General features: G+C 32.4%; 55 protein-coding genes (2 of these 55 cut by a window edge). 36 read left to right on the forward strand and 19 right to left on the reverse strand.

Going from position 1 to position 57,671, the window contains the following annotated elements:
• Positions 1–210 carry the 5' portion of a cation-transporting P-type ATPase gene (locus BC748_RS14370; protein WP_342772721.1) on the reverse strand. The gene continues 174 nt to the left of window position 1, outside the view, so the window shows 210 of its 384 coding nt (coding positions 1–210); it begins with the start codon at positions 208–210; its stop codon lies beyond the left edge, outside the window.
• Positions 211–322: 112 nt separating this feature from the next.
• Between BC748_RS14370 and guaB the strand changes: the two genes are divergently transcribed.
• Positions 323–1,795, forward strand: a complete 1,473-nt coding sequence (guaB, locus tag BC748_RS13190) for an IMP dehydrogenase (RefSeq protein ID WP_133533964.1) — start codon at positions 323–325, stop codon at positions 1,793–1,795.
• Positions 1,796–1,916: 121 nt separating this feature from the next.
• Here guaB and BC748_RS13195 read toward each other — a convergent pair whose 3' ends face one another.
• The 5 genes from BC748_RS13195 to BC748_RS13215 form a co-directional block, all read right to left on the reverse strand.
• Entirely contained in the window at positions 1,917–4,151 is a 2,235-nt protein-coding gene (locus tag BC748_RS13195) for a cation:proton antiporter domain-containing protein (RefSeq protein ID WP_133533965.1), read from the reverse strand.
• A 132-nt stretch (positions 4,152–4,283) separates the two neighbouring features.
• Complete coding sequence (locus BC748_RS13200; protein ID WP_133533966.1) at positions 4,284–5,027, reverse strand: hypothetical protein; 744 nt, start codon at positions 5,025–5,027, stop codon at positions 4,284–4,286.
• A gap of 17 nt (positions 5,028–5,044) precedes the next feature.
• Complete coding sequence (locus BC748_RS13205; protein ID WP_133533967.1) at positions 5,045–5,719, reverse strand: hypothetical protein; 675 nt, start codon at positions 5,717–5,719, stop codon at positions 5,045–5,047.
• Entirely contained in the window at positions 5,719–7,062 is a 1,344-nt protein-coding gene (gene purB, locus BC748_RS13210; protein WP_133533968.1) for an adenylosuccinate lyase, read from the reverse strand. The genes BC748_RS13205 and purB overlap by 1 nt, the downstream gene beginning before the upstream one ends.
• Before the next feature lie 76 nt (positions 7,063–7,138).
• A complete protein-coding gene (locus BC748_RS13215) occupies positions 7,139–7,828 on the reverse strand; it encodes an SIR2 family NAD-dependent protein deacylase (RefSeq protein ID WP_133533969.1) in 690 nt (229 codons plus the stop codon).
• A gap of 86 nt (positions 7,829–7,914) precedes the next feature.
• On the opposite strand from BC748_RS13215, the gene BC748_RS13220 reads away from it, so the two are divergent.
• Positions 7,915–8,580, forward strand: a complete 666-nt coding sequence (locus tag BC748_RS13220; RefSeq protein WP_133533970.1) for a TrmH family RNA methyltransferase — start codon at positions 7,915–7,917, stop codon at positions 8,578–8,580.
• Here BC748_RS13220 and BC748_RS13225 read toward each other — a convergent pair whose 3' ends face one another.
• The 3 genes from BC748_RS13225 to BC748_RS13235 form a co-directional block, all read right to left on the reverse strand.
• Entirely contained in the window at positions 8,581–9,348 is a 768-nt protein-coding gene (locus BC748_RS13225; RefSeq protein ID WP_133533971.1) for a carboxypeptidase-like regulatory domain-containing protein, read from the reverse strand.
• 157 nt (positions 9,349–9,505) lie between these two features.
• Positions 9,506–11,446: a DEAD/DEAH box helicase gene (locus BC748_RS13230; protein WP_133533972.1), complete on the reverse strand. Its 1,941-nt coding sequence runs from the start codon at positions 11,444–11,446 to the stop codon at positions 9,506–9,508.
• A gap of 130 nt (positions 11,447–11,576) precedes the next feature.
• The gene (locus BC748_RS13235; protein ID WP_133533973.1) at positions 11,577–12,158 is read right to left on the reverse strand and encodes a non-canonical purine NTP diphosphatase; all 582 of its coding nucleotides are present in this window, start codon (positions 12,156–12,158) and stop codon (positions 11,577–11,579) included.
• Between the two features lie 125 nt (positions 12,159–12,283).
• On the opposite strand from BC748_RS13235, the gene BC748_RS13240 reads away from it, so the two are divergent.
• Both BC748_RS13240 and capB read left to right on the forward strand, forming a co-directional pair.
• Positions 12,284–14,665 carry a hybrid sensor histidine kinase/response regulator gene (locus tag BC748_RS13240; protein WP_133533974.1) on the forward strand — a complete coding sequence of 794 codons (2,382 nt, stop codon included), beginning with the start codon at positions 12,284–12,286 and terminating at the stop codon, positions 14,663–14,665.
• A gap of 128 nt (positions 14,666–14,793) precedes the next feature.
• A complete protein-coding gene (gene capB, locus BC748_RS13245; RefSeq protein WP_133533975.1) occupies positions 14,794–16,056 on the forward strand; it encodes a cysteate-C-fatty acyltransferase in 1,263 nt (420 codons plus the stop codon).
• 48 nt (positions 16,057–16,104) lie between these two features.
• Here capB and BC748_RS13250 read toward each other — a convergent pair whose 3' ends face one another.
• Positions 16,105–17,226, reverse strand: a complete 1,122-nt coding sequence (locus BC748_RS13250) for a cysteine desulfurase family protein (RefSeq protein ID WP_133533976.1) — start codon at positions 17,224–17,226, stop codon at positions 16,105–16,107.
• A gap of 93 nt (positions 17,227–17,319) precedes the next feature.
• Here BC748_RS13250 and BC748_RS13255 point away from each other — a divergent pair, with 93 nt between their 5' ends.
• From BC748_RS13255 to BC748_RS13270, 4 genes are all read left to right on the forward strand, one after another.
• On the forward strand, positions 17,320–18,270 hold the full coding sequence (locus BC748_RS13255; protein WP_133533977.1) for a hypothetical protein: 951 nt from the start codon (positions 17,320–17,322) through the stop codon (positions 18,268–18,270).
• Between the two features lie 6 nt (positions 18,271–18,276).
• Entirely contained in the window at positions 18,277–19,869 is a 1,593-nt protein-coding gene (gene bshC, locus BC748_RS13260; protein ID WP_133533978.1) for a bacillithiol biosynthesis cysteine-adding enzyme BshC, read from the forward strand.
• 96 nt (positions 19,870–19,965) lie between these two features.
• On the forward strand, positions 19,966–21,138 hold the full coding sequence (locus BC748_RS13265) for a T9SS type A sorting domain-containing protein (RefSeq protein WP_133533979.1): 1,173 nt from the start codon (positions 19,966–19,968) through the stop codon (positions 21,136–21,138).
• Between the two features lie 72 nt (positions 21,139–21,210).
• Positions 21,211–21,630, forward strand: a complete 420-nt coding sequence (locus BC748_RS13270; RefSeq protein WP_133533980.1) for a nucleoside-diphosphate kinase — start codon at positions 21,211–21,213, stop codon at positions 21,628–21,630.
• 71 nt (positions 21,631–21,701) lie between these two features.
• Here BC748_RS13270 and BC748_RS13275 read toward each other — a convergent pair whose 3' ends face one another.
• Positions 21,702–22,301 (reverse strand): glutathione peroxidase, encoded by a 600-nt coding sequence (locus BC748_RS13275; RefSeq protein WP_133533981.1) that lies wholly within the window; start codon positions 22,299–22,301, stop codon positions 21,702–21,704.
• Between the two features lie 306 nt (positions 22,302–22,607).
• Here BC748_RS13275 and BC748_RS13280 point away from each other — a divergent pair, with 306 nt between their 5' ends.
• Together BC748_RS13280 and BC748_RS13285 are read left to right on the forward strand one after the other, a co-directional pair.
• On the forward strand, positions 22,608–23,138 hold the full coding sequence (locus tag BC748_RS13280) for an RNA polymerase sigma factor (protein ID WP_133533982.1): 531 nt from the start codon (positions 22,608–22,610) through the stop codon (positions 23,136–23,138).
• Entirely contained in the window at positions 23,138–23,920 is a 783-nt protein-coding gene (locus tag BC748_RS13285; protein ID WP_133533983.1) for an anti-sigma factor, read from the forward strand. Before BC748_RS13280 ends, BC748_RS13285 begins: the two co-directional genes overlap by 1 nt.
• Before the next feature lie 55 nt (positions 23,921–23,975).
• Here the strand turns inward: BC748_RS13285 and ccsB are convergent, their stop codons facing one another.
• Complete coding sequence (ccsB, locus tag BC748_RS13290; protein ID WP_133533984.1) at positions 23,976–27,101, reverse strand: c-type cytochrome biogenesis protein CcsB; 3,126 nt, start codon at positions 27,099–27,101, stop codon at positions 23,976–23,978.
• 208 nt (positions 27,102–27,309) lie between these two features.
• Here ccsB and BC748_RS13295 point away from each other — a divergent pair, with 208 nt between their 5' ends.
• The 7 genes from BC748_RS13295 to BC748_RS13325 all read left to right on the forward strand — a co-directional run bounded on the left by BC748_RS13295 (position 27,310) and on the right by BC748_RS13325 (position 32,587).
• A complete protein-coding gene (locus tag BC748_RS13295; RefSeq protein ID WP_133533985.1) occupies positions 27,310–27,672 on the forward strand; it encodes a tyrosine-type recombinase/integrase in 363 nt (120 codons plus the stop codon).
• Between the two features lie 139 nt (positions 27,673–27,811).
• On the forward strand, positions 27,812–29,209 hold the full coding sequence (locus BC748_RS13300) for a serine hydrolase domain-containing protein (protein WP_133533986.1): 1,398 nt from the start codon (positions 27,812–27,814) through the stop codon (positions 29,207–29,209).
• A gap of 223 nt (positions 29,210–29,432) precedes the next feature.
• Positions 29,433–30,128: a CPBP family intramembrane glutamic endopeptidase gene (locus BC748_RS13305; RefSeq protein ID WP_162846477.1), complete on the forward strand. Its 696-nt coding sequence runs from the start codon at positions 29,433–29,435 to the stop codon at positions 30,126–30,128.
• 162 nt (positions 30,129–30,290) lie between these two features.
• A complete protein-coding gene (locus BC748_RS13310; protein WP_133533988.1) occupies positions 30,291–30,650 on the forward strand; it encodes a hypothetical protein in 360 nt (119 codons plus the stop codon).
• Positions 30,651–30,854: 204 nt separating this feature from the next.
• The gene (locus BC748_RS13315; RefSeq protein ID WP_133533989.1) at positions 30,855–31,514 is read left to right on the forward strand and encodes a hypothetical protein; all 660 of its coding nucleotides are present in this window, start codon (positions 30,855–30,857) and stop codon (positions 31,512–31,514) included.
• Between the two features lie 317 nt (positions 31,515–31,831).
• Positions 31,832–32,368, forward strand: a complete 537-nt coding sequence (locus BC748_RS13320; RefSeq protein WP_133533990.1) for a DUF2975 domain-containing protein — start codon at positions 31,832–31,834, stop codon at positions 32,366–32,368.
• A 3-nt stretch (positions 32,369–32,371) separates the two neighbouring features.
• Positions 32,372–32,587 (forward strand): helix-turn-helix domain-containing protein, encoded by a 216-nt coding sequence (locus BC748_RS13325; RefSeq protein ID WP_133533991.1) that lies wholly within the window; start codon positions 32,372–32,374, stop codon positions 32,585–32,587.
• A 53-nt stretch (positions 32,588–32,640) separates the two neighbouring features.
• On the opposite strand, the gene BC748_RS13330 is transcribed toward BC748_RS13325, so the two are convergent.
• The gene (locus BC748_RS13330; RefSeq protein WP_133533992.1) at positions 32,641–33,804 is read right to left on the reverse strand and encodes a PAS domain-containing sensor histidine kinase; all 1,164 of its coding nucleotides are present in this window, start codon (positions 33,802–33,804) and stop codon (positions 32,641–32,643) included.
• Positions 33,805–34,092: 288 nt separating this feature from the next.
• Between BC748_RS13330 and BC748_RS13335 the strand changes: the two genes are divergently transcribed.
• The 10 genes from BC748_RS13335 (at position 34,093) to BC748_RS13380 (ending at position 45,328) form a co-directional block, all read left to right on the forward strand.
• Positions 34,093–36,165, forward strand: a complete 2,073-nt coding sequence (locus BC748_RS13335; protein WP_133533993.1) for a prolyl oligopeptidase family serine peptidase — start codon at positions 34,093–34,095, stop codon at positions 36,163–36,165.
• A 290-nt stretch (positions 36,166–36,455) separates the two neighbouring features.
• Positions 36,456–37,217, forward strand: a complete 762-nt coding sequence (locus BC748_RS13340) for a Rossmann-like and DUF2520 domain-containing protein (protein WP_133533994.1) — start codon at positions 36,456–36,458, stop codon at positions 37,215–37,217.
• Positions 37,201–37,728 carry a KdsC family phosphatase gene (locus BC748_RS13345; protein ID WP_133533995.1) on the forward strand — a complete coding sequence of 176 codons (528 nt, stop codon included), beginning with the start codon at positions 37,201–37,203 and terminating at the stop codon, positions 37,726–37,728. Before BC748_RS13340 ends, BC748_RS13345 begins: the two co-directional genes overlap by 17 nt.
• Positions 37,729–37,788: 60 nt before the next feature.
• A complete protein-coding gene (locus BC748_RS13350) occupies positions 37,789–38,715 on the forward strand; it encodes a geranylgeranylglycerol-phosphate geranylgeranyltransferase (RefSeq protein WP_133533996.1) in 927 nt (308 codons plus the stop codon).
• Positions 38,708–39,301: a Maf-like protein gene (locus tag BC748_RS13355; protein WP_133533997.1), complete on the forward strand. Its 594-nt coding sequence runs from the start codon at positions 38,708–38,710 to the stop codon at positions 39,299–39,301. Before BC748_RS13350 ends, BC748_RS13355 begins: the two co-directional genes overlap by 8 nt.
• Positions 39,298–39,828, forward strand: a complete 531-nt coding sequence (locus BC748_RS13360) for a mechanosensitive ion channel family protein (RefSeq protein WP_133533998.1) — start codon at positions 39,298–39,300, stop codon at positions 39,826–39,828. Before BC748_RS13355 ends, BC748_RS13360 begins: the two co-directional genes overlap by 4 nt.
• A 55-nt stretch (positions 39,829–39,883) precedes the next feature.
• Complete coding sequence (locus BC748_RS13365; RefSeq protein WP_133533999.1) at positions 39,884–40,234, forward strand: hypothetical protein; 351 nt, start codon at positions 39,884–39,886, stop codon at positions 40,232–40,234.
• A gap of 296 nt (positions 40,235–40,530) precedes the next feature.
• A complete protein-coding gene (locus BC748_RS13370) occupies positions 40,531–40,911 on the forward strand; it encodes a hypothetical protein (RefSeq protein ID WP_133534000.1) in 381 nt (126 codons plus the stop codon).
• Between the two features lie 89 nt (positions 40,912–41,000).
• Positions 41,001–43,502, forward strand: a complete 2,502-nt coding sequence (locus tag BC748_RS13375; RefSeq protein ID WP_133534001.1) for a PIG-L family deacetylase — start codon at positions 41,001–41,003, stop codon at positions 43,500–43,502.
• Between the two features lie 110 nt (positions 43,503–43,612).
• Entirely contained in the window at positions 43,613–45,328 is a 1,716-nt protein-coding gene (locus tag BC748_RS13380) for a sodium:solute symporter family protein (protein ID WP_133534002.1), read from the forward strand.
• A 52-nt stretch (positions 45,329–45,380) separates the two neighbouring features.
• Here BC748_RS13380 and BC748_RS13385 read toward each other — a convergent pair whose 3' ends face one another.
• Positions 45,381–46,235: a DUF2911 domain-containing protein gene (locus BC748_RS13385; protein ID WP_133534003.1), complete on the reverse strand. Its 855-nt coding sequence runs from the start codon at positions 46,233–46,235 to the stop codon at positions 45,381–45,383.
• A gap of 136 nt (positions 46,236–46,371) precedes the next feature.
• On the opposite strand from BC748_RS13385, the gene BC748_RS13390 reads away from it, so the two are divergent.
• The 4 genes from BC748_RS13390 (at position 46,372) to BC748_RS13405 (ending at position 49,281) form a co-directional block, all read left to right on the forward strand.
• The gene (locus BC748_RS13390; protein ID WP_133534004.1) at positions 46,372–46,851 is read left to right on the forward strand and encodes an SRPBCC family protein; all 480 of its coding nucleotides are present in this window, start codon (positions 46,372–46,374) and stop codon (positions 46,849–46,851) included.
• Between the two features lie 19 nt (positions 46,852–46,870).
• Positions 46,871–47,569, forward strand: a complete 699-nt coding sequence (locus BC748_RS13395; protein ID WP_133534005.1) for an SDR family NAD(P)-dependent oxidoreductase — start codon at positions 46,871–46,873, stop codon at positions 47,567–47,569.
• Between the two features lie 98 nt (positions 47,570–47,667).
• Positions 47,668–48,954 (forward strand): cryptochrome/photolyase family protein, encoded by a 1,287-nt coding sequence (locus tag BC748_RS13400; protein ID WP_133534006.1) that lies wholly within the window; start codon positions 47,668–47,670, stop codon positions 48,952–48,954.
• A gap of 84 nt (positions 48,955–49,038) precedes the next feature.
• Positions 49,039–49,281 (forward strand): hypothetical protein, encoded by a 243-nt coding sequence (locus BC748_RS13405; protein WP_133534007.1) that lies wholly within the window; start codon positions 49,039–49,041, stop codon positions 49,279–49,281.
• A 76-nt stretch (positions 49,282–49,357) separates the two neighbouring features.
• On the opposite strand, the gene BC748_RS13410 is transcribed toward BC748_RS13405, so the two are convergent.
• From BC748_RS13410 to BC748_RS13420, 3 genes are all read right to left on the reverse strand, one after another.
• Positions 49,358–50,011 (reverse strand): GDSL-type esterase/lipase family protein, encoded by a 654-nt coding sequence (locus tag BC748_RS13410; protein WP_133534008.1) that lies wholly within the window; start codon positions 50,009–50,011, stop codon positions 49,358–49,360.
• A gap of 1 nt (position 50,012) precedes the next feature.
• Positions 50,013–50,669, reverse strand: coding sequence for an HAD family hydrolase (locus BC748_RS13415; protein WP_133534009.1), 657 nt, complete (start codon positions 50,667–50,669; stop codon positions 50,013–50,015).
• A 77-nt stretch (positions 50,670–50,746) separates the two neighbouring features.
• Positions 50,747–51,463: a tRNA threonylcarbamoyladenosine dehydratase gene (locus BC748_RS13420; protein ID WP_133534010.1), complete on the reverse strand. Its 717-nt coding sequence runs from the start codon at positions 51,461–51,463 to the stop codon at positions 50,747–50,749.
• Between the two features lie 176 nt (positions 51,464–51,639).
• Between BC748_RS13420 and BC748_RS13425 the strand changes: the two genes are divergently transcribed.
• Positions 51,640–52,197 (forward strand): DUF4256 domain-containing protein, encoded by a 558-nt coding sequence (locus BC748_RS13425; protein ID WP_133534011.1) that lies wholly within the window; start codon positions 51,640–51,642, stop codon positions 52,195–52,197.
• An 11-nt stretch (positions 52,198–52,208) separates the two neighbouring features.
• Here BC748_RS13425 and BC748_RS13430 read toward each other — a convergent pair whose 3' ends face one another.
• On the reverse strand, positions 52,209–52,853 hold the full coding sequence (locus BC748_RS13430; protein WP_133534012.1) for a TatD family hydrolase: 645 nt from the start codon (positions 52,851–52,853) through the stop codon (positions 52,209–52,211).
• Complete coding sequence (locus BC748_RS13435; RefSeq protein WP_133534013.1) at positions 52,853–53,452, reverse strand: DUF1684 domain-containing protein; 600 nt, start codon at positions 53,450–53,452, stop codon at positions 52,853–52,855. Before BC748_RS13435 ends, BC748_RS13430 begins: the two co-directional genes overlap by 1 nt.
• Positions 53,453–53,549: 97 nt before the next feature.
• Here BC748_RS13435 and BC748_RS13440 point away from each other — a divergent pair, with 97 nt between their 5' ends.
• The 4 genes from BC748_RS13440 to BC748_RS13455 all read left to right on the forward strand — a co-directional run.
• A complete protein-coding gene (locus BC748_RS13440) occupies positions 53,550–54,782 on the forward strand; it encodes an MDR family MFS transporter (protein WP_133534014.1) in 1,233 nt (410 codons plus the stop codon).
• An 86-nt stretch (positions 54,783–54,868) separates the two neighbouring features.
• Positions 54,869–55,234 (forward strand): BlaI/MecI/CopY family transcriptional regulator, encoded by a 366-nt coding sequence (locus tag BC748_RS13445; protein ID WP_133534015.1) that lies wholly within the window; start codon positions 54,869–54,871, stop codon positions 55,232–55,234.
• A gap of 57 nt (positions 55,235–55,291) precedes the next feature.
• Positions 55,292–56,965, forward strand: coding sequence for a M56 family metallopeptidase (locus BC748_RS13450; RefSeq protein WP_133534016.1), 1,674 nt, complete (start codon positions 55,292–55,294; stop codon positions 56,963–56,965).
• A 100-nt stretch (positions 56,966–57,065) separates the two neighbouring features.
• A protein-coding gene (locus BC748_RS13455; RefSeq protein ID WP_133534017.1) for a hypothetical protein crosses the window boundary here: on the forward strand, positions 57,066–57,671 show its 5' portion. The gene runs 225 nt beyond the window's last position; only the first 606 of its 831 coding nucleotides appear in the window; the start codon lies at positions 57,066–57,068; its stop codon lies off the right edge, out of view.

A 57,671-nucleotide genomic window follows, 5' to 3' on the forward strand; every position in this document is an offset into this window, starting at 1 on the left:
TGACATAAAAATTCCATCGCCATAATCGCCTGAAACAAAATAAATACTCGCAGCAGCAACTAAAAGCAAAAACATTGGTTCTTTTAAAATATCAAGTAAAGAATTTAAAAAATTATTTTTCTTTTGATGCTCTAGCGAATTTGTACCGTTTTTATTTTTTGAAGCAATGACTGCATTATCCGAAAGTCCAATTATAGTTTTATGTACCATTTAATGAAATTACATGTTATACTAAGGTAGCGATTTTATATGACATAGAACTCCTTTTTTTGCATTAGATTTATTATATTTGCACGCAATTTAACTACAACTACAAATTGCAATGTACACACACAACTCAAAAATCATTAGTGAAGGATTAACTTATGATGATGTCCTTTTGGTTCCTAATTTTTCAGATGTTTTACCAAGAGAAGTTTCTATCCAATCTAAATTTTCAAGAAATATTACTTTAAACGTCCCAATTGTTTCAGCTGCAATGGATACCGTTACTGAAAGTGCTATGGCAATTGCTATGGCGCAAGAAGGCGGAATTGGTGTTTTACACAAAAACATGACCATCGAACAACAAGCTGCAAAAGTTAGAAAAGTAAAACGTGCCGAAAGCGGAATGATTATCGATCCAGTAACTTTACCCCTAACCGCTTTGGTTTCAGATGCTAAAAATGCTATGAAAGAATTTGGTATCGGTGGAATTCCAATTGTAGATGAAAACAAAACTTTGAAAGGAATTGTTACTAATCGTGATTTACGTTTTGAAAAAAACAATTCAAGACCAATTATCGAAGTAATGACAAGCCAAAATTTGGTTACCGTTGCCGAAGGAACATCTTTAGAACAAGCTGAAGTAGTTTTGCAAGGACATAAAATCGAAAAACTTCCTGTTATTAATTCTGAAAATAAATTGGTAGGCTTAATCACTTTCAGAGACATTACAAAACATACTCAAAAACCAATTGCCAATAAAGATTCATTTGGTCGATTGCGAGTTGCCGCTGCCATTGGTGTTACTGCCGATTCGCTGCAAAGAGTGGAAGCTTTAGTAAATGCAGGTGTTGACGCCATCATTATCGATACTGCTCACGGACATACCAAAGGTGTTGTTTCGGTTTTAAAAGAAGTAAAAAATAAATTTCCTCAAATTGACATTGTAGTTGGAAACATTGCCACACCAGAAGCGGCTTTGTATTTGGTAGAAAATGGTGCCGATGGCGTAAAAGTTGGAATTGGTCCAGGTTCAATTTGTACCACACGAGTTGTTGCTGGCGTTGGATTTCCACAATTTTCAGCAGTTTTAGAAGTTGCTGCAGCATTAAAAGGTACAGGAATTCCAGTAATTGCTGATGGCGGAATTCGTTATACTGGCGATATTCCAAAAGCTGTCGCAGCTGGTGCAAGTTCGGTTATGTTAGGTTCATTATTAGCAGGAACAAAAGAATCTCCTGGAGAAACTATCATTTTTGAGGGAAGAAAATTCAAGTCTTATCGTGGAATGGGTTCAGTTGAAGCAATGCAAGAAGGTTCAAAAGACCGTTATTTTCAAGATGTGGAAGATGATATTAAAAAATTAGTTCCTGAGGGAATTGTTGGTCGTGTTCCATACAAAGGCGAATTAAACGAAAGTATGCAACAATTTATCGGCGGACTTCGTGCTGGAATGGGTTATTGTGGCGCAAAAGATATTCCAACATTGCAAGAAAATGGACGTTTTGTTAGAATTACATCTAGTGGAATTACTGAAAGTCATCCACATAACGTTACAATTACAAAAGAAGCTCCGAATTATTCGAGGTAATTTTTTGAACCACCAAGTTCACTAAGAATGCACAAAGCTCACAAGTTTTTAATCACTTCGTGAGCTTTGTGTTTTTATTTTAGTGTTCTCTGTGGTTAAATTTTTATCTTTTCTTTTTAGTTTATACTTTCAAAAACTCTGCAATTTTTTTCTTTTCTCCTGCAATCCATAGAATATCGCTGTCTTCTAAAACTAAATGCGACTCTGGATTTAAAATTCGTTTTCCATTTCGCTCAATGCCTACAATAATTCCATGGGTTTTCTCTCGAATTTGCGATTCACGTATACTTTTACCAATGCAAACTCTATTTTTAAGTTCTAGTTTTTGTAAAATGATTTCGGTTTGCTCAACTTCTTCTGGAACGTCAATTTCATTTTTATCCAAATAATTTTTAAAATCCTTTACTTGATCATCCGTTCCAATAACACTAATTTCATCGCCGGGAAACAATCTTTCGGTTCTTATTGGAATATTTATCAAAACTTCACCTCTTCTTATTGAGGCAATGTTAATTCCAAATTGTTCGCGTATCGTTAATTCTTCCAATGTTTTTCCTGCCAAATTGGATTCTTTTGCAATCTCAAATTCTGCCATGTGTCCATCCCAAGGTGACAAGGTATTTTGACGCTTATTTTCTTTTCGAATTTCTCTATCATTAAAATTGCTCAAAAAGTGACTTTCGATTTTGTTATAAACGGCGTGAAGTCTTTTTGGAAATAGAATATACGCTCCAATTGCAAGCATAAATGCAATAAAAGCAACTCCAGATGAGAAAAAAGTATTTAAAACAAAACCAACATAAAATAAAGTTAGTACAATTCTAAAAATCACTAGCATAATAATTGGACCTTGATGCTTTCTTTCTTCCATCAAAATCGACACCTCTTTTACGGCAACTCGACGTAATGACAAAGCCCATAAAAATGGTGATAAGATGATTAAAGTGATTAAAGCAGCAGTTGCATTTCCAAATCTTGATCCTTGAACTAATGGCAAAATAAAATTTGAAGAAAGCAAAATTACAGCAACTATAATTATAGAATGAATTACCACTTGTATCAAATAACTTCTTAAAACTATTTGCCAATTGCTAATCGATTTAATTTCTTCGGTATTAGCGCTGTAGAGTTGAATGCGTTTTACCCATTTTCGAGGTAATTTCTTTTCCACATAACCCGAAAATGGTGCTGCAAATTTTACCATAAAAGGTGTTGTAAAAGTGGTAACTGCCGAAACAGCAACCACAATTGGATAAAGAAAATCACTCGTTACTTTTAAGGTTGTTCCCAATGTTGCAATTATAAAAGAGAATTCACCAATTTGCGACAAACTCATTCCGGTTTGAATGGATTGCTTTAAAGGTTGACCTGATAACAATGCGCCAATTGTAGAACTTAACGATTGTCCAAAGATTACTACTAATGTTAAAATAGCAACAGGTAATGCGTATTCAATCAAAGTCTCTGGATTGATTAACATTCCAACTGACACAAAGAAAACCGCTCCAAATAAATCTTTCACAGGTTTTACAAGATGTTCAATATGTTCTGCCTGTGTAGTTTCGGCAATGATTGAACCCATAATAAATGCTCCTAAAGCTGGTGAAAATCCAACTCCTGCCGCAAAAATTACCATCAATAAACAAAGTGCTAAGGAAATAATTAGCAACATTTCGTCGGTTAATAAATGCTTTGCTTTTTTTAGAAGTGTTGGAATAAAAAAGATACCCACAACAAACCAAATCGTTAGAAAAAACAATAGTTTCAGAACTGAAAAAACCAATTCCATTCCAGAAAACTGCTGACTTACCGCAATTGTGGAAAGCAAAACCATCATTAAAATGGCAATAATATCTTGTACAATTAGCGAACCAATAACGTTTCCAGCGAATTTTTGGGATTTTACGCCAAGTTCATCAAAGGTTTTTAAAATAATGGTTGTTGAGGAAATGGATAAAATTACACCTAAAAATATGCTATTCATTTTATTCCAACCCATCAATTGGCCTACAAAAAAACCAATTGTAACCATTGCAATGATTTGAGTAAAAGCAGTTATTGAAGCCGTTCCGCCTACTTTCATCAGTTTTTTAAAACTAAATTCTAATCCCAAACTGAATAATAAAAAGATAACGCCAATTTCTGCCCAAACCTTTACACTATTCACATCTTTTACTGTTGGAAAAAAATCAAATTCTGAACCAGCGAGAAATCCTGCAACCAAATAGCCAAGAACCAAAGGTTGTTTTAACATTCTAAAAAGTAAAACAGCAATTGCAGCAGTGATTAAGATTAAACCTAAATCACTAATCAAATCAGGTAGATGAACAGTTGTTGCAGCTAAAAATTGTGGCATGAAAATGAATTTTTACTAAAATAGCAAAAAATCTGCTTTTTTCAAAATGAAATAAGCAGATTTAAAGAATTTATAACAAAAATTAGGATTAAATTCCCAAATAATTACTTGGTGTGATTTATATCATTTTTTTTAATTTACTAATGATTCAATTTCAGTTTTTGGCTTTGTTATATTAATAACGGTTGATAATGAGTTTAAAGATCCTGAAATTGTTGGGTCAGTAATTTTCTTATTTAAAAGATTAATTTTATTTTTAAGATTTGTAAAGTCAGCTTTCGGATTTTCTTCAATTAGCTTTGTAAATGATGTAACTATTGTTTCAGCTATTAATTTTTTACCATCTTCTGTAAATTGTTTTTCATTAGTAATAACATTTAAATAAATAATAGAATTATCAATTAATGTTTCTACGTTGTCACTTAGAACTTTATTTACACTTTCTGAGCCGTCGGAATTTTCATTTATTTTTTGATTACCTAATTTAAAATATTCTTGTTGTAATTCTAAACCAAACCTCCAAATTTCTAAAGATTCTTTCTCATAAACATACATATCTTTTTTATCCAATAAAGAATAAGTTTCATTCAAACTTCTCCAAACATCAAAAAATTTCTGAGCTGTCTCACTTTTATGAGTTAAACCTAATTCTTTATCGTTCAAAACAACCCTAAAGTTTTCTTCATCAGTTAGTTTTTCAATTACTATTTTTGTTTCTGGATCATTAAATCTTGGAAGAGATTCATCTGGCTTTGTTGCATATCTCAATTCTCTTACAACGTTTTCATAATCATCAACAGTCCAATATCTTTTTTCAATAGGAAATTTTTCTTCTTTATTATTACAACTTATTAATAATATTAGTGTTGAAAACATAATAAAATATTTTTTTCTCATTTTAATTCTGGGTTTTTATATTTATTTAATGTTATAAGTAGACTATCTATTGTTCTCTCAAATTCTTTTTGTTTCGAATAAACATAACTATGGAAGGTTTCAAAGTCATATTTTTTTTGAAAAATATCTTCATCAATTAAATTTTTTATCAAAACACGTTCTTTCTCATCAAAATTAATAATATTTTTTTCAATAATTTCTTTTCTAGTTTTCCTTGCAAAAATTTCTGTTATTTTGAAGTGATATAATTCATGAGTTAGTAAATCACTACTAGATGACTTTTTATTGTAAACAAATGATTTTGAAGGATGAAAATAGGCTACAATAGAATTATTTTCTTTATCTAGCTCAATTGTAGTTACTACATAGGCAAAATATTTACTGCCATTAAACTTTTTCTTAAATAATTCTATACCTCTAAAATTTTTAAAACCTATTCTATTATATTCACTATATGGAATTGGTTTTTCATAATCTAGATAATTTGTATGAGTTAATGTTAGTAATCCTAATAAACCAATTAATATGAGAACTAAATTTATTATTAAAATTTTTTTAAGACTAAACTTTGGTACTTTTATTTTAAACAAAAATAATATAAGTTCAATAATAAAAATTATTAAGTAGAAACTTGAAAAAACTATAATTATTATTTTTTCTCCTTTTATCATTAAATTCCCAAATAATTACTTGGTGAAATTTGTTTAAGTTCCGATTTTATTTCTTCCGAAACCTCTAAAGTTTCGATAAAATCATGAATAGAATTTTTGTTGATCACTGAGTTAGTTCGAGTTAATCCTTTCAACGCTTCATAAGGATTTGGATAACCTTCACGACGAAGAATGGTTTGTATTGCTTCGGCAACAACAGCCCAATTTTTTTCTAAATCTTCGGCGAATTTTGCTTCGTTTAACAATAATTTATTCAACCCTTTTAAGGTTGCTTCAAATCCAATGATGGTATGACCAATTGGAACTCCAATATTTCTTAAAACGGTGCTATCCGTCAAATCACGTTGTAATCTTGAAATGGGCAATTTAGCAGAAAGATGCTCAAAAATAGCATTAGCAATTCCAAGATTTCCTTCGGAGTTTTCAAAATCTATTGGGTTTACTTTATGTGGCATTGCAGATGAGCCAATTTCTCCTGCTTTGATTTTTTGCTTGAAATAATCCATCGAAACATACGTCCAAATATCTCTATCTAAATCGATTATGATAGTATTTATTCTTTTTAATGCATCAAAAAAGGCAGCAAAATGATCGTAATGTTCTATTTGTGTCGTTGGAAATGAATGCTGTAATCCTAAAATTCCTTCGACAAAATCAGTTCCAAATTTTTTCCAATCGACATTTGGATAAGCTACGTGATGAGCGTTAAAATTTCCAGTTGCACCACCAAATTTTGCTGCAAATGGAACATTAAACAACAAACGCATTTGCTCTTCCAAACGTTCTACAAAAACCAAAATCTCTTTACCCAAACGCGTTGGCGAAGCTGGTTGACCGTGTGTTCTGGCAAGCATTGGAATGTCCTTCCATTCCACACTTAGTTCTTTCAATTTAGCAATTACACTAATTAAACTTGGCAAATACACTTTTTCAAATGCATCTTTAGTTGAAAGTGGAATGGCAGTATTGTTAATATCTTGAGACGTTAATCCAAAATGGATAAACTCTTTGAATTGCGAAAGTCCAAGCGTTTCAAATTTTTCTTTGATGAAATATTCAACTGCTTTTACATCGTGATTGGTTGTTTTCTCCGTTTCTTTAATCCAGAGCGCATCTTCGGTTGAGAAATTTTTATAGATATTTCTCAAGGCATCAAAGATTAATGGATTAATATTTTTTAATTGAGGTAAATTATTCTCGCATAGCGATATAAAATACTCAATTTCAACCAATACTCTATATTTAATTAAAGCTTCTTCTGAGAAAAATTCGGCTAAAGGTTTGGTTGCTTTCCTATATCGTCCGTCAATTGGAGAAATGGCATTTAAAGTAGTTAGTGACATTTGTTGTGTTGTTTTTGTTGTGGTGCAAAAGTAAGGAATAGTGTTCAGTGTTCAGTATTTAGTATTCAGTTTTTTATCAAATATTCTTAAGTAATTCCTTCAATAATGGAACACCATCGGTAGCATTCATAGGAATAATTTCTAATGGATTTGACAAATCATAAATAGTTGCTGGTTTTGGATCGATGTAAAAAACGGGAACATTTAATTTGGCGTAATGCAATAAACCTGCAGCTGGATAGACTTGTAATGATGTTCCAATTACTGCAAAATAATCGGCGGTTTGAGCTATTTCGATGGCTTCGTCTAATGCTGGAACGGATTCGCCAAACCAAACAATATGTGGTCGCAATTGGTGACCGTTTTCATCAACATCGCCTAAATTCAAATCGGTTTTCCAATCTAAAATATAATTATGATTTTTAGTGCTTCTAACCTTAAATAATTCGCCGTGAAGATGCAAAACATTAGAACTTCCGGCTTGTTCATGAAGATTATCTACATTTTGAGTGATAATATGTACTTCGAAATCTGTTTCTAATTCGGCTAAAGTGACATGGCCTCGATTGGGTTTTACTTGATGTAATTGTCTTCTTCGTTGATTATAAAAATCGAGAACTAATTCTTTGTTTTTTTGCCAACCTTCGGGCGAAGCGACTTCCATAACATCATGACCTTCCCAAAGTCCATAGGCATCACGAAAGGTTTTAATGCCACTTTCAGCAGAAATTCCTGCGCCAGTTAACACAACTAGTTTCTTTTTCATTTGCTATTTACTAATACATCAAAGATATGAGTTATCAATTTAAAAATAAATAGTGTTTTATTACATTTACAAAAAAAATACTCTAAATGGTTGACATAGAATATCTCGCTTATCTCGAAGGATTTTTAACCGAAAACCGGAAAGAACGTTTTCAAAAAGTATTAGAAAATCGTACGAATCATTTCACTATTGCGGTTGAGGATGTATTTCAATTTCATAATACCAGTGCAGTAATGCGTAGTTGTGAGGTTTTCGGGATTCAAGAAATTAATATTGTAGAGCAACGATTTGGAAAAGATATTGACAAAGAAATTGCAATGGGTGCGCAAAAATGGGTTGACATCAATAGGTTTGACAACATTACTAATTGTATTGAAAACCTTAGAACAAAAGGATATCAAATCATTGCAACTACTCCTCACGATGATTCCTGTTTGCTTCATGAATTTGATATTTCTAAGAAAAGTGCTTTGTTTTTTGGCACCGAAAAAGAAGGACTTTCAGAAGAAGTTATGAAACAAGCAGATGGTTTTTTAAAAATCCCGATGGTTGGTTTTACTGAAAGTTTGAACATATCAGTATCAGCCGCTATTATCATTCAAGACATTACTTCTCGCCTACGGTTGTCAAACATAGACTGGCAATTAACTGAAAATGAATTACTGGAAAAACGCTTGATTTGGGCAAAAAACTCTATAAAAGATATTAAGCGAATTGAGGAAAGATATTATTCAGAAATCAGATTGAAATAATTAATTCTTCTTCAAAACCTTATATTGTTCGTAACATTCACTTATTGCGTCCATGATTTGCAAATCGTTTGCCGTTTGAATGAAGGACTCTGAATAGTTACATCGTTGCAATATTTCTGCAATTTCTTTTTTATCAACACCAAGAAGTACTGCAATTGTTTCTCTATCAAACTTGGATTCCAATAGATTTCTAACGGTATCGTCCTTTTTCATAGACTTTAACTTCTTAAGTTCCTTGGGCTTATTTCCAAAAAAGTTATACAACATATCGGCTGGATTGAAAATAGAACCTAAAACTCTTGTAAAAGCATTTGGTGAACGCTCACCTGCTTCATAGGCTGCAGGAAGACCCGAAATACTGTAGCGGAAATTCTCTTTTTCTGGGATTAGCTTTGAATCTATCTCGAGATAACCGGTTAAATCATATTTTTTTACAATAACCTCTTCTAGAGCAATCGCTTTTTCGGTTAGTTGAATTTTAGCACTTCCATTTTTTAACCAATCGTTTGTTACACGAACTCTTAATGATTGATATCCTAAAAGTGTAATGTGAATGGTATCATTGACTGTGGCTTCAACTTCAAAATAACCACGTGAATTGGTTACAGCACCTTTTACTTTATTGATATTTATTACGTTAGCATTTGGAATTGGGAATAATGTATTATCATTAATAATTGTTCCTGTTACTTTTTGCACAGCAGTTTCTTCTTGTGCAGAAACACTAAATGAATAAAAAAGAATAAAGAAAAATAGAAAATATCTCATAATGGTTTTTGATGGTTTAAAAGTATGAAACTCTTTTAAGATATTTAGAAATTTGTATTTAGATTTAGAATAAAATTAACAAAAAGCCATAAGGATAAAAAAAAATCCAACTTTGAATAATCAAAATTGGATTTTATATCTAGCATTTATCTTGAGACTAGCTTCTTCTTGGCCTTCTACTTTTTGCAGCGTCGAATGAACGACTTGCAGGTCTATCAGAACTTCCTTCCGAACGTCTTGGAGCACTTTCTCTTTGCGATGAACCTGGTTCACGTCTTGGAGCTGCACTTCTTTCGCTTCTAAATCCTCCTTCTCTTGGAGCTGAACTTCTGTCGTTTCCAAAACCTCCTTCTTTTCTTGGACCAAAACCACCAGATGATTTTCTTTCACCATCGCGTCTACCTCCAAATCCGCCAGAACTTCTTCCTCCACCAAAACCACCAGAACTTCTTCCGTTGTGGTCACGTCTTGAAGAACTTCCACCGTCATTTTTAGAAATCTCAACGTTAATTCTTCTACCGTTAAGGTCAAATCCATTAAGAACAGACATTACTTTATCAGTATGTTCGCCATCAGTATTAAAGAAAGAGAAACCTTCTTTAACGTCAACTTTAAATACGTCATCACGACCTAAGTCTAATGTTTCTTTTAAGAAATCTTTCAATTGCATCCAATCGAAATCGTCTCTAGAACCAATATTTACGAAATAACGAACTGGGTCACCTGCTCTAATTTCTCTTGGTTCTGAACTTCTTTCTCCTCTTTCACTACCTTTTTCACCTGATAAATCACGTTTCTTTTTGTAGTAATTAATGAATCTATTGAATTCAACCGAAACCATTTTCTTGATTAATTCTTCTTTAGTCAAACCATCAAGAACTTCGTTGATTGCTGGAAGATAGTTGTCTATTTCGTGGTCAACTTCAGTATCTTTAATTTTATTAGCCAAATGCAACAACTGTATTTCACAGATTTCCATTCCAGAAGGAATTGTTTTTTCTTGAAATTTTTGTTGGATGATTCTTTCGATAGACGAAATTTTACGAATCTCACTTTTAGTAATGATTACGATAGAAGTTCCTAATTTTCCCGCACGACCTGTACGACCAGAACGGTGATTATAAGTTTCTATTTCATCTGGTAATTGATAGTTTACTACGTGCGTAATGTTATCAACGTCAATTCCACGAGCGGCAACGTCTGTTGCAACCAGCATTTGAATTTGACGACCACGGAATGATTTCATAACACCATCACGTTGCGCTTGAGATAAATCTCCGTGCAATGCAGCAGCACTGTAACCATCTTCAATTAATTTTTCTGCAACGGCTTGAGTATCACGTTTTGTTCTACAAAAAACTACTGAAAAAATATCTGGATTAGCATCGGCTAAACGTTTTAAAGCTTCGTAACGGTCACGAGCGTTCACACAATAAAACTCGTGAGAAACTGTAGCCGAACCTGAATTTTTACTACCAACAGTTACTTCTGCTGGATCGTGCATAAATTTCTTTGCAATTCTTGCTACTTCTGCAGGCATAGTTGCAGAGAATAACCACGTATTTTTTTCATCTGGAGTATCTGATAAAATCGATACAATGTCTTCATAAAAACCCATGTTCAACATCTCATCTGCTTCGTCAAGAATACAGAAATTGATGTTTTTGATGTTTACAAGACCACGATTGATCATGTCTTGCATTCTTCCGGGAGTTGCCACAATAATTTGTGCACCTCTTTTAATTTCTCGGGCTTGTTCTGTAATGCTTGCACCACCATAAACTGCCACTGTATGTAAACCTTTTACATATTTTGAGTATTGTTTAATCTCGTTGGTGATTTGTAAGCATAGCTCACGCGTTGGGGATAAAATTAACGCTTGTGTACTTCTGTCCTCTGCATCTAATTTTTGGATTAGCGGAAAACCAAAAGCTGCCGTTTTCCCTGTTCCTGTTTGTGCTAAAGCGACTAAGTCTGTGTTTTTTTCCAATAAGACTGGAATGGCTTTTTCTTGCACTTCTGACGGATTCTCAAATCCTAGATCTTTGATCGCCAGCAGTAACGACTCATTCAGACCTAATTGTTCAAATTTATTCATAAAGTATTTTAAAATTTGGTGCAAAGATACTCTATAAAAATCATATAAACTAATTTGCTATTTATTGATAATTAATTAGTTACGATTTAGCAATATTAGATAAAAAGAAGAAAGAGCCAAGAGGCAAGAATTAAATAGTGAATTTATTTAGGAACTCTATTAATTGCTTGACTGCTAAGCCGCGATGACTGATTACTGCTTTTTCCTCTAATGAGAGTTCAGCGAAGGTCTTTTCATAACCATCCGCTGCAAAAATTGGATCATAACCAAAACCGTTGGTTCCTATCTTTTCTTCAATAATTTTTCCATTGATGACACCAGTGAAAAGATGTTGCGCTCCGTTTAAATTCAAGCAGATAACCGTTTTAAAATTAGCTTTTCTGTTTACTTTATATCTTAGATCGAACAGCAGTTTATCCATATTGTCGTTGGCGTTTTTTTGTTCACCAGCATATCTAGCGGAATAAACACCTGGTTCGCCATTTAACGCATCCACTTCTAAACCTGTATCGTCGGCAAAACAATTATAACCAAACTTTTCGGTTATGTAATTCGCTTTGATAATGGCATTTCCTTCTATGGTTTCGGCTGTTTCGGGGATTTCTTCGAAACAACCAATATCCTCAAGGCTTAAAATTTCGATTTCGTTTGGAAGTAAAAGTGCAATTTCTTTAATTTTATTCTTATTATTGGAGGCGAAAACGAGTTTCATAATTATTCAATTACTATTTTAAAGCAAATCTATTTAAACTTTTTTTAAAAAATTAAATAATTTAAAACCAAATACCAATCTATCTCGTAAATGAGTACAACAAAAAACAAAAACACCTACACACTATGAACAAAATTACCCCAAATTATGTTTGCGGTAAGACCTTTTGGCTGTTGCTTTTGGTCATACTGTCGATTACAACTGCTTCTGCGCAATACATTTTTAAAGACAAGAACTCTTCCAAGCGAATTTCTATTCATGAACACACTGAGTATGTTGATGTGGAGCAAAAAAATTTAACTTTAAATAAAGTTAGAAATTTTCCAGAAATAAAATTTAAGGATGTTCCAAATGAAAACTCAGATTTTGGCTTTACTTCTAGTAATTTTTGGTTGCGTTTTCAATTGAAAAACGACACAGATAGCGAACTTTTATACTATTTTGAAACGGCAAGACCTATAACTGATGTCGCTAATTTGTATGTTATTAAGGAAGACAAATCGGTGACTAAATTTGTTAGTGGTGATGCTATTCCTTACGATAAAAGAAGTTTTGATTTGCGTAAAACCATCTTCAAAATCAAATTAGAACCTAACGAAACTCAGCAATTTTATTTGCATGTTAAAAGTGATGGAGAAATGCTTTCTATGCCATTGGTTCTTCACAAAACCGAAAGTTTGTTGGAGGAAAGTGCTTTTGAGCAATTCATTTTTGGTTTCTTTTATGGCATTCTTATCATTGCCTCTATTTTATACCTGTTCTTTTTCTTTGGTATGAGAGACAAAACCTTTTTTTACTACAGCATGTATGTGGTTTTTATTGGTTTACTTCAATTTTCAATTGATGGTTATTTTTATAAATTCGTTACTCCAGATGCGGGTTGGTTTTCCCTTCATTCGGTTGCTATTTTTGCCTGTCTGGCTAACTTTTTTCTGGGAAGATATGCTCAAGTATTTTTAAAGATAAAAGGTCGTAATAAATTCATTAACAATGCTTTTTATGTTCTTTATGCGCTAGACGGTTTATTGTTGCTTTCATTGTTTGTTTTACCTAACGCTTTGGAATATGCATATCCATCGGCTAATGCTTTAGGCTTGATTTTGCTTGTCCTTATCATAGCTTCTCAGGTTTCAATTTACAATCAAACCAAACAGATTGACAAGTTTTTTGCCTTTGGTATTTTATTTTTAATATGTGGGTTTGTGGTTTTCATTTTGAAGAACTTTAGCATTTTGCCGTTGAGTTTTTGGACAGAAAATGGTTCCAAAATAGGAACTGGTTTGGAAGTCATATTCCTTTCGCTATCGATGGCAAACTTGATACGAAATTTAAAGAATGAAAGAGAGGAATTGCAAGAGCTAGCATTACAAAAATCGGAGGAAATGAATGAATTGAAGTCGTATTTTCTATCGAATATAAGCCACGAATTGCGCACACCTTTGAACTCCATTTTAAATATTGCAAAAACAATGGCGAATGATTATGATGATGAGCAAATTCAAAATAATAGTCAAATTATAAAATATTCAACCTATAGTTTGTTGAGTTCTGTTAACGATATATTGGATTTTTCTAAAATTGAAAAAAATGAAATTAAGTTAGAACTGACTGATTTTGATGTTGCCAAAACCGTTGAGCATATTGCTGCCAATTTTAAACGAGAAGCTAAAGACAAAGGATTGGATTTTACTTTTCATATTGAGAATTCAATCCCACAATTGGTTAAAGGAGATGCTGTCCGTTTAAGTCAAATATTACACAATATTTTAAGTAATGCGTTGAAATTTACCAATGAAGGTTTTGTGAAATTCAAATTAGAAACTCAATCAAGTTCAGATAAAAAAGTACAACTACTCTTTACTATCAGTGATACTGGTGTTGGTATTCCGAAAGAAAAAATGAATAGTATTTTTGATTCGTTTTCACAAGAAAGCATCAACAATAAGCGAAAATTTGGTGGGCTTGGATTGGGCTTATTCATTGTAAAATCATTGGTAAATCTTCAAAAAGGTAAAATTGACATCCAAAGTCAACTCGGACTTGGAACCGTTTGTACTATAGAACTGGACTATGAGATTGTGAAAGAAGAGCCAAAAGCCGTTGCACTTGTTACCAATGACGAATTTGATTTAAAAGGAAAGCGAATATTGGTAGTAGAAGATAATGCCATGAACCAAATGGTGATTAAAATGATTACCAAAAAATGGCTAAACACCACCGTTGAATTTGCTAATAATGGTGAAGAAGGAGTAAATCAACTCAAAGACAATCTGTATGATATTGTTTTAATGGATTTGCAAATGCCAGTGATGGATGGTTATGAAGCAACGATTGCTATTAGAAAAGGAGAAGCTGGCGAAAACAATAAAAACATCCCTATAATTGCGGTAACTGCCGATGTAATGGAAAGCACAAAAGAACGAGTTATGGAAATTGGAATGAATAAATACTTATCAAAACCTGTTAGCAAAGAAGTTCTTTTTGAAAGCATAACCGCACTCGTATAAACCCTGTCAAACATTTTATATTCAAACTTTAGTTTACTCTTCATTTATTGAAATTTTATAATTCAATTCATGGAGAGTAAACTTTTTTATGTTTACTTTTGCAAGGTTTTTATAAATTCATATTTACAATGGTAAAAGATTTATTCGAAAGAATACAAAACAACAAAGGTCCATTAGGAAAATGGGCATCACAAGCAGAAGGCTATTATGTTTTTCCAAAACTAGAAGGAGAACTTGGTCCGAGAATGCAATTTCAAGGAAAAAATATTTTGAACTGGAGTTTGAATGATTATCTAGGCTTAGCCAATCATCCAGAAGTTCGTAAAGCTGATACTGATGCGGCTATACAATATGGTGCTGCTTATCCAATGGGTGCCAGAATGATGAGTGGACACACTGATGTTCATGAGCAATTGGAAAAGGAATTGGCTGCTTTTGTAATGAAAGAATCAGCTTATTTATTGAATTTTGGCTACCAAGGAATTATGTCAACTATTGATGCTTTGGTTACCAAAAATGATATCATTGTTTATGATGTTGATGCACATGCTTGTATCATTGATGGTGTTCGTTTGCATATGGGTAAACGTTTTACGTATCGTCATAACGATTTGGAAAGTATGGAGAAAAACCTTCAACGAGCTACTAAAATGGCAATGGAAACTGGAGGCGGAATTCTTTTCATTACTGAAGGTGTTTTTGGGATGCGAGGACAACAAGGTAAATTGAAAGAAATTGTGGCCATGAAAGAAAAGTACAATTTCCGTTTGTTAGTTGATGATGCACATGGTTTTGGTACACTAGGAAAAACTGGTGCTGGTGCTGGAGAAGAACAAGGTTGCCAAGATGGCATTGATGTTTACTTTTCGACTTTTGCTAAATCAATGGCTAGTATTGGTGCTTTTATTGCTGCGGATAAAGACGTTATTGATTATTTAAAATATAATTTACGTTCACAAATGTTTGCCAAAGCTTTGCCAATGATACAAACTGTTGGTGCTTTAAAACGTCTAGAATTGTTGCGAAATCACCCTGAATTGAAAGACAAACTTTGGGAAAACGTAAATGCATTACAATCAGGTTTAAAAGCTAGAAACTTCAATATTGGTGACACTAATACTTGTGTTACTCCGGTTTACTTGGAAGGAAGTGTTCCAGAAGCCATGGTAATGGTAAATGATTTAAGAGAAAATTATGGTATCTTCTTGTCTATTGTAATATATCCTGTTATACCAAAAGGAATTATCTTGTTGCGAATGATACCAACTTCTTCTCATACTTTGTCTGATATTGATGAGACCTTAACTGCTTTTGAAGCTATTCGTGAAAAATTAGAAAACGGAACTTACAAGAAAATTGCGGATGCAACTACGGTTGATTTAGACGCGTAATTTCTACTATACCCTCAAAAAAAATCCATTCAAATTGAATGGATTTTTTTATATCATTTTCAAAGCTGTTATAAATTCGTCGATTTCTTCTTTTGAATTATAATGACTGAATGAAATTCGTAAACTAGGTTTTTTTAAATCATCCTCGTTTAGCATTTCGGCTAAGACATGAGAAGGTTTTATACTTCCACTTTGGCAAGCACTTCCGCGAGAAACCGCAATTCCTTTCATATCTAAATTGAATAAGATCATGGCAGTCTTTTCTTCTGAAAAAGGTAAAACTACATTCAAAATATTGTAGAACGTATTTTCACCATTGATTTTAACATCTGGAAAAGCCGCTTTCAGATTGGAAAAACAATATTCTTTTAAATCTAGAATGTATTTTTCTTCTTCGTTTAAGTGTTGATAAGCTAATTCTAGGGCTTTTGCCATTCCAGCAATTTGATGTACCGACTCAGTTCCAGCACGCCAACCTTTTTCTTGTTCGCCACCAAATAAAATAGGTTGCAAAACAATACCTTTTTTTACATAGGCAAATCCTACTCCTTTTGGTCCGTGAAATTTATGAGCACTTGCTACTAAAAAATCAATTGGATTTTGTTGTAAATCGATAGTTGCTTTCCCAATAGACTGCACGGTATCACAATGAAAAAGTACTTTGTTTTTATGACATACATCTGCAATTATTTTACAATCGTTAATTACACCTGTCTCATTATTTACATGCATTAACGAAACTAGTGTCTTTACTTCTGTGGCTAATAATTCCTCAAGGTGAGAATAATCTAAACCTCCGTTGGGAAGAATATTGATGTAATCTACTTTAATATTGAATTCTTTTTCGAGTGCTAGAATGGTATATAGTGTTGCATGATGCTCAATTTTTGAGGTAATAATTCTTTTTACTTCAAAATGGCAAACCGCACTTCTTAAAATCCAATTGGTTGCTTCCGTAGCACTAGAGGTGAAAATAATTTCTTGCGCATTGCAATTTAATTGTTTGGCAATCAATTTACGTGCTGTTTCAACAATTGCTTTTGCACTTCTTCCAATACTATGTGTTGAGGATGGATTTCCATATTCTGACTGCATGACATGTACCATTTCGTCTATTACTTCCTGACGAATGGGAGTTGTAGCGGCGTTATCAAGATATATTTTTTTCATAGTGCAAATATAAAAATTACTCTTCCTAAATAAATTATAAAAGATGTATTAATGAGGTAAAAAACTTTATTTTTGCTTTAAATTTTATATTCGATGAAACAATTTTTAGTTATACTGGTGCTGTTATTTTCGTTAAATGCTTGTGACGATGGCGATTTAGAAGTAAAAAATATTGATTTTGAAGATGTTGTAGCCACAAAATGCAGTGGTGATAAAGATGTTATCTATAAAATCAAAGACACCGAAATGTTATTGATAGAAATTCCTGCGGATATTTTTGAAAATGATGAAACTCCAGAAGGTGAACCCATAGAAGTCAACATATCCAGTACGGTAAAAGTTAAATACCGCCAATATAATGGTGCTGTTTCTGTTGATAATATTTGTCCTGCAATACCTGATGCAACACCTAGTTTGTTGGAAGAATGGAATGCTCTAGCTGGTACAATTGAAATTACTTCGACCGCAATAAAAACTACCGATGCTACAACTGGAGCAACAAAGATTACAGGATACAAACATTATATAGTATTTAAAAACATAACGTTTGAAAAACCAGGTGGAACTCAAGTTTACAGTTCATTTGTTTTTGGAAATTATAATACTACCGCAACCGCATTGTCTTTTGGATTTGATGAAGAGGTTGCCAAAAGCTCTTGTGATAACCGTCTTTTTAATTTTAATGGTTCGGAAGTTTTGACGTTAGATACTGATGAGTATGCCACTCTTTTTGTCAATGAAGTAACAACAGAACCAAGAACAGCTTTGATTTCTTCAACAAACAAATTGACTTATAGTCTTTATGGAAGCGTAGTAAATGATGCTTTTTTCTGTACCACTCCAAATCCAACAATACCAGCACAATTATGGATTGCCGAAGATGGTGTTGATAATGTTAGTGGCATAATTGAAGTTACCACTATTCAACAACTTGTTGGTGTCTTTCAACACACTATTCGTTTGAAAAAAGTTACCATGAAAAAAGGAAATAGTGACTTCTATTTAGGTGATAATTATCTTTTTGGAACTTTACTTACTAACTAACTTATAATGAAGGAATACGACTGTATTAGTTATCAAAAATCTGGTTTTTTCTCTAAACTCATTGTTGATTATTTGGATGAAAAAGAAAACCTAAAATCATTATATCATCGTAGTCCGAAAATAGAAAACTTCCGACTTCAAATCGAAGAAAAAAAGCAAAATTTTCCAAAAGAGTATAGAGCTATTTTAGTTTCTTCGCTTGAAAATCAATACCAAAAAATTGAAACGTCTGAAGCAACAAAATCTAATATTCAGTCGCTCAGTGATGAAAATACTTTTACGATTACTACAGGTCATCAATTGAATTTATTTACTGGACCACTTTATTTTTTGTATAAAATTGTTTCGGTTATCAATCTCTGTAAAAAGTTAAAACAAGACTATCCAACGTATAATTTTGTGCCTATTTACTGGATGGCAACTGAAGATCATGATTTTGAAGAAATAAACCATTTCAATTTTAAAGGAAAAAAAATAAGTTGGAAAAAAGATAGTTCTGGTCCAGTTGGACGATTATCAACCGATGGATTAGAAGCTGCTTTTGAATTGTTTGAAAAAGAATTGGGTGCAGGAAATAATGCTGCTTATTTAAAAGATATATTCCAAAAATCGTACTTAGAACACACTACTCTTGCTGATGCGACGCGGTATTTAGCCAATGAATTGTTCAAAGCATATGGTTTGGTAATAGTTGACGGCGACCGTTCCGAGTTGAAGAAAATATTTGCTCCCTTTGTTAAAAAAGAATTGTTAGAGCAAACTTCTTTTCATAACGTTAACAAAACCAATGAGGTATTAAAACAGTATGATATCCAAGTAAATCCTAGAGAGATTAATCTTTTTTACATTGAAAACGATTTAAGAGAACGCATTGTTTTTGAAAATAACGAATACAAAATAAACAATACGGAGCTACGTTTTTCAGATGAAGAATTACTCTCTATTTTAGAAAAATCACCTGAAAAATTTAGTCCCAATGTTATACTTCGTCCATTATATCAAGAGGTGATTTTGCCAAATCTTTGTTATATTGGTGGTGGAGGTGAAATAGCGTATTGGCTTGAATTACAATCTAATTTTGAAGAAAATAAAATAACCTTCCCAATACTTCTTTTACGAAATTCTGTTTTATTAGTAACTCAAAAGCAGTTAGATAAAGTTGAAAAACTCAACTTATCGGTAAGCGATTTATTTACCAATCAGCAAGTACTTGTCAATAATAAAACGGCTGAGTATTCTAATTTAACGTTGGATTTTTCTGCTCAAAAAGAGTTTTTAAAGCAACAATTTGTAGCCTTGTATGAAATAGCTAGCCAAACTGATAAGTCATTTATTGGAGCAGTAAAAGCGCAAGAAGTGAAACAGATAAAAGGATTGGAAAACCTTGAAAAAAGACTACTGAAAGCCGAAAAAAGAATTCACATTGATACATTAGAACGAATATTACAACTTCAGAATGAATTGTTTCCTAACCAAAGCTTGCAGGAACGAAAGAGTAACTTTTCGGAGTTTTATTTAGAGATTGGAAATGAATTGATTGAAAAATTAATTGAAGAATTACATCCTTTAAAAAATCATTTTTCTTTAATTACTCTATGAAATTGTTAACACTATAACGTTTTCGCAATTATTCCATTTTTATTCACACTATTTTTTAAATTATTTTTGGGTAACTAATTATAATATTAATGCTTTATGAAGAAAAATTTACTCTATCTATTTACTTTTCTTTTTTCCTTCAATTGTTACTCACAAGTAATTTCTATGATTGGAAGTACAAGTCCTTCTGGAAGTTGGGCTATTGACACCAACATGAACACTACTGATAATGTAACTTATACGTTAAACAATGTAACGCTAACTACAGCAACGGATCCTGCTACAACTGGATTAAAATTTAGACAAGATGGCGATTGGGCTATCAATTGGGGAAATAGTAATTTTCCATCGGGAACTGGTGTTCAAAATGGTCCAAATATTATGACCATAGCAGGAACTTATGATGTTACTTTTAACCGATTGAATGGTACTTATACTTTTATTCAGCAAGTTACTTTTCCAACTATTGGAATTTGGGGTCCAGCGGTTGATTCTCAAAATGGCTACGGAGGCGATGATGTTGATATGATAACGAATGATGGTATCGTTTACACTTTAGCTGACTTTAATTTTAGTAGTGGTCAAGCGTATTTTAGAGAAAACAACAACTCTCAACTAGTTTATGGAAGTACTGCATTTCCTGTTGGAACGGCTGTTGCAACTGGTCCATCAATACCGGTTACTGGAGGTGAATACTTTGTAACGTTTAATAGAACTACTGGGGAATATCGATTTGATTACCCAAGTATTGGGATTTTAGGTTCGGCTTTGGGCGGTTTTGGCGTAGAAGATACCGATTTAAGTACAACAGATGGTTTTGTTTACACCATTAATGATTTACAAGTTATTGATGGTGAAGTAAAATTTAGAAAAAATAATAGTTGGGCAACTAACTGGGGTTCAGTAGATTTCCCTTCAGGAACAGGAACACAAAATGGTCCAAATATTCCTATTGGTGGTGGTTTTTATGATGTAACTTTTGAAAGAGATACGGGTAACTACCAATTTGTAAATTCATTATCCGTTAACGAAAGTGCTATCAAAAATTTAAAAGTGTATCCAAATCCATCTTCAACTGATTGGACTATTACACATACGGCTACTATTGATCGCATTCAATTGTTTGATGTTACAGGAAAAGAGTTGCAAAGCTTCACTCCTATTGCTAACGATTTTGCTATTTCGAGCAATGGTTTATCGCAAGGTGTATATTTCTTGAAGATTTCGTCTGGATTGGATTTCTCTGTGCAGAAAATTATTAAAAATTGATAATTATTCCATTTTTTATACTGATTTAAAAACGTTACTTTTGCACCCGAATTTAAAATCATTTATATCAAAATGGCAACAAACAGAACTTTTACAATGATTAAACCTGATGGTGTTGAAAACGGACACATCGGTGGAATTTTAAATATGATTACTGAAGGTGGTTTCAGAATTGTAGCAATGAAATTAACACAATTGACAGTAGCTGATGCTCAAAAATTTTATGCAGTTCACTCTGCTAGACCATTTTTTGGTGAATTGGTTGAGTTCATGACACGTGGACCAATCGTAGCAGCAATTTTAGAAAAAGACAATGCTGTTGAAGATTTCAGAACTTTAATTGGTTCTACCAATCCTGCTGATGCTGCTGAAGGAACAATTCGTAAAAAATATGCAACTTCAATTGGAGAAAATGCTGTTCACGGTTCTGACTCTGATGAAAATGCTGCTATAGAAAGTGCTTTTCACTTTGCAGGAAGAGAGCAATTCTAATTCGAATTTCTTTAACAATAAAAAACCTCTTTAAAAATTAAAGAGGTTTTTTTTATTTGAGTAACTTAGTTTTATTTTCCGTTTATCCAATCTACGATAGCAGCATCTGTTGGAAGTACTCTTGGCGAAAGCACTTTTACCAATTCGCCTTGTTCATTGATTAGATACTTTTGAAAGTTCCACTCTACTTCGCTGTCTTGTAAACCGTTTTTACTTTTTTCTGTTAAGAATTGATAGATTTCGTGTTTGTCATTTCCTTTTACTGAAATCTTTTCCATCATTGGAAAAGTTACACCATAATTTTTTTGACAAAAAGCAGCAATTTGTTCATTGCTTCCAGGCTCTTGCCCACCAAAATTATTGGCAGGGAAACCAACTATTACAAAATTTTTGTCTTTGTATTTTCCATAAATCGATTCTAAGTCTTTGTACTGTGGTGTTAATCCACATTCTGAAGCTGTATTGACAATCAATATTTTTTTACCTTTTAAGGTTTCGAAATCAAATTCATTTCCGTTTAAGTCGGTTATTTTGAATTGATAAATCGTTTGTTTTTCCATTTTTGTTGTTGTAAAATCTGTTTTTTTAGTTGTTGACGCTTGGTTCTGAGCCTGATTTTGACAACTCATTACCAAGAAAGAAGTAATTAGAAATAAAGAGATTTTTTTCATAAATTATTTTTTTTAAAAGTACAAAATGTATTTGACTGCAGGTGTTATACAAATGATAAAGTTATGCTAAACAATGTTAAAAAGAGAAGCCCAATGAATTGGGGACATTGGGCTTCAACAAACATAACAAAAACTATCCTAACCATTAGTTTTTGCTATCATTAAAACAAAAATCTAACCTTCAATTCTATTTACGAGAGAAGTATTTAATTGGTTTTAAAAAGCTAATCATTTATTAAAAAAATAATTTAAAATGGTTTTACGAAATTCTTTTAATAAATTTACAATCCACACAAAATTATAGGTATGACACAAGAAGAACTATTACCCTTAGTCCTGAGGAAGGACGACAGAGCATTTACACTACTCTATGACATGTATTCGAAGAGTTTGTTTTCAGTAATCTCCAATTTAATCAGCGATCGCGAAGAAGCCGAAGATGTGCTTCAGGAGAGTTTTGTTAAAATATGGAAAAACATCGAAACCTATAATGATTCTAAAGGAAGATTATATACTTGGATGCTTAATATAACTCGTAATACAGCTATTGATAAATTGCGTTCGAAAGGTTTTAATAACAAACAAAAAAACCTCTCTTCTGATAATTTCGTACATCTGTTAGACGACAGTAATAAATTGACCAATAGAATTGACACCATCGGAATTCAAGAGTTTGTAAAAAAACTAAAACCAAAATGCATTCAATTGTTAGATTTATTATTTTTCAAAGGATTTACACAACAAGAAGCTTCAGAAGAACTTGAAATTCCGTTGGGAACTGTTAAAACACAAAATCGAAATTGTATTAATGATTTAAGAACGTATCTTCAAGTATAATGGAAGCAAAAGAATTTATAGAATCAGGAATTTTAGAACTTTATGTGTATGGTTTACTTAGTGAGACCGAAATACAAGAAGTCAATGAAATGGCCAAACAACATCCCGAAATTAAAAAAGAGATTGTAGCTATAGAAAGAGCTGTACTCAATTTATCGAGTAGTTTCTCGCCATTTATTTCGAACAGTCAATTTGAGAAAATCAAAGCGCAACTCGAAATCAAACACAGCAAGGTAATCACTATGAAACCAAATCGATCGCAATATATCGGTTGGGCTGCATCGGTTGCTTTGTTAATTGGACTATCCTATCAATATTTTGAATTGGATAAATCCAAAAACCAAGTGGTAACGGTTGAACAAGAAAAAAGCAAACTAGAAGAAGCTGTGGTTACTTTAGAATTGCAAAATAAAACGACCAAAGAAGTATTAACTATCGTTAGAGACGAAAACAATAAAGTTATTCCACTTGGTGGACAAGCGGTTGCTCCAACAGCAAAAGCAAAAATTTATTGGAATCAAAAAACAGACGCAGTATATGTAGATGCAAGCGGATTGCCTGAACCACCAGAAGGAAAGGTATATCAAATATGGTCGCTTAAACTGCAACCTACTCTAACACCAACAAGTATTGGTCTTTTGGCTGATTTCAATGCTAATGATACGAAAGTATTCGCTGTGGATAAAACCTCAGGAGCAGAAGCTTTTGGAATTACACTTGAACCAGCTGGCGGAAGTGCATCGCCAACGATGGAACAACTGTATACGTTAGGAAAAGTATAATTTCAACTCTTAATAATTTAAAAAAAAGGTTCAACGTGATGTTGAACCTTTTTTATTATCGTTTGTAATACTTTTTGAATTTTGGATAAGTAATCAATCCGATTAAAGAGATTGTTCCAAGCATGTAATAAATCCAACTCAAGGATTTAGCTTCTCCACTAGCATAAGAATGTAATCCAACTAAGTGGAAGTTTACTCCATAATAGGTAAACAAAATAGATGTGAAAGCAAACATTGCCATTAGGTTAAAAATCCATTTGTTGCGCATTCCTGGTACGAAACGAGCGTGAATAACAAACGCATAGACCATAATACTGATTAATGCCCAAGTTTCTTTTGGATCCCAACCCCAATATCTACCCCAACTTTCGTTCGCCCATTGTCCGCCAAGGAAATTACCGATGGTTAGCATAATCAAACCTACAGTTAAAGCTAGTTCGTTAATATAGCTCAACTCTTTGATATTTAATTCCATCTTCTTTTTGTTCTTTTCGTTAGTGAAGAACATTAAAAGCAGCGATACAAAACCTAGGATAAATCCAAGGGCAAATGGTCCGTAACTCGCTACAATCACCGCAACGTGAATCATCAACCAATAAGAGTTTAACACCGGAACTAAATTGGCTATTTCAGGATCAATCCAGTTGGCATACGCTGCTGCTAAAATCATCGCGGTTACAAAAGCTGATGAAGCAACGGTTAATTTTGATTTTCTATCAAATGCTAGTCCGAAGAACATCGTTGCCCAAGCCACATAGATGATACTCTCGTAAGCATTACTCCAAGGTGCGTGACCCGAAATGTACCAACGAGCAATTAAACCCAAGGTATGAACCGCAAATAATAATCCAATAACAATATGGAGAATATTTATAGTAACCGTGAGGAACTTACGCTCTTTGAAGATTTGCAAAATGACCAAAACAAACATAAAAATCGCTACACCAATATACCAATACGGTAACTTTTGAAACACATCATATTTGTTATAGAGTATCTCATAATCTATTTTTTTATCCGTTGGTCTTACCTCCTTTCCATAAATCATTTGGAATTTTTCCAGACCATTCAGCATCGTGTTTGCCATCGTATAATCGTTGGTTTTGCTAGCTTTCGCCAAGGCATCAAGATATAACGGGAAAGCCGTTTTGATAGTGTCCAACGCTGTTCCTGTAGCGTGACTTAATTCAAGATTTGAAATCCATTTGTTATTCTTATCATTTGGAACAGGATAAATCTTAACAATACTACCAAACAAAGCCGAGTTCAACAGATTTACTTTTTTATCCGTTTCAACAAAGTCCTTTTCAAACTGATTTGGATTGGCTACTTTATAAGCGTTTTCAAGATACGGTGCTAGTTTATAATTACCTTTATCATCAAAAAATTTCTTAAACGGAATATATTTCACATCAGACTCTACTCCTATTATTTTTCGGATGCTGTCGTTTCCTTTTTTCACATAAATCAACGGCATTTCTATCCATGCGAATGGAAATTGTTTCATGGAAAGGAATACTTGGTCAGAATTCATTCCTTCATACGTATCGCTTTTACTTACTTTTCGCAGTAATTCAGAGGAAAATGTATTGATGGGTTTCATTCGTCCGCCGTCGTCTTGGATCACCAATCGTCCAAAGCGAGACGCTTGTAGTTCAGGAACTTTATATTTTAGAATGGAATCTTTAAAATTGATGTTTCCTTTTGGTTCGTGCGCATGATTTTGTGCAAAACCAGTTACCGAGAACGATAATAACAAAAGAATAACCGTCAGTTTGGCTTTCTTTTTCTTCACTACTTCCAGTTTACGTTTTAAGTCGGCAAAGCGGGTATTTTTAGTAAACATAATCAACATCATACAAGCGTATAAAATAAAATAACCTAAATACGTGATGCTTGTTCCCCAAAAATCGTGGCTAACAGATAGCACTGTTCCTTTTTCATCAGGAGAAAACGAGGCTTGAAAGAAACGATAGCCTTTGTAGTCGAGAATGTTATTCATATAAATTCGAGCATCAAATTTTTCCGTGGAATCAATAACGGTTACTTTGCTTTCAAAAGACGAATAACTCTTCTCCGTTCCAGGATATTTTTCGGCAATGAAATCGTTTAGTTTGATATTGAACGGCAACGTATACGATTTACTACCAAAGAATAATGTAAAATCTAAATTCCCTACTTTAACGGCAACCGGTTCACCGGTTTTTCCTTTAGAACCTACAATTGTTACCTCTTTTTGCTCGTTCCCTACTTTGATGTTAAGTGTAAGCGCGTCATCGTGTTCTTTTGCTTTAAAATCACCACTAGAAATAAACGCTTTTACGCCTTTCTCAGGCAATTCTGGAATTACAAATTGGCTTCCGCCAAGGTTGTATAGCGAACGATACATCAAGGCTTGAGTCGAATCTTTGGTAACGTTTCCTTGCATCTTGTCCGCCATTCTCATAAACGTTCCGCTAAATGGCGCTGTGATGGTATTGTTTTTTGTATCAATGTTAATAGCGCCTTGTGTTGGTTTGTTGAGTGCAAACAGTACATTGTGTATGTTTTGTACATCACCGTCTTTGAGCATGTGTTCGTGACGCGTTCCATCGCCAGATTCTACTAGCTTCAAATAAATAACACCATTTGCATCGGGTTTGATGGTTTCTTTGGCATCAAGAACGAAGTCTTTGTATTCGATTTCGAATGGAATTTCTCCAAACTTTTTATTGATTGAAAAGTGATTATTCGTTACTGGTGATAGTAACAATGGCTTTTCTATGGTTCGGCGTTTTGTTTTTCCTTCGTATTCGCCATCTACAAAAACAGTTAGAAAGGCTTTGTCGGAATAGATTTGATTTGACATTTCGGTTTCACGGATGGGCATTACACCTTCGTAGCTTATGTAGCGAGTGATGAATGCTCCGATGATGATAAAAATGAAAGACAAGTGAAGCAAAAGCGTTACCCATTTTTCTTTTTTATACAACTGATAGCGTTTGATGTTTCCGATGAAATTAACGAGGAAAAACAGGTGAATGGCTTCAAACCACCAAGCGTTGTAAATCCAAATTCGAGCGGTATCGGTGTTGTATTTGCTTTCTATAAAAGTTCCAAAAATCATGGCGAGTGCATAACCGATAAATAAGACTGCCATTAAGCGTGTTGAAAAAAGAAATGCGTATAATTTTTTTTCCATGGAGGAATTGTTGAGTTTTTAAAAAAGTGATACAAAAGTAATTTAAAATTGTGACTTTTTATCATTGCAGAAATGGTTTTATAGATTGTTTAACAAGTGTGAAAAAGAATTGAGAATGGTAATAGGTGAATTAAGAATGTAGTATTGAATTTGGTTACTTTTTTTTGTGAATTAGCAAAGAAGTAAAATATTTGATGAACAGTAAAAAATGCAAAGATCAAAAAGACCTTTATACTTTTTATCTACAAAAAAATTGGTGCTGCTAATAGAATATTTTACTCCATACAAACCGACAACTTATCTATTTGAAAGACAAGAAAAAAACACCCAATATTCTGCTAGAAGTTTAGAGGAAGTATTAAAAAAAAGTGTTAGATTAGCTTCTATAAATAAACCTGTTACCCTTCATTGGCTTAGGCATAGTTATGCTACGCATTTATTAGAAAGTGGAACCGATTTAAGATATATTCAAGAATTATTAGGACATAATAGTAGTAAAACAACTGAAATTTATACTCACGTTAGTACAAAAAATATCCAGCAAATAAAAAGTCCTTTTGATGATTTATAAAAAAATAAAACGCAATAGCCGTTGAGCAAAGCTATCTAAAAATGGTTAGCTTTGCTCAACTAAACAATAAAAAACTGAACATATAAACAAGTTGGCAGAAATTTTACCTAACAAACGAAAAATTGTAATTTAAAAAAAAATGAAAAAAATATTCTTAATTTTATTAGTATTAATTGCTAACAATCTATTGGCTCAAAAAACTCAAAAATTAGACAGCTTATTTAAAAAATTAAGTTCTAATAAAGAATTTAATGGAAATGTGCTAATCGCAGAAAAAGGAAAAGTAATTTATAAAAATAGTTTTGGTCTAGCGAACGAAACTACCAAAGAAGAATTAAATGAAAATTCAATTTTTGAATTGGCATCAGTTTCCAAACAATTTACTGCTTTTGCAATTGTAATTCTAAAAGAAAAAGGAAAATTAAAATATGAAGATAAAATTGGAGACATTTTGCCCCAATTATCATTCTACAAAAATATTACAGTTCGCAATTTATTAAACCACACCAGCGGTTTACCTGACTATATGAAAATTTTAGATAGTTTATTAATAGACAAAACGTGGAATAACAAAACTAAAATTGCTACTAATAAGGATATTTTAGATGTTTTTGAAAAACATAAACCAAGTTTACTATTTGAAACTAATGAAAAATGGGAATATAGTAATACAGGTTATGCAATATTAGGATCAATCATTGAAAAAGTAAGCGGTAAATCATACGCTGAATTTTTAAAAGCAGAAATTTTCAAACCGCTAAAAATGAAGAATACCTTTGTTTACACAAGAAGGTTAAAACCACAAAAAATTAACAATTACGCTTTTGGTTATGTTTATTCCGATAGTTTAAAAATAAACCAACTTCCAGATCAAGTTAAAGGAATGGACTTATATGTGTACACATTGGACGGAATTGTTGGCGACGGAACTGTTAACTCAACGATAGATGATTTGTTAAAATGGGATAGAAGTTTAAATACAAGTAAATTAGTGTCAAAAAATGACATTAATGAAATTTTTAATCCGACCACTCTAAATAACGGAACAAAAACAAAATATGGTTTCGGTTGGTTTTTAGAGAACAACGAAACTTTCGGAAAAATTGTTTATCATAGTGGAAGCTGGCCAGGTTACATTTCTTATATCGAAAGACATATTGATAATGATAAAACCATAATATTATTGCAGAATAATGACAATAGAAATACAAAAATTCCATCAAAATTAATTAGAAATATTCTTTACAATATAGAACCAGTAACTTTTAGCGATGACTATCTAAAGAAAATTAGCGGAGATTATAAAACAGAGCAGGGTAATATTAAGAAAGTACTATATGAAAATGGAAAGTTATATATTCCAATGTTTGCCGAAGAAAAATTCGAGTTGGAACCCATTACTAAAACACTATTTACAGTTATTGGGTTTAGTCCTGAAGTACGATATGAATTTGTTTTTGAAAACGATAAAGTAAAAAAATATATTGTCACACAACCTGAACAAGGCGTAAGAAAGGAAGCAGTAAAAATTGAATAAAAAAACTTCTGCCAACAGCAGTTTGGCAAAATGGCGGGTTCAGTGCTAAATTGAACATTTGGTTTTCAAAAGAAGTTTAGTGCTAAAATGATAGTAAGTGCTTCAAATTCCGCCACTTCTCCAAGCTGCAAACCGTTACTGGCAAGTTTAAAAAACCGAATTACAAAAAACATTAATGACTAATCGACTTTATTTAAATTTATTTATAAGCTTAACAATATTGTTGATAGGATATTATTCCGCAACAGAAATCACAACTTATTGGGGAAATAAAATTGTAAATATAACTTCTATAGTTTTGGCAAGTTTATTTTTAACAGGCTTTAGTTTTAAAAACTTACCGAAGAAAGTTGATTTAGAAATTTATTATAAATATTTGTTTCCAATCTCATTTGGAATTATTGGTTTATGCTTGCTGAATTATTTCATTCCTGCATTGGTTTACAAATTAATGGACTGGAATTTTAATAATGACATCTTAAAATCAATTACAAATTTACCAAGATTTTTAATTATGATGGTTTTGAGCGTATTCTTAGAAGAATTATATTATAGAAGAATAATTGCTCAAAAAATATTAAATGAAAAGGGGTTTAGAAAATCAATTTGGTTGTCGGCATTGGCTTTTTGTATTGGTCATTTCTTTTCAAGCACAGGTTTACTAAGTGCTTTTTTAGGCGGTTTAGTTTTAGGCTATATATTTCTGAAAACAAAGAGTTTAATGTTAAGCTTTATTGCTCACTTAATTTACAATTATACAACATATTTTGGTGCATTAAAACTTAATGAAAATACTAATTTGTGGAACTCATATCTAATAATTTATTTCATTATTTTGATTGGACTTTTAATGATCGCTATAATGTTTTATATCATAAAAAAGTGGAAACCGAAAGTGGAAACCGAAAGTAGAAGCTAGAAAACCAGCCAGTAACAGCCACTACAACGGATTTGGGCAATTGGTTTAATAGAAAGTTGGTTTTGTATTTGTGATATTTGGCAAATCCGAAAATAGGGCTTAATTTAGTCCCAAACCCGCTGTAGTACCAGAACGTTATGTGCAACCTTAAAAACACCTATAATGAAATTGATATTTTCAACTTTAATTGTACTATTTTCTTCAACTTTAAGTGCACAGGTCAAGATTGAATTGAAAAACAATACTGGACAAAGAATTGTCTCTCTTATGATTGGCAATACGTTTGTAGGAACAATTGAAAAAGATGCTACTAAAACAATCATTACTCCAAAGATTGTGTGTGATAGCGGAAAACCAATACTTAACCTTTCGGGAATTGTTGGCGGCAGAAATTATAAAAAGAAAAATAATCCTATATGTGGAACTTTTTTGAAAACTGTTACTAAAGCCGAATATAAAAGGGATATTGTTTTAGTTCCAATTGGGAATGGTGAGAATATTTTAGTGGCCAAAGAAAATTAAAGCCAGATTATAATAACGGTTTGTACAATGGCTGGTTGCTTAGTTACCTTGACGTTTTTTCTTCACGAAAAAATTTTATCTTAAACAGAAACTAATCCATTCGCTGACATCTCCACTGACGCAAAGCTGCAAAACGTTACAACCTAGCTTCACAAAAATTTTGCGGTAAAGGAAATTCACGTTGGAAGAAACCGAAAAGTAGCTTTGAAACTAACTTTTCAAAAAATAAACAAGACATCCGCCAAAGTAAACAAGGCATCCGCCAAAGTGAACAAGACATCGGCCAAAGTGAACAAAGCACCCGCCAAAGTGAACAAGACATCCGCCAAAGTAAACAAGGCATCCGCCAAAGTAAACAAGGCATCCGCCAAAGTAAACAAGACATCCGCCAAAGTGAACAAGCCTTCCGCCAAAGTGAACAAGGCATCCGCCAAAGTAAACAAGGCATCCGCCAAAGTGAACAAGACATCCGCCAAAGTGAACAAGACATCCGCCAAAGTAAACAAGGCATCCGCCAAACTAAACAAGCCTTCCGCCAAAGTGAACAAGGCTTCCGCCAAAGTGAACAAGACACCCGCCAAACTAAACAAGACATCCGCCAAAGTAAACAAGGCATCCGCCAAAGTGAACAAGACATCCGCCAAAGTAAACAAGGCATCCGCCAAACTAAACAAAGCATCCGCCAAAGTGAACAAGGCATCCGCCAAAGTGAACAAGGCATCCGCCAAAGTGAACAAGCCTTTGGCTCAAATAAACAAGACACCGGCCAAAGTGAACAAGACACTGGCCAAAGTAAACAAGGCATTGTCCAAAGTGAACAAGACATTGTCCAAAGTGAACAAGACATCCGCCAAAACCGAATAAGCATTGGCACAAATGAAACAGAAAGTATACAACAGAAAAAATAAAACTTACCAAATCGAATACAAAGCCACCTTATAACAGACATTACTCGCAATTACGAATTTTGTGGTAAATTCAAATTTACATTTCACAAAAAATTTTATCTTCAATTGATTATAAATCCCTTAGATAACAAGAGTACAAAGCATGAAAACGCTCTCTTTATTTTGACACTAAAAAGTTTCATTTCTAAAAAATATTTTGAATAGTAATACATATTTATTGTTTATCAATAAAAATTTATTATATTTGCGTAATAATTTTAAAACTTTTTAATTATGTCAAAAACAAACAACATCGTATTTTGGGGCTTATATGTTATTGCCTGGCTTATTTTTGTGGGCTTGTCTATTGAAGCTGGTGGCTTACTCGTAAACTTCTTTTTCAGTTTGTATAACCCTGAATTTGTCCAAAATCTTTATCAAAAGTTAGACTTGTCAGCAATGTATGCCGCCAGTAAATTAGCTTTCTTTGGTGTGTATAGCTTCGTGTTAATCATTTCAATTTTAAAAGCTCGGCTATTTTATACCGTTATCAGTCTGATGCACAAAATGGATTTGTCAAAACCATTCACCAGTTTTGTTTCGAAAAAAATTTTACAAGTAAGCTATTTTACACTTTCCATCGGAGTGCTTAGTTTCATTGCCAAAGAATTAGTCACTGATTTAAAACATTACGGTTTTGTAACTGACAATTTAAATCCGTTTTGGACAGACAGTGAAGCTTTTATTTTAATGGGAGCAGTTGTATATATTATTGCTATTATTTTCAAAAAAGGAGTAGCTATTCAAATTGAAAACGATTTAACTGTTTAAACTATGGCAATAATTGTAAACTTAGATGTGATGATGGCAAAGCGAAAAATTTCGCTAAACGAGCTTTCAGAAAGAGTTGATTTAACACTATCTAACCTTTCTATTCTTAAGACAGGTAAAGCAAAAGCAATTCGTTTTAGCACGTTAGACGCTATTTGTAAAGCTTTAGATTGCCAACCAGGTGATATTTTGGAATATAGTAATGATATAGAAAAATAGTAATCTTACATTTAAAATTGGTGTTGTAAAGAAGTAATTTTCTCGAGTTTTTGTTAGTGAATTTCTTCTGAAACATTGATTTTATCCGAACACTTTTTGATAGGTAAAGAAAAATAAAAAGAAGAACCCTTTCCTTCTTCGCTTACAACCCAAATATGTCCACCATTTTTTTCTAAAAATCCTTTAACTAATAAAAGTCCAATGCCTGCGCCTTTGTTTTCTTCTACTGCTTTGGATAACGATTTTACTTGTGGAGTAAAGAGTAAATCTTTAGTTTCTTTAGACATTCCAATTCCAGTGTCTTTAATTTCAACAACAATCATATCATCGCTTTTTTTGGCAGACAAGGTTATTTCTCCACCAGTATTCGAATGTTTTATAGCATTGGTAATTATATTTTGAAGAATGGACAAGACCATTTTCCCATCGGCAAACACATAATTGTTCTCCTCTATTTTATTATGAAAGCGGATTGAGTTGATAGCAGCTGTTTCTTTTAAAGATTCAAAAACTTTATCAACATAATCCGTTAGTTCAATTTGAGCAGGAACAAAAGCATCAGAGGCATATTTGATTCTAGCCCATTCAACTAGATAATCCAACATGTTTAATTGGTTTACCGTAGCGTTATAAAATTCATGCAACAAATTTTTAGCCAATTCGGGTTCTATGGTCTCAAAATTTGATTTCAGATAATCAGCACCTTGTATAATTGCTGCCAATGGACTTCTTAAATCGTGCGAGAGTATAGCCAAAACGGTTTCTTTATGAGCGTTGAGTTCTTCTAATTCTTTAGCATATTTTTTTATAGCATCTTCTGAAGCTTTTCTAGTCGTAATATCGCGTAATATTTTAACAAAACCGATTACTTCTCCGCTAGCATTCTTTAATGGAAAAACTAAACCATCTGCATAAAATGTTTTTCCGTCTTTACATTGATGCCAACGAATGTCCTTGCATCGTCCTGAATTTAAAGCGGTATCAATTTCTATTTTAGGAATACCTTTTTCTTTGTCTTCTTTTGTGAAAATAATTTCAAATGGTTTACCTAAAATTTCCTCTGTTTCATATTTAAATATCTTCGTAGCACCCGAATTCCAGCTGTTTATCTTCAACTCCTTATCAACTGTAAAAATACAGTAGTCTTGTAAACTGTCTATTACCAAACTATAGAATTCGGCACTGGGCACGCATTGCTCTTCGAAGATTTTATTCATTTAATAGTCATTATTGATAGTCAATTTTGGTAATCGTAAATTCTTATTGATCCTAATTCACATCCAACAAAATTATATTACTCAATCATAGTGGAGTTATATAATTTTATTAATTTATTATATAATTCCTTTAAAAAGAAGATTTAGTTAACCTATTTTATATATATAAATGATTTCAAAAAAACATTAAAACAAAACAGTAATTAAATGATTTATAGATGTTATTTGTTTACTGATTACAATTGTGTAAATTTGAATTGAACAAAACACAGACTAAACAATATAATCATGGCAAAATACACTTTACTCCTATTGGCAATTTTTGGAATTAACAATACAGTCAATGCACAAGAAGACAAATACCTTTGGCTCGAAGAAGTTGATGGCGAAAAAGCCTTATCATTTGTAAACGAACAAAACAAAGCTACATTTGATAAATTGAGTAAAGAAAAAGATTACCAATCCATTTATGATCAATGTTTAGCTATATTCAATTCATCTGAACGTATAGCTTATCCGTCAATAAATGGTAACTACGTTTATAACTTTTGGAAAGATAAAAACCATGAAAGAGGAATTTGGCGACGCTGTTTATTAACGGATTATAAAAGCGGTAAACTCAACTGGGAAACACTTTTGGATATTGATGAATTATCAAAAAAAGATAATAAAAAATGGGTTTTCAAAGGTGCTTCAGGTCTTCATCCAACCTATACTAAATTCTTAATAAGTCTATCAAATGGCGGCGGCGATGCAACTATCATTAGAGAATTTGATGTAGATAAAAAAGCATTTATCAAAGATGGATTTCAAACCGAAGAAGCAAAAGGTTGGGCAAGTTATGTTGACGAAAATACAATAGCAATTGCTACCAACTTTGGAGAAAAAACAATGACTGATTCAGGCTATCCAAGACTTGCAAAATTGTGGAAAAGAGGAACAAGTCTAGACTCGGCACAACTCATTTATGAAGGAAAAAAAGAGGATGTTGGCGTTTGGTGTGGTGTTTATCACGATGGTTCCAAAACGTACACTTATGTTTCTAGAGCAATTACCATCTTTAATTCAGAAAAACTTTTTTGGCACAATAACCAAATGGTTTCCTTAGATATTCCTTTAGATGCTGACATCAATAGTTTGTTAAATGACCAATTGATTGTTACCCTAAAATCCGACTGGAAAGTAGAAAATAGTACTTTTAAATCTGGAACCCTAATTAGTTTAACGCTTTCCGAATTGCTAAAAGGGAAAAAAAGCATCAAAACGATTATTGTACCTGATGAATTTTCTAGTGTCGATGGAGTAGCAACAACAAAAAACAAAGTGTTAATCAATATGCTTAGCAATGTGACGAATAAGTTATTTGTTTTCTCTTTTGATGGCGAAAAATGGCAAAGCAAACAAGTAAAAGCTCCTGAATATGGTACTATTGGAATAATCACCACCGATGATACTTCGGATGAATATTTCTTTAATTTTCAAAACTTCATCACTCCTTCTACATTATTTGCTGCTGATGCAAAAGAAAATACTCTAAAAGAAGTAAAGTCACTTCCTGCATTTTTTGATGCAAGTAAATATGAAGTGAAACAGTACAAAGCCAAATCAAAAGATGGTACGCTTGTTCCCTACTTTTTGGTTGCCGCAAAAAATCTTAAAACCGATGGTAACAATCCTACTTTAATTTATGCTTATGGTGGATTTGGTTCTTCTTCTCAACCCTACTATGCTTCTGCGGTTGGGGTTTCATGGTTAGACAAAGGCGGTGTTTATGTTTTAGCCAATATCCGTGGTGGTGGCGAATTTGGACCGAATTGGCATCAAGCCGGTTTAAAAGAAAAGCGTCAAAACGTTTTTGACGACTTGTATGCCGTTTCTGAAGATGTCATTGCTAAAAAAATAACATCATCAAAACACCTTGGTGTTATGGGTGGAAGCAACGGAGGTTTACTTGTAGGTGTTGCTTTTACTCAACGACCTGAATTGTATAACGCCATTGTTTGTGAAGTGCCATTATTAGACATGCAACGTTATAACAAATTATTAGCTGGCGCAAGTTGGATGGGTGAATACGGCAATCCTGATATTCCAGAAGAATGGGAATATATTAAGAAATATTCTCCTTATCAAAATCTAAAAGCAGAAATGAATTATCCCGAAGTTTTCTTCACTACTTCTACTCGCGATGATAGAGTACATCCAGGTCATGCTCGAAAAATGGTAGCCAAGATGAACGATATGGGTTATAAAACTTTCTATTATGAAAATATGGAAGGTGGTCATGCTGGTGCTTCAACGAATGAGCAAACTGCAAAAATTGATGCACTTATCTATTCGTATTTATTAAAAAAATTGAAATAATAGATATAATTGTTCTGTTGTTAAAATACACGTTCTAGCATTAATTAAAAGAAAATTAAAATGGTTAAACCAAAGATTAGAGAGTAGAAATATAAGCGATTATGATGTCGATAAAGATAAATTTGAAAACATTTGGAGCACTATAAAAAAAGAGCCATTACTTAAATTATCAGAAATTATAGATTTTGATGAATTCTCAATTGATTTCTGAAAAAACGAATTTCCTTTTTTGAGTTACATTAATTGTAATAAACTTTTACTTCTAAAACCTATTTTAGTACTTTTGCACCATGATTAGAGTAGTAGTTATTGGTGCTGGCAATGTTGCCCAACATTTAATTTTGGCGTTCCAAAAAACCAAAGAAGTTCAGCTAATTCAAGTACTAGCTCGTAACAAAATGGAGTTATCGTGCCTACTCGATTCTAATCTTATCACTTCTGATTTTAATCAATTAAAAGAAGCCGATTTGTACATTATCGCTGTTAGTGATAATGCCATTCATGATGTTTCTAGCCAAATACTTTTTGACAATAAATTAGTGGTTCACACTTCGGGAAGTACTGATATGAGTGTGATACATTCAAAAAACAGAAAAGGCGTTTTTTATCCGTTACAAACTTTTTCAAAAACAAAATCATTAGATTTCAGTAGAATTCCAATAGCTTTGGAGAGTGAAAATACGAGTGATTATAAATTACTAGAAAAAGTAGCAAAAGCCATTTCAAACGAAGTCTATCAAATTAATTCAGAACAACGAAAAGCTTTGCACGTTGCTGCAGTCTTTGTGTGCAATTTCACCAATCATTTATATCAAATTGGCGAAACTATTTGTGAAGAAAACAAACTTCCTTTTGAATTATTAAAACCGTTAATTCTAGAAACGGCGGATAAAATTCAAACCTTATCACCAAACGAAGCACAAACGGGTCCAGCCAAAAGAAACGATACCACAACGATTAACGCACATTTGAATTTTCTAAAAGACGAAAATCAAATCAACATTTACAAAACACTAACCAAATCAATTATTGATAATGGAAAAAAGTTATAAAGAATTCATGAACGACATCACTACTTTTATTTTTGATGTAGATGGCGTTTTAACCGATAGTTCGGTTCACATCACCCCAACTGGCGAAATGCTTCGCATTATGAACATTCGAGATGGATTTGCAATGAAAGCAGCTATCGAAAGTGGTTATAATGTTTGCATCATCTCTGGAGGAAACAATGAAGGTGTTCGTATTCGATTAAGAAACTTAGGAATAACCGATATTCATCTAGCTTCACCAGACAAAGTCGCAACCTTTAAAGAATATACAGAGTTATACAACATCAAGCCGGAACAAGTTTTATACATGGGCGATGATATTCCTGATTTTCATGTAATGCAATTAGTAGGTTTACCAACCTGTCCGCAAGATGCAAGTCCTGAGATAAAAGCCATTTCAAAATATATTTCACACAAAAACGGAGGAAAAGGTGCTGTTCGAGAAGTTATTGAACAAGTGATGAAAGTGCAAGGCAAATGGCATATGTATTACAATGGAAAACACGATTAATCATAGACTTTTAGGTGATAGACAAATAGATAATAGACTTTTTTATTATTAAACAATAAAATGAAATACCTTAAATTAATACGTTACCAAAATTTACTCCTAATTGCTTTTATGCAATTAATCCTTAGATATGGTTTTTTAAAACTACAAAATGTTGAATTGGCTTTAGCCGATTGGCAGTTTGCTTTGTTGGTTTTATCCACAGTTTTTATTGCAGCTGGAGGTTACATTATCAACGATATTATGGATCAAGAAACAGATAATGAAAATCGTCCAAACAGCGTAATCGTTGGAAAAAGTGTGACAGAAAACATGGCTTACAATTGCTACTTTGGATTTACAATTATTGGTGTTTTGATAGGTTTTTATTTGTCCAACCTTGTCATGAGAAATAGTTTTTTTGGCATTTTTATCATTTCATCTGTATTGCTTTATCTCTATGCAACCAGTTTAAAACAAATCGCAGTTATAGGTAATATCGTTGTGGCTTTGGTTTTAGCATTGAGCGTTTTAATCGTTGGAATGTTTGATATAATTCCAGCTACCGATTTTAACAATCAACAACAAATGAAGATGTGGTTGTATATTCTTCTTGACTATGCGGTATTTGCTTTTATCATTAATTTTATAAGAGAAATAGTGAAAGATTTACAAGATTTAAATGGCGATTACAATCAAGGAATGAGAACTTTACCTGTTCTTTTGGGTGTTGAAAAAACAACAAAAATCGTCACCGTTATTTCGTTATTAGCAACAGTAGCTCTGCTTTGGTACGTGAATCATCATTTGATGAATTCGAAATTATACATCGCTACAGTTTATGCTTTATTATTTATGATAAGTCCAATGATATTTGTAGCGATAAAAGTATGGTCGGCAACTTCTTCAAAAGAATTTCGTTTGTTGAGCACAATTCTAAAGGCGATTATTTTCTTCGGAATACTTTCAATTTTTATCATTACACTAAACATATTGTATAATGCTTAAAGAAAAATTAAAAGGATATAAAATTATTTTAGCATCGGGTTCGCCCAGAAGACAGCAGTTCTTTAAAGACCTCGATTTGGATTTTGAAATCAAACTAAAAGACGTTGAAGAAATTTATCCTGATACGCTTCAAGGAGTTGAAATCACTAATTTTTTAGCCGAACTAAAGGCCAATTCTTTTAATAACGAAATACTATCAAACGAAATAATTGTAACTAGCGACACTATAGTTTGGTTTGAAAATAAAGCACTAGGAAAACCAAAAGATGCCAACGATGCATTCCAAATGCTAAAAAAAATGGCCGGAAAAACACACGAAGTAATCACTTCTGTTTGTTTTAAAACAACTTCAAAATCAGAACTTTTACATACTGTAACTAAAGTAACATTTAATCCAATCAGCGACGAAGAAATTCTATATTACATTCAAAACTACCAACCTTTCGATAAAGCTGGTGCCTATGGTATTCAAGAATGGATTGGATTAATGGCAATTTCAAAAATAGAAGGTTCTTATACTAATGTTGTTGGACTTCCAACCGATTTAGTTTATGACTATTTATCAAACTTTAATTCAAAAAAATGAATTTCTTAAGCGGATATACCAAAGAAGTTTTTGCTACTGGAATAGTAATTTTAGTTCTAATCGTTTTGCGTTTTTTTATTGCCAAATTGGTTAGAAAATATGCTAGAACGAGTTCAATCATTGAGCATCGAACCAACTTGGTGATAAAATACATCAATATTCTTTTAAATCTTCTAGCAATTGTTGGTTTGATAATCATTTGGGGTGTTGAAAAAAAAGACATTCTAGTTACATTTTCGTCTGTGGCAACCGTAATTGGTGTTGCTATGTTTGCTCAATGGTCAATTTTAAGTAATGTAACCTCTGGCATAATATTGTTTTTCTTTTTTCCTTTTAAAATTGGTGATATTATCAAAATTCATGATAAAGATTTCCCAATTCAAGCTGAAATTGAAGATATTAGTGCTTTTCATGTTAATCTAAAAACTACCGATGGCGAAAGGATAACGTATCCAAACAATCTTTTACTTCAGAAAGGAATTTCAATTATTAATCAAAATTTTGATGATAAAGATTTCGTTGATTAATGCATTATAAACTATCTTTGCAAAGAATTTTTGTTATCCCAAATCTACGAAAATAATGAAGCTATACCCTTTTATATTAGCTATGCTGTTTGCATTGTTATCCAACTTGTCATATTCTCAAGTCGCGGAGAGAAATTACAGACTTGAAATTAATCCAAAAAACAACTGTCTTTACAGGTATTTCTACTATCCAAATATTCAAACGTATTACGATTCGCTAAAAAAAGTATTCTACTATAAAGAAAATGGCGAATGGATTACCGCTGAAGAACTTCCTAAAAATTATGGTGGTTACTCACTTTACAAATTTTCAAGAGTTGATATAACCGATTATGATGATGATGAACCCTATCTTTTAATCGAAGAACATAAAATTAAATATCCTTATAAGAAAAAAGGCTATTAACTTCAAATGCTATTTTTTTCTTAAAATCACTTTTCAGTTACTATTTTTCTTATCTTTGTTATAAGTTATTAATAATTTATCAATCTTATTAACAATTTGCTATTGTAAAAAATTGATTGATAAGCAAAATAAAAACTGTCATTATTGTAAAACAAAATTTACAAATATTATAAAAAATTACATTTTATCGATGTTTTTATTTATTTAATCGATTATTTATGTATTTTTGTACTTAATAACTGAGATGCAAATAATATTGTTTTACAAAAACAGGTATCTGAATTAAAATTATTATTATGAATGCGAAAAAAATACTTTTAGTGTTTGCATTTATTTATTGTAACACTATTTCGGCACAAGTAACTTATTTGGATAATACCAACAATTTAAAGTTCAACTCCAAAACGAATTGTAAATTACGATATCTCTATTTCCCTAATCTTCAAGCCTATTTTGACAAATTAGAAAAAGTGTATATCTTCCAAGAAAAAGGTGAATGGATCAAAGCGGAAGAACTTCCAATCAATTATGGTGGTTATTCGCTTTATAGTAAAGTTAGAGTTGTAATCACTGATTATGATGAAGAACACCCTTACTCACAAATAAAAGTTCACAAAAAACAATTTCCTTATAATGCTAAAGGTCATTTTACTTATGCCACAGCATCCATCGATTAAATAAAATTAGTGTTAAATTCCAATTAAATAAAACAACTTTTTTTATTTAATATGTATATTTGAAGCTATTGCAAACCAAAGATTGAAAAATGCAAAAGCTTTATAAATACTCTATTTTATTTTTCCTTTTATCATTTAAAACAAGTCAAGCACAACAACCTGCTAAACTTACTTCTGCTGAAATTTATAATCAAATTCAAAAACTAAATTTTCTCGGCACAGTGCTTTACGTCGCGGCACATCCTGACGATGAAAATACACGATTAATTTCTTATCTATCCAACGATACAAAAGCCCGAACTGGTTATTTATCGCTAACTCGTGGTGATGGTGGTCAAAATTTAATTGGAACTGAACTACGTGAGTTACTCGGCGTAATTAGAACACAAGAACTTATCGAAGCTAGAAAAATAGATGGTGGCGAGCAGTTTTTTTCGCGTGCCAATGACTTTGGATATTCTAAAAACCCAACGGAAACTTTGGAAATTTGGGATAAAGAACAAGTACTAAGCGATGTTGTTTTAGCCATTCGCAAATTTCAACCCGACATTATAATCAATCGTTTTGATCATCGTTCGCCTGGAACAACTCATGGTCATCACACAGCTTCTGCAATGTTGAGCATCGAAGCTTTTGACAAAGTAAATGATGCTTCCTTTTTTCCAAATCAATTGGAATTCGTTAAAACTTGGCAACCAAAACGAATTTTCTTCAACACATCATGGTGGTTTTATGGCAGCAAAGAAAAATTTGATAAAGCCGATAAATCCAATTTAGCACAACTTCAAATTGGAACTTATTACCAAACCATTGGAAAATCAAACCAAGAAATTGCTGCACTAAGTCGAAGTCGTCATCAATCGCAAGGATTTGGTTCAACAGGAACTCGAGGTGAAGAAGACGAATATTTAGAATTTCTAAAAGGTGAAAAACTAAACGATAAAAATGCAATTTTCGAAGGAATTGATACCACTTGGAATAGAGTTCAAGGTGGAAAAGCCATTGGAGAAATTTTAGCCAATGTTGAGAAAAACTTCGATTTCAAAAACCCATCGGCTAGCGTTTCTGGATTGGTAAAAGCCTATGATTTAATTCAAAATCTATCTGATAAACATTGGAAAGAAGTTAAATCCGAAGAAATAAAAAAAATCATTGCCGCTTGTACAGGATTATATATTGAAGCCGTTGCCGAGGTTCAAGAAATTACCCCAGATAGTCAATTAAAAGTAAAACTTGAGGTCATCAACAGAAGCTCAATTGCGATGAAACTTAATGGAATTGGTTCTATTCCAACTTATGAAACTAAGGAGAAAAAAGTTATAGAGTTAAAAAACAACTTACCTTTTACTGAAACCACTACATTAAACTTAAATAATACCATTGATTATACCAATGCATATTGGCTTAATAAAGTCGGAACTGACGGAATGTATCGCGTAGACGAACAAGAAAAAATTGGTTTACCCGATGTAATCCGACAAGTTACCGTTGGATTTTGGATTGAAATTCTTGGCGTGGAAATTCCGTTTGACAGAAAAGTGATTTATAAATACAATGACGATATAAAAGGCGAAGTCTATCAACCGCTTGATATTGTTCCACTTGCAACTTCGTCTATTGCTGAAAAAGTTTATATTTTTAATAATGACCGAAGCAAAACAGTTACTGTAAAAGTAAAAGCAGGAAAAGATAAAATCTCAGGGAATGTAAAACTTCAACTTCCTGAAAACTGGTCGGTTTCACCAACAGAAATTCCGTTTGCATTGGATAGAAAAGGTGAAGAAGTTTTAGCCGTTTTTAATGTTTCATCATCACGAGAAATTAGTGAAGTAGAAATTAAAAGCATTGTAACAATTGACAATCAAGTATTTGACAAAGAAAAAATAGACATCAACTATTCGCATATCTACAAACAAATGGTTTTAAAACCAGCCCAAGCCAAAGCCATTCGATTGAAAATTAAAACAAAAAACGAGAAAATCGCTTATATCATGGGTGCAGGCGATGAAGTTCCAAAGAGTTTACAACAAATGGGTTATGATGTAGAAATCATTAAACCCGAAACTATTTCGGCTGAAAAGCTAAGTTCATTTGATGTCATCATCACGGGAATTCGAGCTTATAATGTGGTAAACGCTTTAGCTTATAAACAAAAAATACTTTTGGATTTTGTTAAAAATGGCAAAACCATGATTGTGCAATACAACACTTTAGACGATTTAGTTTCCAAAGAAATGGCACCTTTTCCATTGAAAATTTCTCGTGATAGAGTTACTGAGGAAGACGCCGAAGTTCGATTTTTAGAACCAAATCATCCAGTTTTAAATTATCCAAATAAAATAACTGTTAATGATTTCAAAGGCTGGAAACAAGAGCAAGGTTTATATTATCCGAACGAATGGGATAAGGCTTTCACTCCTATTCTATCCGCAAATGATGATGGAGAAAAACCAAAAAATGGTGCATTACTTGTAGCAAAATATGGCAAAGGAAACTACATTTACACTGGATTGAGCTTTTTTAGAGAATTGCCAGAAGGCGTTTCAGGAGCATTTCGTTTAATCGCAAATATGATAGCAATTGGAAAATAACATGGAAACACCAAAAAAATCTTCTTGGAAAAATAGCTATACATGGGTTTTAATAGCCAATGCTATTTATATTATCATCTTTTTTGTTTTAATGCAATTATTCTTCTGATATGCAACAACTTGACTGGATTATATTATCGGTTACACTACTTTTTATCGTGTTCTATGGTGTTTATAAAACCAAAGGAAGTGCCAATGTAGAAGAATACATTCTTGGAAACAAAGAAACTCCTTGGTGGACAGTTGGACTTTCGGTAATGGCAACACAAGCCAGTGCCATAACGTTTTTATCAACGCCTGGACAAGCCTATCACGACGGAATGGGTTTTGTACAATTTTATTTTGGATTGCCTATAGCTATGGTAGTCATTTCCATGACATTCATTCCAATCTATCATCGACTAAAAGTATATACTGCTTATGAATATTTGGAACAGCGTTTTGACTTAAAAACACGTTCGTTTACAGCAATTTTATTTTTAATTCAACGAGGTTTAGGAACTGGTTTGACCATTTATGCTCCGTCAATAATTTTATCTTCTATTCTAGGCTGGAATTTAACTATGCTCAATATTATCATTGGAATTTTGGTAATCATTTACACCTTTACTGGTGGAACAAAAGCGGTAAACGTTACCCAAAAGCAGCAAATGTTTATCATTATGAGTGGAATGTTTATTACTTTCTTTTTGATATTACATTATCTTCCAAACGATATGACTTTTTCAAACGCAATGCACATTGCTGGCGCCAATGATAAAATGAATATCCTAGATTTTTCTTTTGATCCTGAAAATCGTTATACTTTTTGGAGTGGAATTACTGGTGGTTTTTTCTTGATGCTTTCTTATTTTGGAACTGACCAATCGCAAGTTGGACGTTATCTTTCTGGAAAATCTGATAGAGAAAGTCAAATGGGTTTAATTATGAATGGTTTCTTAAAAGTGCCAATGCAGTTTTTTATCCTTTTAACTGGTGTGATGGTTTTTGTATTTTTTCAATTCAATCCTGTTCCGTTACATTTCAATCCTGTAAATCGTGATGCCATTTCAAAATCAATATATGCAGAAGATTACAACTCACTCGAAAGACAATTAAAACAATTAAGCGAAGAAAAAAAGGAATTCAATCTACTATATATTGACCATTTAAATCAAAATTATGACAACCCAATTTTGAGAAATAAATTAATTTCGTTGTCAGGAAAAGAGAAAGATTTACACGACCAAGCCAAAGAAATTATAACAAAAGTTGATAGTAAAGCAGAAACTAATGATAAAGATTACGTTTTTATCTATTTCATTTTAAACTACTTACCATCAGGTTTGATTGGGCTTTTGTTAGCTGTAATTTTATCAGCGGCAATGTCGTCTTCCGCTTCAGGATTAACAGCATTAGCTTCTACAACAGCAATTGATATTTATAAAAGAAATGTAAAAGGTGAAAAATCAGATAAGCATTTTGTAGATGCCACTAAATATTTCACACTACTTTGGGGAATTATCGCTATTCTTTTTGCTTGTGTCGGAACATTATTTGAAAACTTAATTCAGCTAGTAAACATTGTAGGTTCAATCTTTTACGGAACCGTTTTAGGTGTTTTTTTAGTTGGGTTTTATATCAAATTTGTCAAAGCAAATGCCATATTTTGTAGTGCTGTAATCAGTCAATTAACCATTTTTATTATCTATTATTTTGCAATTCACATCTATCCAAATGGAGAAGAAAAACTAGGTTATTTGTGGCTAAACTTTATTGGAGCTTCTTTAACCGTTGTTCTTTCCATCCTTTTCCAAATGTTTGACAGAAGAAAAGTTATCGCATAAAAAAAACCACGAATTAAATCTAATTCGTGGTTTATACTATAACTAAGTAAAATTATTTTTTACTCCATTCTTTGATACTGTCGTTATTCATTTTGACATAATCATCATTTTTCTCTTTTTCAGCTCCAGCTAATGATAATTTTGCAGTAGCAATTGCACCTGCTTTATCACCTAGCTTTCCTTGGATTAATGATTTCAAACGTAAATGCCAAAATGGAACATCAGTACCAGCTTTCACTAAAGAAACTGCTTTGTTTACATATTCTAAAGCTTTATTCAAATCTCCGTTAGATTGAAACAAATATTGTGCAGATGAAAAATAATCTCCTGCTGTTGGTCCAGCTAATACTTTATTGATACTAGCCATAGCTGCTTTTTGAGTAGGAACATCAAACTTCACAGAAACCATTGTTTTCTCCCATGAAATATCCAAACTTGCGCTGTCATTTGTTAAATTTCCAATAGAGATTGTAAATGTCTCTACAGAATTATTTAAAGCAATTGGATCAACATTTGTGCTTAAAGCAACTTTGTTTACGTCCCAGTTTTCCGGTGTTCCCCAATTTTCTGTGTCATTATAAAAAACAACTTCCCACATGTCTGCTTTTGGTGTAGTGAAAATAGCATATTTACCTTTTTTCAATGTAGTTCCTTTTATAACTACATCTTCGCTAAAAGTAACCATAGAATTTTGGTTAGCACCAGTTCTCCATAATTTCCCGAATGGAACTAAATCACCAAAAACGGTTCTTCCTTTTGCACTTGGTCTTGAGTATTCAACCGTTACATCAGTTAAACCAACTACTTGATTTAAAGTTGCTTTCGGACTTGGAGCAGGTGTTTTTACTTGTGCTTCAATTGTAAAATTAGCAATGATAATTGCCAATGCGATAATTATTTTTTTCATGATATTTAAATTAGTTTGTCAAAATTACAAATAGTATTCCTTTCAAATGTTAATATAAACTTAAAAACAATTCTTTTTTGTTTAACAAATACCGATAATAATTAAACATTTTGTAGTTTTACAAAAAATATTTCAAATGAAAATTTACAGACTGCATACCAAACAAAATTTACCGATATCAATTGACGAAGCATGGGATTTATTATCAGATCCAAAGAATTTACAGAAAATAACGCCTGATTATATGGGTTTCAAAATTCTTTCTGGAGCTGACAGACCAATGTTTCCCGGCCAAATCATCCAATATATTGTTACTCCAGTTTTAGGAATTCCTGCCAAATGGGTCACCGAAATTACACATGTTGTTGACAAAAAATATTTTGTAGATGAGCAACGTTTTGGTCCTTATGCGCTTTGGCATCATAAACATTTTATAAAAGAAATTCCAGGTGGTGTTGAAATGGAAGACATTGTAGATTACAAAGTTCCAATGGGAATTTTAGGTCAACTAGTTCATCCTTTTTTGGTAAAACCTAAATTGAATGAAATATTTGAATACAGAAGAAAAAAATTAATCGAAATGTTTGGTGAATTTGACAGTCAAAATTCTAAATAATAAATTCTAAAACTTACTCATGAAAAACATACTACTTATTGGCGGTTCATACGGTATTGGATTAGCTATTGCTAAAGAATTACAATATGAAAATAAAGTATTCATCGCCTCGAGAACCAATGACGAAATAGCCGAAATGCACGTTACGCACATTCCTTTTGATGCTTCAGCAGATACATTAGATACATCCAAATTACCAGAAGTAATCGATGGATTAGTGTATTGCCCAGGAAGTATCAATCTTCGTCCGTTTCGTGGTTTAAAACCAGAAGCATTCGAACAAGATTTACAAATAAATTTTATAAGTTTGGTAAAAGTTATCCAATCGGTCTTACCTAATTTGACAGCATCCAATCAGTCTAGTATTGTGCTCTTTAGTTCGGTTGCTGCAAGTATGGGAATGCCTTTTCATACTTCGGTTGCAGCTGCAAAAGGTGCCATCGAAGGATTTGCAAAAGCATTGGCAGCCGAATACGCTCCAAAAGTTAGGGTAAATGTAATAGCACCATCATTAACCGATACGCCATTGGCAGAGAAGTTTTTGAGCAACGATGAGAAAAAAGAAAAATCAGCACAACGACATCCGTTGAAAAGAGTTGGAACTTCTGATGATATGGCGCAAATGGCAAGTTTTTTATTATCTGAAAAAAGCAGTTGGATATCTGGACAAATCTTCCATGTTGATGGCGGAATGTCAACTTTATTGGTAAATGGATAACAATGTAAATAACAAAAATCAATGTCAATTGCAAAAATCAAATTTAAAAATTGAAATTGATTTTTGAAGTTGTTTTTTGATATTGAAATTTTAAAAATATGAACATATTCTGGTTTCGACGCGATTTACGATTAGACGACAATGTTGGACTTTTTCATGCCTTAAATGCGGAGGAAGAAGTACTTCCTATATTTATTTTTGATGATACGATTTTGTCGCAATTACCAAAAGACGATGCGCGTGTCACTTTTATTCACAATCAGCTAGAAAAAATCCAGAAACAACTGCAAGAAATTGGAAAATCATTAGCTGTTTTTCATGGAAAACCATTGGATGTTTATCGAAAATTAATTTCAGAAAACGCAATAAAATCGGTTTATACCAATCACGACTATGAACCTTACGCTCGTAAACGCGATTTGGATTTATACCATTTGTTTAAAGAAAATAAAATCGAATTTAAAACGAGTAAAGACCAAGTTATTTTCGAAAAAAGTGAAGTAGTGAAAGACGATGGAACGCCGTATGTGGTTTATACTCCGTATTCGAATAAATGGAAAGAAAATTTCAAAAAAATAAAGTTAATTAATTATAATTCAGAGGATTATTTATCAAAAATAGCGCTTCACTCCTATCCTCTTTTAAGTTTATCGGATATCGGATTTGAAACTTCATCCATAAAAGTGACACCGTTTGATGTATCAAGTAGTTTAATTGACAATTACGAAGCTACACGAAATTTTCCAGCATTGAATAAAACGTCTTATCTTGGAATTTATCTCCGATTTGGTGCTGTTTCCATCCGAAAAATGATTGCTAAAGCGATTGAAAGTAAGAACGAAACCTTTTTTAAAGAATTGATTTGGAGAGAGTTTTTTATGCAAATTTTGTGGCATTTTCCGCACACAAATAAGTCAAGTTTTAGACCAAAATACGACGAAGTAAAATGGGAAAACAACGAAAAATTATATAAAAAATGGTGCGAAGGAAAAACTGGTTATCCGTTTGTAGATGCAGGAATGCGCGAATTAAACGCAACAGGTCACATGCATAATCGCGTGCGAATGATAACCGCTAGTTTCTTGTGCAAACATTTATTAATCGATTGGCGTTGGGGCGAAACTTATTTTGCTACAAAATTATTAGATTACGAACAAGCAAGTAATGTTGGCAATTGGCAATGGGCAGCTGGAAGTGGCGTCGATGCTGCGCCTTATTTTAGAATTTTCAATCCGACGGAACAAATAAAAAAATTTGATAAAGAATTGAAATACATCAAAAAATGGATACCCGAACTGGAAACAATTCATTATCCAAAACCCATTGTAGATCATAAAGAAGCGCGTGAAAAATGCCTGAAAGTTTATAAAGAAGCAGTTGGATAATCACTCAAATAATAATATATTGATAATTAATAGTTTACATCATTATTTAAACCTACATTTACTCATAATTTTAAATGAAATTTTATGAAATGTTCAAATTTAGGTGTGTTATTGTTTTCGGTGATGGTGTTGGTATCTTGTAAAAAAGAGGAAGAAGTAAAAGAAGTAGAAAATGTTACTACAGAAACAATCGAAAAAGAAACTGTAATCATCAGAGACACAGTGGAAGTAGCAAAACCTGAAGAAAAAAAAGGTACTAGCGTTAAAGTTAGTGGCGATGGTGTTGAGTTAAACAGCAAAGACATTGATGTAGATATCAAAAAATAATTTTACTACATCGTTTTTAATATCAAAGTCATTTTTTAATGACTTTTTTTTGTGCTTTGTTTTGTCAAAATAAAAGTTAATCATTCACTAAATGCTTCATTTTTTCAACCCAAATAGCATAACCTTTAGCATTCATGTGAAGATTGTCTTGAATATAAATATCTTTTCTAGGTTCGCCGTTTTCTAGCATTGCATCCCAAATATCAACAAATACAGTATTTTTTTTATTTCTCATAAAACCATAAATCAATTTATTTGTAGCTGTCATTCGGTCTTTCATGTGCCAACGTGAAATGGATGGTTTCAAGGAAACAAAGATAATTGGTGTGTCTGGAAATTGTTTTCTTAGTGTTTTATAAAAGGTTTTATATCGTTTGAAAACAATCTTTGGAGTTAATTTTTCTGAACTGGCAATGTCATTTTCTCCACAATAAATAAATATTTTTTTGGGTTGATATTTTAAAACTACATCGTTTTGAAAATAAATCAAATCCAATAATGTTGCGCCACCAAAAGCACGGTTTAAAATATTCGAATTATTAAAATCTGACTTTACCTCTTTCCACAGTCTAAAAGAAGAACTGCCAATAAAAAGTAGCATTCCATCTTGAGGTTTTTGAATACTATCTTGCTTTCTAAAAGCTTTGATTTCATTGATAAAGTGATTTTCTTGAGCAATTATACTGGATGAAATAAAATATATTAAAAGAAGTACAATCAGCTTTTTCATGTTATTTTATATTTTTTATAGTATTGAAATCCAATTCATTAAAATGACTAATCACTCTATCCGCTTTAGAATAATCTTGCATTTTAGAATGAAAACTATCATAACCAATGCAATAAATCTCGGCCGATTTTGCTGCTTGAATTCCGTTGGTGCTGTCTTCAATTACGATGCAATTTTCTACTGGAGTTTGAGCCAATTCGGCTGCTTTTAAAAAAATAGCTGGATGTGGTTTCGACTTCGGAAAATCTTCACCAGATACTTTATGAGTGAAATATTGATGCAAATTAAATCGATTAAAAATACGCTCAATAGTAACATTTGCAGATGAAGAAGCCAAAACCAATTGCATTCCGTTACTGTATAAATCTTTAATCAAATCTTCTACTCCATCCAACAAATACAAATCTTCTTTGTTGTCAAAAGCGTCGTTGAATAAGTTTCTTTTAATTTCAACTAAAGTTGGAACATCATCTTCTAAATTATAAGCTTCTTTCAAACGCTCATAGATATTTTTGGTGGAATTTCCAGTAAACGAAGCATACATTTCTGGAGAAACTATGATATTCAATTGTTTAAAATGCTGATTATATGCATAATGATGAACGGGTTCCGTATCAACTATTACGCCATCCATGTCGAATATTACGGTTTGTATCATTTTTTTTGATTATGAGTTTATGAGGTTAAAAGTTTATGAGTTTTGGAATTTCTTTTAAACTCCTATACTTTAAACTTCTAACCTTTTTTAATAATATATCTAATCACAGTTTCTGCCATATACAACCCAAAAAGTCCTGGCATATAACTATTTGTTCCGTAAAATGATTTTTTATAATTAGAACCATCAGTCATTTTTAAGCTGCTTTCATCCTGAATTTCTGAAGAGAAAACCACTTTTAGTTTATCGATTTTGTGTTCTTTTAATCGTCTTCTGATGGTTTTGGCAAACATACAATTTATTGTGTTGGTTATATCGGCAACTTTTACTTTTGAAGCTTCCATTTTTCCGCCTGCGCCCATACTTGAGATGATTTTTACTCGTTTGCGTTTGGCTCCAATTATCAAATTTAATTTTGGTGTAACACTATCAATGCAATCTAAAACGTAATCGTATTTTTCGTCAACGATTTCAAAGGCACGTTCTGGCGATAAAAATTCTTGGACTTTCGTCAAATTTAACTCTGGGTTTATATCCAATAATCGATTGCCGACTACATCAATTTTTGAAAATCCAACGGTAGAATGCAATGCTGGCAATTGACGATTAATATTGGTAATATCAACTACATCGCCGTCAACAATCGTAAGATTTCCAACGCCTGCTCGAGCTAAAAATTCGGCAGCAAATGATCCAACGCCACCAACTCCAACTACTAAAACATTTGCATTTTTTAAATTATTTAATCCTTCTGGTTTGAACAATAATTCTGCTCTTTCTTGCCACTTTGCCATAGTACATTTGTATTTTAAAGTTGCAAAAATAACTAAAATTAAAATGACTTCACTTCACTTATCTGTCAATCTATTTTATGAAAATTTCTAACAATAAATTTTCCAAGAAATTACAAAAAAAAGTAAATTTGATTTCATCATTATCATTTTCATCAAAATTGTTTAAAGTTAAAATCATGAAAAAACAATTATCTACAGAACAACAAACCGAATTAATTCAAATTCTAAAATTGCGGTTCGATAAGAATATAAAACGTCACCAAAATATTGATTGGAATGCTGTAGAGGAAAAACTTCTAGATAATCCACAAAAACTTTGGTCACTAAACGAAATGGAAAAAACAGGTGGCGAACCCGATGTTGTTGCTTTTGATGAAAACACTAACGAGTATAACTTTTACGATTGCTCACCCGAAAGTCCAAAAGGAAGACGAAGTACCTGTTATGATTATGAAGGACAAATTTCTAGAAAAGAATTTCAACCCGAAAACAATGCAATGGATATGGCAAACCAAATGGGAATTGAAATGCTGTCCGAAGAAGAATACCGAAAACTGCAAAAACTAGGCAATTTCGATACCAAAACTTCTAGTTGGCTAAAAACTCCCGAACCGATAAGAAAACTTGGTGGAGCTATTTTTGGTGATTGTCGTTATGGTCATATTTTTATTTACCACAATGGTGCACAATCGTATTATGCCGTAAGAGGTTTTAGAGGTGTTTTAAGAGTTTAATCTGTAATAAGTTATCCTATTACTCGTTTCCAATTAACTTCAACCAGTTTCTGTAACTCCGCAACTGTTATGCCTTTACAACTTGCCGCTATTTCATAAACTTCTTCCAGAGTTTCATTAATAGTATCGGTTTCAAGAAAAAAACGGTCGTTTGGTATTGATTTAAAAACGGTTTCCATTTCTTTATTACGAAGTAAATATTTTCCAAAAGAAAGACAAAAACCATTATCAATGAGTTGTTTGGCAAGTTGTTCACTTTTAGAAAATCCATGAATAATTAGTGGAACGGAAATGTTAAGGCGTTTTTTAATTTCAATTAACTCATCAAAAGCGGCAACCAAATGCAAAACCAACGGCTTTTGATACTTTTCTGCCAAAGTTATTTGTTTCTCAAAAACTTCAATTTGTAACGCTATTGGAATATCAATTCTTTTGTCTAAACCGCATTCACCTAAAGCTAAACATTCCGATAATTTTAGCTTTTCTTCAATAATTTGTAAATCAGAAGTTAATCGATTTTCGTTGATGTACCACGGATGAATACCAATGGAATACTGCAGAATTGCGGCATCAAATTCCCAAGGATATTGGTTAACCAACTCAAATACATTCGGATTATTAGTGAATTTGTGTGTGTGTAAATTATAAAACTTCATCAGTCATGGAATTTTTTAACACCAGCTTTAATCGCAATAGGCAAATCATTTTCCAACGGAACAATTGGGCATGAATACTTATAGTTATAGGCGCAATACGGATTGTAAGCTTTGTTAAAATCTATTGTCCATTCAAGGTCTTTTTGAATATGACAGTCAATATATCTTCCGCCAATATAAGTATCATTTCCATTAGTTGTGTCCGAAAAAGGAAGGAAAAGATAATCTTCATAGCCTTCTTTTTTTATTAAATCCAAATTTTGATAGACATTTAATTTGAAGGTTTTGCTATCAAAACTAAAATGCAACTCACCATATTTTTTATAAACAGGAAGTCGTTCAGTGGTTGTTTTCATCTCAAAAGGTTTTTCTTTTCGAGTACGAATGAATTTAGCTTTAATTATAAATTCTTCTGATATTGGAAAGAAATCGAGTTTAGAAAACGCCTTCAAATCTTCTTCCATCAAAGGACTTTTCTCTTTATCTGCAAAATTTAAATTAAGTTCGTCTTGAAATTCCTGTGCTGTTTGATTGGCTTTTTCTTGCGCAGATACTAAAAAACTGTTTGCAATAAGTAGGACTAAAAATAACGATTTCATGCTTTTGGATTTTCAACAAAAATAGTTCAAAAAGTACTACGATGGGAAGCATAAAGTCAAATAGAACTTTGTAAATTTGCTTTATCAATCAATCATCATGCTACAAAAAGCTTTTCAACGCTACATCAATAACTTCAAAGGTTTTTCAAGAGAAATTTGGATACTAACCATTATCACCTTCATCAATCGAGCGGGAACAATGGTTTTGCCTTTTTTATCTAAATATTTAAAAGAAGATTTAGGATTTGACTATGATGAAATTGGAACTATATTGATGTGTTTTGGTGCTGGATCGTTCCTTGGTTCGTGGCTTGGCGGAAAACTTAGCGACAAGATTGGTTTCTATCGGATTATGATTTTCAGTTTACTCGTAAGCGGATTAGGAATGTTTTTGTTGGTTTACATCAAAAGTTTTATTGGTCTTTGCGTTGGGATGTTTGTGCTGATGAGTATTGCCGATATGTTTCGTCCTGCCATGTTTGTTTCGCTTGGCGCGTATGCAAAACCCGAAAATCGTACACGTGCCTTAACCTTAGTTCGTTTAGCCATCAATCTTGGTTTTGCAGCTGGACCAGCTTTGGGCGGATTAATTATTATGGGTGTTGGTTACGAAGGTTTATTTTGGGTAGATGGTGCTACTTGTATTCTTGCTATTTTAGTATTTTGGTTTTTAGTAAAAGAAAAAAAGAAATCATCTTTTCAAGATAAAAAACATCCAGGCGAAGTATTGACTACATCCGTTTTTAGAGACAAACCGTTTTGGATGTTTCTAGCTACTTGCTTAATTACAGGAATTTTATTTTTTCAACTATTCAATACTATTCCACTCTATCACAAAGAACAATTTGGTTTAACCGAATTCCAAACCGGTTTATTACTAACCATGAACGGAATTCTAATTTTCTTTCTTGAAATGCCCATCGTGAGTTATGTAGAACGAAAAAATATTGATAAGGTTAAAGTAGTCAGCTTGGGTTGTCTTTTAATGGCAATTAGTTTTTTTATGTTACTCTTTACACAGTTTGTTAGCATACTAATCATCATGATGGTGTTCATGACTTTTGCCGAAATGTTCTCTTTTCCATTCTCTAATTCAGTAGCATTAAGTCGCGCTCCAAAAGGACACGAAGGAAGATACATGGCCATTTATACAATGAGTTTTAGTTTGGCTCATATCCTTAGTCCAAAAATAGGAATGCAAATGATTGACAATTACAGCTATTTTTCCAATTGGATATTGATGGGAATTATTGGTGTTATTGGAACAATACTGGGCATCCTAACCTATCAACTCATTCAAAAAGAACGAGCTATAAAACAACTCTCTTAAAAAATAGTTAAATAACTATAAAAATAGTTGCGTAACTAAAAATATAGTTATAGGTTTGTCATGTCGAATATAACATGATAATGACTATGCAAAAGTTAACAAACAAAGAAGAGGAAATTATGCAAATTTTATGGAAACTTGAAAAAGCTTTCGTAAAAGAAGTAATGGCAGAAATAACAGAAGACCAACCGCATTACAATACACTATCAACCATCATTAGAAACCTTGAAGATAAAGGATTTGTAAGTCACAATGCTTTTGGAAATACACATCAGTACTTTCCCATTGTTCAAATGGAAGACTATAGAAAACGCTTTATGAATACAGCAATCGAAAATTATTTTGATAGTTCGTATAAAAACCTTGTTTCCTTTTTTGCGGAAGAAGAAAAGATTTCTGCAGAGGAACTTCGCGAAATATTAGCGATTATAGAGAAGAAAGAAGATAGATAATAGAGAAAAGATGATAGACATTTTAATTCTTAATTCTCAATTTTTAATTAACAAACTATGGAAACACTTTTTATCTACTTATTGAAATCCAGCGGATTGATAGCCATGTTCTATTTGGCATATTACTTCTTAGTAAGAAAAGAAACTTTTTTCGATAACAATCGCTGGTTTTTATTGTCAGGATTGATTACTTCACTCCTATTGCCTTTGTTTTTTATCAAGAAAGTCGTTTATGTAGAACGACCAAAATATACTATGGATGATCTTGTTGCTTATTCGCAACAATCACCTGTAATCAGTAGCACTAACACCGCTGTTGAAGCATTCGATTGGATACAATTACTTTGTTTGGGTTATGTTTTAGTTGCATTCCTTTTAGTGAGTAAAATTGTGCTTAGTTTGATTTCACTGTATCGAATGCTTTACCAACAGCAAGTTGTTAAAAAAGAACAATTTAAATTAGTTAACTTAAATGAAAACATCGCTCCTTTTTCGTTCTTTAATTATATTGTTGTAAACCCAAATTTGTACACATCAGACGAGCTAAAAAGTATTCTTTTACATGAAAAAATACACAGCCAAGAAAAACATTCCATAGATGTTTTAATTGCAAAAACATTCTGCATCGTGTTTTGGTTCAATCCGTTTGTTTGGCTGTACAAAAAAGCAATCATCCAAAATCTTGAATACATCGCTGACCAAAAAGCAATGCAACAACTTGAAGACAAAAAGTCGTACCAACGCGCTTTATTAAAAGTAGTTTCTAATCAAAACTGCCTATCCATTACCAATAATTTTTATCAATCATTAATCAAAAAACGAATCGTTATGTTAAACAAAAATCAATCCAACAAAAGAAATTCATTAAAGTATGCAATCATCATTCCAGCTTTAATTGGCTTTGTATTACTATTTCAAATTCAGACTATTGCGCAAGAAAAAGAAAGTAGTTATTCCCAACTAAAACAATCTAATAACCCAACAAACGGAATTAAAATCAACAAAAACACTACGGACACCGAAATGAAAATTGAAGCCGAGAGGTTGAAGAATTCTACTGGTACAATCGTGAAATTCTCTAAGGTAAAAAGAAATTCAAATGGGGAAATTACAGGTATCAAAATTGATTGCAAAAGTAAAGATGGTAACAAAAGTAGTTCACACATCAACAGCAGCGAACCAATAGATACAATAGTAGTCTATCAAACTAAAAACGCAATTGCAATAAAAACACAAGACACTAGAAACTCAAATATTCGTTTGGCACAATTAGACCAATTAGGTTCTGAGGAAAATGATGATAATAGCGAAGGCGATAATGGTGATGAAACTTATGCTTATAATTACGAATATGACGCTGATTTTCCAGTTCCTCCTGTAGCGCCAGTAGCACCTGTTGCACCAGTAATAAGAGTAGATGTCGCTCCTTTTCCAAACATGCCATCGCCTCCAACTCCTCCATCTGGAACACCATTAAACAATGAAAAAGAATGGAAAAAGTTTGAGAAAAAAATGGAAGAGTTCGAGAAAAAAATGGAAGCTTTAGAGCCCGAAATTGAAGCTTATGCAGAAAAAATGGCAAACATTGACGAACAGATGAAACCGTTCGAAAAAGAAATGGAAGCCTTTGAAAAAAAGATGGAAGCTTTCGAAAAGGAAATGGAAATCTATGCTGCAAAACTAGAAGCTAAAATGGCTGAAAAAAGTGAAAAAGGAAAAGCTAGAAGATAAGCCTAAAAGTTAAATTTTTGCAAATCCTTCACTTACTAATTAGTAAACTTTCTAAGTTTGAATTGAAAAATAATGTATTAATTTAAAACTATTTTATATTATGAAAAACAAATTGAATTTAGCCGTTGCCTTAGTGTTAACCTCTATTTTTAGTTTTGCTCAAACTAGCAGTAAATCCTTTACATGGAATAAAAAACCATCCAAAGAAAACATTGTCATGACTTGGAATAAAACTACGCCAGAACAAGAAATGAAAGACGATATCAAAGCGTTAGCAGAATACGGTGTGACTATCAAATATTCCAACGTAAAACGTAACGAAAAAAGAGAAATTACCGCTATTGATGTTTCTTTTGAAGACAAAAACGGAAATAAAGGATCATTGAGTTATAAAAACAATAAACCAATTTCTACCATCAAATTCTTTAAACAAGACGACGAAATTGGCTTTGGTGAACCAGAAAACGCATTTAGTCAATTTAATCCATTTGCAAATTTCAATAATGAAGATGATATAATTTATGGTTTAGATTATCTTCCAAATTCATCTGAAAAAGATAAAATCAACTTCAAATCAAGAACTATAATAAAAAGAGATGACCGCGAACCTTTAGTAATAGAAGACGGAAAAGTTATTGAAGGAGGAAATGACTATTCAAAAGAAGAAATTGATGAAATCTTGAACAGAAGTAAAGAAGATTTAGGC

Source organism: Flavobacterium dankookense, from assembly GCF_004362665.1.
Taxonomy (GTDB): Bacteria; Bacteroidota; Bacteroidia; order Flavobacteriales; family Flavobacteriaceae; genus Flavobacterium; species Flavobacterium dankookense.

What these genes read in the sequence shown, in the direction of transcription:
- guaB (WP_133533964.1), top strand. Translation starts at nt 323, where the DNA reads ATGTACACACACAACTCAAAAATCATTAGTGAAGGATTAACTTATGAT.
- BC748_RS13195 (WP_133533965.1), bottom strand. Translation starts at nt 4,151, where the DNA reads ATGCCACAATTTTTAGCTGCAACAACTGTTCATCTACCTGATTTGATT.
- BC748_RS13200 (WP_133533966.1), bottom strand. Translation starts at nt 5,027, where the DNA reads ATGTTTTCAACACTAATATTATTAATAAGTTGTAATAATAAAGAAGAA.
- BC748_RS13205 (WP_133533967.1), bottom strand. Translation starts at nt 5,719, where the DNA reads ATGATAAAAGGAGAAAAAATAATAATTATAGTTTTTTCAAGTTTCTAC.
- purB (WP_133533968.1), bottom strand. Translation starts at nt 7,062, where the DNA reads ATGTCACTAACTACTTTAAATGCCATTTCTCCAATTGACGGACGATAT.
- BC748_RS13215 (WP_133533969.1), bottom strand. Translation starts at nt 7,828, where the DNA reads ATGAAAAAGAAACTAGTTGTGTTAACTGGCGCAGGAATTTCTGCTGAA.
- BC748_RS13220 (WP_133533970.1), top strand. Translation starts at nt 7,915, where the DNA reads ATGGTTGACATAGAATATCTCGCTTATCTCGAAGGATTTTTAACCGAA.
- BC748_RS13225 (WP_133533971.1), bottom strand. Translation starts at nt 9,348, where the DNA reads ATGAGATATTTTCTATTTTTCTTTATTCTTTTTTATTCATTTAGTGTT.
- BC748_RS13230 (WP_133533972.1), bottom strand. Translation starts at nt 11,446, where the DNA reads ATGAATAAATTTGAACAATTAGGTCTGAATGAGTCGTTACTGCTGGCG.
- BC748_RS13235 (WP_133533973.1), bottom strand. Translation starts at nt 12,158, where the DNA reads ATGAAACTCGTTTTCGCCTCCAATAATAAGAATAAAATTAAAGAAATT.
- BC748_RS13240 (WP_133533974.1), top strand. Translation starts at nt 12,284, where the DNA reads ATGAACAAAATTACCCCAAATTATGTTTGCGGTAAGACCTTTTGGCTG.
- capB (WP_133533975.1), top strand. Translation starts at nt 14,794, where the DNA reads ATGGTAAAAGATTTATTCGAAAGAATACAAAACAACAAAGGTCCATTA.
- BC748_RS13250 (WP_133533976.1), bottom strand. Translation starts at nt 17,226, where the DNA reads ATGAAAAAAATATATCTTGATAACGCCGCTACAACTCCCATTCGTCAG.
- BC748_RS13255 (WP_133533977.1), top strand. Translation starts at nt 17,320, where the DNA reads ATGAAACAATTTTTAGTTATACTGGTGCTGTTATTTTCGTTAAATGCT.
- bshC (WP_133533978.1), top strand. Translation starts at nt 18,277, where the DNA reads ATGAAGGAATACGACTGTATTAGTTATCAAAAATCTGGTTTTTTCTCT.
- BC748_RS13265 (WP_133533979.1), top strand. Translation starts at nt 19,966, where the DNA reads ATGAAGAAAAATTTACTCTATCTATTTACTTTTCTTTTTTCCTTCAAT.
- BC748_RS13270 (WP_133533980.1), top strand. Translation starts at nt 21,211, where the DNA reads ATGGCAACAAACAGAACTTTTACAATGATTAAACCTGATGGTGTTGAA.
- BC748_RS13275 (WP_133533981.1), bottom strand. Translation starts at nt 22,301, where the DNA reads ATGAAAAAAATCTCTTTATTTCTAATTACTTCTTTCTTGGTAATGAGT.
- BC748_RS13280 (WP_133533982.1), top strand. Translation starts at nt 22,608, where the DNA reads ATGACACAAGAAGAACTATTACCCTTAGTCCTGAGGAAGGACGACAGA.
- BC748_RS13285 (WP_133533983.1), top strand. Translation starts at nt 23,138, where the DNA reads ATGGAAGCAAAAGAATTTATAGAATCAGGAATTTTAGAACTTTATGTG.
- ccsB (WP_133533984.1), bottom strand. Translation starts at nt 27,101, where the DNA reads ATGGAAAAAAAATTATACGCATTTCTTTTTTCAACACGCTTAATGGCA.
- BC748_RS13295 (WP_133533985.1), top strand. Translation starts at nt 27,310, where the DNA reads ATGCAAAGATCAAAAAGACCTTTATACTTTTTATCTACAAAAAAATTG.
- BC748_RS13300 (WP_133533986.1), top strand. Translation starts at nt 27,812, where the DNA reads ATGAAAAAAATATTCTTAATTTTATTAGTATTAATTGCTAACAATCTA.
- BC748_RS13310 (WP_133533988.1), top strand. Translation starts at nt 30,291, where the DNA reads ATGAAATTGATATTTTCAACTTTAATTGTACTATTTTCTTCAACTTTA.
- BC748_RS13320 (WP_133533990.1), top strand. Translation starts at nt 31,832, where the DNA reads ATGTCAAAAACAAACAACATCGTATTTTGGGGCTTATATGTTATTGCC.
- BC748_RS13325 (WP_133533991.1), top strand. Translation starts at nt 32,372, where the DNA reads ATGGCAATAATTGTAAACTTAGATGTGATGATGGCAAAGCGAAAAATT.
- BC748_RS13330 (WP_133533992.1), bottom strand. Translation starts at nt 33,804, where the DNA reads ATGAATAAAATCTTCGAAGAGCAATGCGTGCCCAGTGCCGAATTCTAT.
- BC748_RS13335 (WP_133533993.1), top strand. Translation starts at nt 34,093, where the DNA reads ATGGCAAAATACACTTTACTCCTATTGGCAATTTTTGGAATTAACAAT.
- BC748_RS13340 (WP_133533994.1), top strand. Translation starts at nt 36,456, where the DNA reads ATGATTAGAGTAGTAGTTATTGGTGCTGGCAATGTTGCCCAACATTTA.
- BC748_RS13345 (WP_133533995.1), top strand. Translation starts at nt 37,201, where the DNA reads ATGGAAAAAAGTTATAAAGAATTCATGAACGACATCACTACTTTTATT.
- BC748_RS13350 (WP_133533996.1), top strand. Translation starts at nt 37,789, where the DNA reads ATGAAATACCTTAAATTAATACGTTACCAAAATTTACTCCTAATTGCT.
- BC748_RS13355 (WP_133533997.1), top strand. Translation starts at nt 38,708, where the DNA reads ATGCTTAAAGAAAAATTAAAAGGATATAAAATTATTTTAGCATCGGGT.
- BC748_RS13360 (WP_133533998.1), top strand. Translation starts at nt 39,298, where the DNA reads ATGAATTTCTTAAGCGGATATACCAAAGAAGTTTTTGCTACTGGAATA.
- BC748_RS13365 (WP_133533999.1), top strand. Translation starts at nt 39,884, where the DNA reads ATGAAGCTATACCCTTTTATATTAGCTATGCTGTTTGCATTGTTATCC.
- BC748_RS13370 (WP_133534000.1), top strand. Translation starts at nt 40,531, where the DNA reads ATGAATGCGAAAAAAATACTTTTAGTGTTTGCATTTATTTATTGTAAC.
- BC748_RS13375 (WP_133534001.1), top strand. Translation starts at nt 41,001, where the DNA reads ATGCAAAAGCTTTATAAATACTCTATTTTATTTTTCCTTTTATCATTT.
- BC748_RS13380 (WP_133534002.1), top strand. Translation starts at nt 43,613, where the DNA reads ATGCAACAACTTGACTGGATTATATTATCGGTTACACTACTTTTTATC.
- BC748_RS13385 (WP_133534003.1), bottom strand. Translation starts at nt 46,235, where the DNA reads ATGAAAAAAATAATTATCGCATTGGCAATTATCATTGCTAATTTTACA.
- BC748_RS13390 (WP_133534004.1), top strand. Translation starts at nt 46,372, where the DNA reads ATGAAAATTTACAGACTGCATACCAAACAAAATTTACCGATATCAATT.
- BC748_RS13395 (WP_133534005.1), top strand. Translation starts at nt 46,871, where the DNA reads ATGAAAAACATACTACTTATTGGCGGTTCATACGGTATTGGATTAGCT.
- BC748_RS13400 (WP_133534006.1), top strand. Translation starts at nt 47,668, where the DNA reads ATGAACATATTCTGGTTTCGACGCGATTTACGATTAGACGACAATGTT.
- BC748_RS13405 (WP_133534007.1), top strand. Translation starts at nt 49,039, where the DNA reads ATGAAATGTTCAAATTTAGGTGTGTTATTGTTTTCGGTGATGGTGTTG.
- BC748_RS13410 (WP_133534008.1), bottom strand. Translation starts at nt 50,011, where the DNA reads ATGAAAAAGCTGATTGTACTTCTTTTAATATATTTTATTTCATCCAGT.
- BC748_RS13415 (WP_133534009.1), bottom strand. Translation starts at nt 50,669, where the DNA reads ATGATACAAACCGTAATATTCGACATGGATGGCGTAATAGTTGATACG.
- BC748_RS13420 (WP_133534010.1), bottom strand. Translation starts at nt 51,463, where the DNA reads ATGGCAAAGTGGCAAGAAAGAGCAGAATTATTGTTCAAACCAGAAGGA.
- BC748_RS13425 (WP_133534011.1), top strand. Translation starts at nt 51,640, where the DNA reads ATGAAAAAACAATTATCTACAGAACAACAAACCGAATTAATTCAAATT.
- BC748_RS13430 (WP_133534012.1), bottom strand. Translation starts at nt 52,853, where the DNA reads ATGAAGTTTTATAATTTACACACACACAAATTCACTAATAATCCGAAT.
- BC748_RS13435 (WP_133534013.1), bottom strand. Translation starts at nt 53,452, where the DNA reads ATGAAATCGTTATTTTTAGTCCTACTTATTGCAAACAGTTTTTTAGTA.
- BC748_RS13440 (WP_133534014.1), top strand. Translation starts at nt 53,550, where the DNA reads ATGCTACAAAAAGCTTTTCAACGCTACATCAATAACTTCAAAGGTTTT.
- BC748_RS13445 (WP_133534015.1), top strand. Translation starts at nt 54,869, where the DNA reads ATGCAAAAGTTAACAAACAAAGAAGAGGAAATTATGCAAATTTTATGG.
- BC748_RS13450 (WP_133534016.1), top strand. Translation starts at nt 55,292, where the DNA reads ATGGAAACACTTTTTATCTACTTATTGAAATCCAGCGGATTGATAGCC.